Source organism: Pseudomonas vancouverensis (assembly GCF_004348895.1).
Taxonomy (GTDB): domain Bacteria; phylum Pseudomonadota; class Gammaproteobacteria; order Pseudomonadales; family Pseudomonadaceae; genus Aquipseudomonas; species Aquipseudomonas vancouverensis.
In genome coordinates, this window is sequence record NZ_RRZK01000011.1 from 57,672 (window position 1) to 106,862 (window position 49,191).

The 49,191-nt window shown below is 61.7% G+C and carries 47 protein-coding genes and 1 riboswitch (1 of these 48 cut by a window edge); of the genes, 29 read left to right on the forward strand and 18 right to left on the reverse strand.

Annotated features, from left to right (window positions below; genetic code table 11):
• The 4 genes from EIY72_RS11775 to betI all read left to right on the forward strand — a co-directional run.
• Positions 1 to 849: the 3' portion of an aldehyde dehydrogenase family protein gene (locus tag EIY72_RS11775; protein WP_093222968.1), read on the forward strand. Its footprint begins 648 nt before the window's first position; 849 of the gene's 1,497 nt are visible here — the last part of the coding sequence; its start codon lies beyond the left edge, outside the window; the stop codon is at positions 847 to 849.
• A gap of 10 nt (positions 850 to 859) precedes the next feature.
• Complete coding sequence (locus tag EIY72_RS11780; RefSeq protein ID WP_093222965.1) at positions 860 to 2,044, forward strand: iron-containing alcohol dehydrogenase; 1,185 nt, start codon at positions 860 to 862, stop codon at positions 2,042 to 2,044.
• A gap of 57 nt (positions 2,045 to 2,101) precedes the next feature.
• Positions 2,102 to 3,547, forward strand: coding sequence for a purine-cytosine permease family protein (locus EIY72_RS11785; RefSeq protein ID WP_093222962.1), 1,446 nt, complete (start codon positions 2,102 to 2,104; stop codon positions 3,545 to 3,547).
• Positions 3,548 to 3,721: 174 nt separating this feature from the next.
• Positions 3,722 to 4,369: a transcriptional regulator BetI gene (gene betI, locus EIY72_RS11790; RefSeq protein WP_093222959.1), complete on the forward strand. Its 648-nt coding sequence runs from the start codon at positions 3,722 to 3,724 to the stop codon at positions 4,367 to 4,369.
• Positions 4,370 to 4,375: 6 nt separating this feature from the next.
• Here betI and EIY72_RS11795 read toward each other — a convergent pair whose 3' ends face one another.
• Entirely contained in the window at positions 4,376 to 5,281 is a 906-nt protein-coding gene (locus EIY72_RS11795) for an MBL fold metallo-hydrolase (RefSeq protein ID WP_093222956.1), read from the reverse strand.
• A 197-nt stretch (positions 5,282 to 5,478) separates the two neighbouring features.
• Between EIY72_RS11795 and EIY72_RS11800 the strand changes: the two genes are divergently transcribed.
• Entirely contained in the window at positions 5,479 to 6,363 is an 885-nt protein-coding gene (locus EIY72_RS11800; RefSeq protein WP_093222953.1) for a LysR substrate-binding domain-containing protein, read from the forward strand.
• Positions 6,364 to 6,370: 7 nt separating this feature from the next.
• Here the strand turns inward: EIY72_RS11800 and EIY72_RS11805 are convergent, their stop codons facing one another.
• Positions 6,371 to 7,246, reverse strand: a complete 876-nt coding sequence (locus tag EIY72_RS11805) for a LysR family transcriptional regulator ArgP (RefSeq protein WP_093222950.1) — start codon at positions 7,244 to 7,246, stop codon at positions 6,371 to 6,373.
• 112 nt (positions 7,247 to 7,358) lie between these two features.
• Here EIY72_RS11805 and EIY72_RS11810 point away from each other — a divergent pair, with 112 nt between their 5' ends.
• The 4 genes from EIY72_RS11810 to EIY72_RS11825 all read left to right on the forward strand — a co-directional run bounded on the left by EIY72_RS11810 (position 7,359) and on the right by EIY72_RS11825 (position 11,112).
• The gene (locus tag EIY72_RS11810) at positions 7,359 to 8,321 is read left to right on the forward strand and encodes an arginase family protein (RefSeq protein ID WP_093222947.1); all 963 of its coding nucleotides are present in this window, start codon (positions 7,359 to 7,361) and stop codon (positions 8,319 to 8,321) included.
• A 73-nt stretch (positions 8,322 to 8,394) separates the two neighbouring features.
• Positions 8,395 to 9,177 carry an ABC transporter substrate-binding protein gene (locus EIY72_RS11815; RefSeq protein ID WP_093222944.1) on the forward strand — a complete coding sequence of 261 codons (783 nt, stop codon included), beginning with the start codon at positions 8,395 to 8,397 and terminating at the stop codon, positions 9,175 to 9,177.
• Between the two features lie 215 nt (positions 9,178 to 9,392).
• Positions 9,393 to 9,830, forward strand: coding sequence for a GFA family protein (locus tag EIY72_RS11820; RefSeq protein ID WP_093222941.1), 438 nt, complete (start codon positions 9,393 to 9,395; stop codon positions 9,828 to 9,830).
• Positions 9,831 to 9,924: 94 nt separating this feature from the next.
• Positions 9,925 to 11,112 (forward strand): DUF2252 family protein, encoded by a 1,188-nt coding sequence (locus EIY72_RS11825; RefSeq protein ID WP_093222937.1) that lies wholly within the window; start codon positions 9,925 to 9,927, stop codon positions 11,110 to 11,112.
• Between the two features lie 3 nt (positions 11,113 to 11,115).
• On the opposite strand, the gene EIY72_RS11830 is transcribed toward EIY72_RS11825, so the two are convergent.
• The 7 genes from EIY72_RS11830 to EIY72_RS11860 all read right to left on the reverse strand — a co-directional run bounded on the left by EIY72_RS11830 (position 11,116) and on the right by EIY72_RS11860 (position 16,981).
• Positions 11,116 to 11,661 (reverse strand): DinB family protein, encoded by a 546-nt coding sequence (locus tag EIY72_RS11830; RefSeq protein WP_093222934.1) that lies wholly within the window; start codon positions 11,659 to 11,661, stop codon positions 11,116 to 11,118.
• Positions 11,621 to 12,139, reverse strand: a complete 519-nt coding sequence (locus tag EIY72_RS11835; protein ID WP_093222931.1) for a GNAT family N-acetyltransferase — start codon at positions 12,137 to 12,139, stop codon at positions 11,621 to 11,623. Before EIY72_RS11835 ends, EIY72_RS11830 begins: the two co-directional genes overlap by 41 nt.
• 34 nt (positions 12,140 to 12,173) lie before the next feature.
• The gene (locus EIY72_RS11840) at positions 12,174 to 12,392 is read right to left on the reverse strand and encodes a DUF4287 domain-containing protein (RefSeq protein ID WP_093222928.1); all 219 of its coding nucleotides are present in this window, start codon (positions 12,390 to 12,392) and stop codon (positions 12,174 to 12,176) included.
• Positions 12,393 to 12,531: 139 nt separating this feature from the next.
• Positions 12,532 to 13,455, reverse strand: coding sequence for an ABC transporter substrate-binding protein (locus EIY72_RS11845; RefSeq protein ID WP_093222925.1), 924 nt, complete (start codon positions 13,453 to 13,455; stop codon positions 12,532 to 12,534).
• Complete coding sequence (locus EIY72_RS11850) at positions 13,452 to 13,814, reverse strand: (2Fe-2S) ferredoxin domain-containing protein (protein WP_093222922.1); 363 nt, start codon at positions 13,812 to 13,814, stop codon at positions 13,452 to 13,454. Before EIY72_RS11850 ends, EIY72_RS11845 begins: the two co-directional genes overlap by 4 nt.
• Positions 13,814 to 15,751 carry a TonB-dependent receptor plug domain-containing protein gene (locus tag EIY72_RS11855; RefSeq protein ID WP_093222919.1) on the reverse strand — a complete coding sequence of 646 codons (1,938 nt, stop codon included), beginning with the start codon at positions 15,749 to 15,751 and terminating at the stop codon, positions 13,814 to 13,816. The genes EIY72_RS11850 and EIY72_RS11855 overlap by 1 nt, the downstream gene beginning before the upstream one ends.
• A gap of 94 nt (positions 15,752 to 15,845) precedes the next feature.
• A riboswitch (cobalamin riboswitch) is annotated at positions 15,846 to 16,048 on the reverse strand.
• Positions 16,049 to 16,087: 39 nt separating this feature from the next.
• On the reverse strand, positions 16,088 to 16,981 hold the full coding sequence (locus EIY72_RS11860; RefSeq protein WP_093222916.1) for a LysR substrate-binding domain-containing protein: 894 nt from the start codon (positions 16,979 to 16,981) through the stop codon (positions 16,088 to 16,090).
• Positions 16,982 to 17,111: 130 nt separating this feature from the next.
• Here EIY72_RS11860 and EIY72_RS11865 point away from each other — a divergent pair, with 130 nt between their 5' ends.
• From EIY72_RS11865 to EIY72_RS11890, 6 genes are all read left to right on the forward strand, one after another.
• Positions 17,112 to 18,209, forward strand: coding sequence for an ABC transporter ATP-binding protein (locus EIY72_RS11865; RefSeq protein ID WP_093222913.1), 1,098 nt, complete (start codon positions 17,112 to 17,114; stop codon positions 18,207 to 18,209).
• A gap of 72 nt (positions 18,210 to 18,281) precedes the next feature.
• Positions 18,282 to 19,397, forward strand: a complete 1,116-nt coding sequence (locus EIY72_RS11870) for an ABC transporter substrate-binding protein (protein ID WP_093222910.1) — start codon at positions 18,282 to 18,284, stop codon at positions 19,395 to 19,397.
• Between the two features lies 1 nt (position 19,398).
• Positions 19,399 to 20,247 (forward strand): ABC transporter permease, encoded by an 849-nt coding sequence (locus tag EIY72_RS11875; protein ID WP_093222907.1) that lies wholly within the window; start codon positions 19,399 to 19,401, stop codon positions 20,245 to 20,247.
• Complete coding sequence (locus EIY72_RS11880) at positions 20,244 to 21,098, forward strand: ABC transporter permease (RefSeq protein WP_197678839.1); 855 nt, start codon at positions 20,244 to 20,246, stop codon at positions 21,096 to 21,098. Before EIY72_RS11875 ends, EIY72_RS11880 begins: the two co-directional genes overlap by 4 nt.
• Before the next feature lie 64 nt (positions 21,099 to 21,162).
• On the forward strand, positions 21,163 to 22,314 hold the full coding sequence (locus EIY72_RS11885; RefSeq protein ID WP_093222904.1) for a M24 family metallopeptidase: 1,152 nt from the start codon (positions 21,163 to 21,165) through the stop codon (positions 22,312 to 22,314).
• A gap of 10 nt (positions 22,315 to 22,324) precedes the next feature.
• Positions 22,325 to 23,428 (forward strand): arginase family protein, encoded by a 1,104-nt coding sequence (locus EIY72_RS11890; RefSeq protein WP_231985574.1) that lies wholly within the window; start codon positions 22,325 to 22,327, stop codon positions 23,426 to 23,428.
• 46 nt (positions 23,429 to 23,474) lie between these two features.
• Here EIY72_RS11890 and EIY72_RS11895 read toward each other — a convergent pair whose 3' ends face one another.
• The 3 genes from EIY72_RS11895 to EIY72_RS11905 all read right to left on the reverse strand — a co-directional run bounded on the left by EIY72_RS11895 (position 23,475) and on the right by EIY72_RS11905 (position 25,725).
• Entirely contained in the window at positions 23,475 to 23,768 is a 294-nt protein-coding gene (locus tag EIY72_RS11895; protein ID WP_371315416.1) for a hypothetical protein, read from the reverse strand.
• Between the two features lie 87 nt (positions 23,769 to 23,855).
• Positions 23,856 to 24,716, reverse strand: a complete 861-nt coding sequence (locus EIY72_RS11900) for an AraC family transcriptional regulator (protein ID WP_371315417.1) — start codon at positions 24,714 to 24,716, stop codon at positions 23,856 to 23,858.
• A 124-nt stretch (positions 24,717 to 24,840) separates the two neighbouring features.
• Entirely contained in the window at positions 24,841 to 25,725 is an 885-nt protein-coding gene (locus EIY72_RS11905; protein ID WP_093222899.1) for an NAD(P)/FAD-dependent oxidoreductase, read from the reverse strand.
• Positions 25,726 to 25,861: 136 nt separating this feature from the next.
• Between EIY72_RS11905 and EIY72_RS11910 the strand changes: the two genes are divergently transcribed.
• From EIY72_RS11910 to EIY72_RS11935, 6 genes are all read left to right on the forward strand, one after another.
• A complete protein-coding gene (locus EIY72_RS11910) occupies positions 25,862 to 26,290 on the forward strand; it encodes an Rrf2 family transcriptional regulator (protein WP_093222896.1) in 429 nt (142 codons plus the stop codon).
• An 86-nt stretch (positions 26,291 to 26,376) separates the two neighbouring features.
• Positions 26,377 to 26,718, forward strand: coding sequence for a hypothetical protein (locus EIY72_RS11915; RefSeq protein WP_093222893.1), 342 nt, complete (start codon positions 26,377 to 26,379; stop codon positions 26,716 to 26,718).
• Between the two features lie 100 nt (positions 26,719 to 26,818).
• Complete coding sequence (locus EIY72_RS11920; RefSeq protein ID WP_093222890.1) at positions 26,819 to 28,075, forward strand: TolC family protein; 1,257 nt, start codon at positions 26,819 to 26,821, stop codon at positions 28,073 to 28,075.
• The gene (locus EIY72_RS11925; RefSeq protein ID WP_093222887.1) at positions 28,072 to 29,316 is read left to right on the forward strand and encodes an efflux RND transporter periplasmic adaptor subunit; all 1,245 of its coding nucleotides are present in this window, start codon (positions 28,072 to 28,074) and stop codon (positions 29,314 to 29,316) included. The genes EIY72_RS11920 and EIY72_RS11925 overlap by 4 nt, the downstream gene beginning before the upstream one ends.
• A complete protein-coding gene (locus EIY72_RS11930) occupies positions 29,313 to 32,471 on the forward strand; it encodes an efflux RND transporter permease subunit (RefSeq protein WP_093222884.1) in 3,159 nt (1,052 codons plus the stop codon). Before EIY72_RS11925 ends, EIY72_RS11930 begins: the two co-directional genes overlap by 4 nt.
• The gene (locus tag EIY72_RS11935; protein ID WP_093222881.1) at positions 32,468 to 32,818 is read left to right on the forward strand and encodes a copper-binding protein; all 351 of its coding nucleotides are present in this window, start codon (positions 32,468 to 32,470) and stop codon (positions 32,816 to 32,818) included. Before EIY72_RS11930 ends, EIY72_RS11935 begins: the two co-directional genes overlap by 4 nt.
• A gap of 54 nt (positions 32,819 to 32,872) precedes the next feature.
• Here the strand turns inward: EIY72_RS11935 and EIY72_RS11940 are convergent, their stop codons facing one another.
• Positions 32,873 to 33,739 carry a DUF2950 domain-containing protein gene (locus tag EIY72_RS11940; protein WP_093230597.1) on the reverse strand — a complete coding sequence of 289 codons (867 nt, stop codon included), beginning with the start codon at positions 33,737 to 33,739 and terminating at the stop codon, positions 32,873 to 32,875.
• Positions 33,740 to 33,810: 71 nt separating this feature from the next.
• Complete coding sequence (locus tag EIY72_RS11945; RefSeq protein ID WP_093222878.1) at positions 33,811 to 35,382, reverse strand: DUF3300 domain-containing protein; 1,572 nt, start codon at positions 35,380 to 35,382, stop codon at positions 33,811 to 33,813.
• A gap of 235 nt (positions 35,383 to 35,617) precedes the next feature.
• On the opposite strand from EIY72_RS11945, the gene EIY72_RS11950 reads away from it, so the two are divergent.
• Entirely contained in the window at positions 35,618 to 36,073 is a 456-nt protein-coding gene (locus EIY72_RS11950) for a GNAT family N-acetyltransferase (RefSeq protein WP_231985573.1), read from the forward strand.
• On the opposite strand, the gene EIY72_RS11955 is transcribed toward EIY72_RS11950, so the two are convergent.
• Complete coding sequence (locus tag EIY72_RS11955) at positions 36,074 to 37,420, reverse strand: MFS transporter (protein WP_093222872.1); 1,347 nt, start codon at positions 37,418 to 37,420, stop codon at positions 36,074 to 36,076. It lies immediately after the preceding gene.
• A 359-nt stretch (positions 37,421 to 37,779) separates the two neighbouring features.
• Here EIY72_RS11955 and EIY72_RS11960 point away from each other — a divergent pair, with 359 nt between their 5' ends.
• A complete protein-coding gene (locus tag EIY72_RS11960) occupies positions 37,780 to 38,652 on the forward strand; it encodes a DNA/RNA non-specific endonuclease (protein WP_093222869.1) in 873 nt (290 codons plus the stop codon).
• 80 nt (positions 38,653 to 38,732) lie between these two features.
• Here EIY72_RS11960 and EIY72_RS11965 read toward each other — a convergent pair whose 3' ends face one another.
• On the reverse strand, positions 38,733 to 39,647 hold the full coding sequence (locus EIY72_RS11965) for a LysR substrate-binding domain-containing protein (RefSeq protein WP_093222866.1): 915 nt from the start codon (positions 39,645 to 39,647) through the stop codon (positions 38,733 to 38,735).
• 103 nt (positions 39,648 to 39,750) lie between these two features.
• Between EIY72_RS11965 and EIY72_RS11970 the strand changes: the two genes are divergently transcribed.
• The 6 genes from EIY72_RS11970 (at position 39,751) to EIY72_RS11995 (ending at position 47,690) form a co-directional block, all read left to right on the forward strand.
• Positions 39,751 to 40,836: a tartrate dehydrogenase gene (locus EIY72_RS11970; RefSeq protein ID WP_093222863.1), complete on the forward strand. Its 1,086-nt coding sequence runs from the start codon at positions 39,751 to 39,753 to the stop codon at positions 40,834 to 40,836.
• 232 nt (positions 40,837 to 41,068) lie between these two features.
• Positions 41,069 to 42,679, forward strand: coding sequence for a BCCT family transporter (locus EIY72_RS11975; RefSeq protein WP_093222860.1), 1,611 nt, complete (start codon positions 41,069 to 41,071; stop codon positions 42,677 to 42,679).
• A gap of 143 nt (positions 42,680 to 42,822) precedes the next feature.
• Positions 42,823 to 43,941, forward strand: coding sequence for an aromatic ring-hydroxylating oxygenase subunit alpha (locus EIY72_RS11980; RefSeq protein WP_093222857.1), 1,119 nt, complete (start codon positions 42,823 to 42,825; stop codon positions 43,939 to 43,941).
• Between the two features lie 55 nt (positions 43,942 to 43,996).
• Entirely contained in the window at positions 43,997 to 45,445 is a 1,449-nt protein-coding gene (locus tag EIY72_RS11985) for an NAD-dependent succinate-semialdehyde dehydrogenase (protein ID WP_093222854.1), read from the forward strand.
• 63 nt (positions 45,446 to 45,508) lie between these two features.
• Positions 45,509 to 46,480 (forward strand): PDR/VanB family oxidoreductase, encoded by a 972-nt coding sequence (locus tag EIY72_RS11990; protein WP_093222851.1) that lies wholly within the window; start codon positions 45,509 to 45,511, stop codon positions 46,478 to 46,480.
• A 124-nt stretch (positions 46,481 to 46,604) separates the two neighbouring features.
• On the forward strand, positions 46,605 to 47,690 hold the full coding sequence (locus EIY72_RS11995) for a helix-turn-helix domain-containing protein (protein WP_093222848.1): 1,086 nt from the start codon (positions 46,605 to 46,607) through the stop codon (positions 47,688 to 47,690).
• A gap of 26 nt (positions 47,691 to 47,716) precedes the next feature.
• Here the strand turns inward: EIY72_RS11995 and EIY72_RS12000 are convergent, their stop codons facing one another.
• Positions 47,717 to 48,784, reverse strand: a complete 1,068-nt coding sequence (locus EIY72_RS12000; protein WP_093222845.1) for a threonine aldolase family protein — start codon at positions 48,782 to 48,784, stop codon at positions 47,717 to 47,719.
• 113 nt (positions 48,785 to 48,897) lie between these two features.
• Positions 48,898 to 49,056 carry a helix-turn-helix transcriptional regulator gene (locus EIY72_RS12005; RefSeq protein WP_231985572.1) on the reverse strand — a complete coding sequence of 53 codons (159 nt, stop codon included), beginning with the start codon at positions 49,054 to 49,056 and terminating at the stop codon, positions 48,898 to 48,900.
• Positions 49,057 to 49,191: the final 135 nt, after the last annotated feature.

A 49,191-nucleotide genomic window follows, 5' to 3' on the forward strand; every position in this document is an offset into this window, starting at 1 on the left:
GTGTTCAACGTGGTCCCCGGCGACGGTTCTGCCGGGCGGGACCTGAGCCTGCATGGCGATGTCGACTGCATTGCCTTTACCGGTTCGGGCAAGGTCGGGCGCGAGATTGCCAAGAATGCCGCGGCCTCCAACCTCAAGCGAGTGTGGCTGGAGCTGGGTGGCAAGTCGGCCAATATCGTCATGGCCGATTGTCCGGACATCACCCAGGCTGCGCATTCTGCGGCCGCTGCGATCTTCGCCAACATGGGGCAGGTGTGCAGTGCCGGTTCACGGCTGCTGGTGCAGCGCTCCATTCTTGACTCACTGATTCCGGTGTTGCTTGAGGCCACCGACGCCTGGCTGCCTGGCCATCCACTGGACCCGAACAGCGTTACCGGCGCCATCATCGACGGTGTGCAGTTCGAGCGTGTCTGCGAATACATCGACATCGGCCAGCAGGAAGCGCAACTGCTCAAGGGCGGGCAGGCACTGTCGGATATCGCCTCGGGCGCTTATCTGCAACCGACGATTTTCCTCGCCCGGGACGCCTCGGCCCGTATCGCCCGCGAAGAAATTTTCGGCCCGGTGCTGGTGGTCTTTGCCTTCGACACCCTGGAGGAGGCGATCGCGATCGCCAATCAGACCGAGTACGGCCTGGCGGCGGCGATCTGGTCCTCCGATCTGAAGACGATCCACCACGCCACCCGGCAACTGAAAGCGGGCACGGTCTGGGTCAACTGTTATGACGAACTGGTGGACATGAACTTCCCCTTTGGCGGCTTCAAGGAGTCCGGTAATGGCCGGGATAACTCCGCCCATGCCCTGGGCAAATACACCGAACTGAAATCCACCATCGTGCGTTGCGCTTGAGGTAAACCCCATGGAAAACAATCTATCAGCGTTGAACCGGCAAACGTGGACCGTGCCGTTGCCGATGGAGTATGGCCCGGGAGCCCGTCACCAATTGGTGGAACTGTGCCGGGCATTCAACATCTCCCGGCCGATCATCATCACTGACCAGGGCTCGTTGAGCCTGCCGTTCGTGGGCCAGATGCAACAGGCGCTGACCGATGCCGGCCTGGTGTGCGGGGTGTACGGCGGGATCGAACCCAACCCCACGGACACCTCGGTGATCGCCGGCGCGGCGGCTTATCAGGCATGGGAGGCCGACGGCATCATCGCCCTGGGCGGCGGCAGTGGTCTGGACGGCGGCAAGGCCGTGGCCCTGATTGCCCGGCAAACCCGCTGCGATCTGTGGACATTCGATTTCGATAAGCCGGTGCCGAGTGGTTTCAGTGCCGCCGATTTCCCGCCGGTGATCACCATCCCGACCACCGCCGGGACCGGTGCCGAAACCGAAAGCACGGCGATGCTCACCGACACCGCTCGTGGCATCAAGGGCTGTGTGTGGCACCCGCGAGCGCGACCGGCAGCGGTGATCCTCGACCCGGAACTGACCCGGAGCCTGCCGGCTAACCTCACGGCATGGACCGGTTGCGATGCGATCATTCATGCACTGGAAGCCTACTTTGTGCCCAATTTCAACCCGCTCAGCGACGGTGCAGCGTTGCAGGCGCTGAACCTGCTCTGGAGTTCGATCGACACGGCCGTCCACCAGGGGCAGGACCTCGAAGCCCGGGGCAAGATGCTGATTGGCTCGTGCCTGGCGGGTGTCGGCTTTCTCAAGGGGTTGGGGCTGGTGCACGCGCTCAGTCACATGGTCGGTGCCACCTACAACACCCACCACGGTCTAACCAACGCGATCATCCTGCCGGTGGTGTTGCGCTTCAACCGGGCCGAGATCATGCCAAGGCTCAAGCCGGTCGCCCAGGCGATGGACCTGCCGGATGCGCGCTTCGAGACCTTCTACAGCGCCATTTGCACCTTGCTCGACCGCCTGAATATTCCCAAGTCGCTGTCTGAACTGGGTGTCAATCACGCGGACATCAGCGCGGTGGCACGCAAGGCCATGGGCGACCCCGCACGCTTGACCAACCCCCGCGACAGCACCCTGCAAGATCTCGAGATCCTGCTGGCCCAGGCCATCGATCAGGGTCGCGACTGACCACGCATTTCAACGTTTTGCCGTGCAATCAAACCAACAATAAAAGGTGCAACCGAGATGTCTGTCTCCAGCGAAGCCTCGTCCAAAGGACGCCTGAACCTTGAAACACGCTCCATCGATTACGTCCCGCTCGCCGAGCGCCACGGCAAGGCCTGGCACCTGTGGCCGATCTGGTTTTGCGGCGAGGCGCACCTGACCACCCTGGCCGTCGGCATCATCGGCATCGGTATGGGCGCCAACCTGTTCTGGTCGGCGGTGGCGATCTTCCTCGGCTGCGCCTTCGGCACCCTGTTCATGGCCGGTCACTCGACCCAGGGCCCGCAAATGGGCCTGCCGCAGCTGATTCAATCACGGCCGCAGTTCGGTTATCTGGGGGCGTTGCTGGTGTACGTAGTGGCCATCGCCACCTACGTCGGCTACAACGCCTTCAACCAGTTGCTGGTCGGGCAAACCCTGCATGAACTGTTCAACGCGCCGGAACAAGGCTCGGCGATCGCCTTTTCGTTGCTGGCGATCATCATGGCGATTGCCGGTTACAACACCTTTCACAAGGTGCAGCGAGTCCTCGCATTCGTGCTGATCGCGGTGATGCTGGTGTTCACCGCCGGGCTATTGTTCTTCGTCAAACTGCCGGCCGAGCAGTTGAGCGTTTCCGGGTTCAAGGCGACGCCGTTCCTCGCGCAGTTCTTTGTTGCCGCGGCCTATCAGTTGAGCTGGGCGATTTATGTCTCCGACTACTCGCGCTATCTGCCGCCGAATGTCAGCGTCAAGTCGTCGTTCTGGTGGACCTACCTGGGCGCGATGATTGGTGGCGTCTGGATGATGTTGATCGGTGCTCTGGCGGCGGCACTGAGCCCGGGACAAAATCTGGCCAAAGGCCTGGTGATGCTGGGCAACATGCTCTTCAGCGGTTTTGGTGAGTTCCTGTTGATCCTCGCTGTTCTGAGCCTGGTGACCAGCGCCGCGCAGAACTTCTACGGCGCCTCCATCACCCTGTTGAGCATTGCCGACACGATCAAGAGCCAGACCTCGACCTTGCTCAAGCGCATCGCCTCGATGCTGCTGGTGGGCGGCACCGCGATAGCCATCGCGATGACGGCCTCGGACAATTTCGTCAAGGATTTCGGTGATTTCCTCGCGATCCTCCTGTACCTGTTCACCCCATGGACGGCGATCAACCTGGTGGACTTCTACAAGGTGCGTCACGGCAAGTTTTCCATTACCGAGATCTTCAAGCCAGACGGCATTTACGGGCGCTGGAACTGGCGCGGCATCGGCGCCTATATCGCCGGGTTTGTGGCCATGCTGCCGTTTTCCAGCACCGGTTTGTACACCGGTTACGTGACCACGCTGCTCGATGGTGCCGACATCAGCATGCTGATCGGGCTGGTGGTTTCCGCACTGGTTTACTACTGGCTGTGCCGCTCGCAGAACATCCAGCAGGAACTGGCGCAGATCGATCACCTGGACAAGGATCTGGAAAGCGCGCTGCCCGCCAACTGACCTCGCTGCCCATGACTCACCGCCAGCAATGGGCGGTGAGTTTTTTATTTCTGTACTTCACCTCCAGCGTTGAAACTTCAGATCTGCGGATTTCCTGCGACCGGCCTGGCAAAAAGTTGCTAAATTGGCGCCTCGTCCAAATCGATAGACGCCCCGTAAAGCACAGGTTGATGAATGAGCAGTGAGTCTGAAGTGGTGGAACCGAAGAAACGCCGGACACGCATTGAGCCGGAGATGCGCCGCAAGGCCATCATCGAGGCGACGATGCAATGCATCACCCGTTATGGCCACAGCGGCAGCACCCTTGAACGCATCTGTGCCCAGGCGGGCGTGTCCATCGGCCTGATCGGCCATCACTTTTCCAGCAAGGAAGAGTTGATGTTGTCGACCTACCAGGAGTTGACCGATCAGTTGCGCGAAGAGACGCGCAAGTTCATGGCAACCCAGGGCGGCACCTCCGAAGACCGCCTGCTGGCGATCATCCGTTCTTCGTTTCGCGGGCAGATTTTCAACGAGTTCACGCTGACCACCTGGCTGGGTTTCTGGGGCGCGGCGGTGTCTTCGGACCAATTGCGCGAGCTGAACAAGAAGCTCTATGCCGATTACCGCAAGGAACTGGAAGCGGTGTTCAAGGCCATCGCCAAGGACAACGGCACCAAAATCGATGCCAAGGGCGCGGCACTGACCATCACCGCACTGATCGACGGCTTCTGGCTCGAATGGGCCCTCGACCATCAGGCCTTCAGTTCCAAACGAGCCGAGAAGTGCTGCATCACCACGGCCTTGATGTTTGTGAACAGTGCCGAGCCGCTGGCGGGGTGAGCGGCATCAATAACCGAATTTTCTGCCGTCGTTGAATTCAATGTCCGAGTAAATGCTGACTTCTTTGTCGACCTTGTAAAGATGCGTGCTCCTGACCAGATCCGAACCGGAGAAAGGCTCTGGCGTGGCTGTCTTGTCCTGCGCGGCTTTCATCTTGTCGCGGATGAGCTCGATCTCTTCGTAGGTCATTCTTGGCACCTGGGTCGGGTCTGAGCCAGCGTGGGCACCATAGATGGCCGTATCTTTGTTGATGATGTTCAGGGTGGCCGAAACCGAGGCAACATAATCCTTAATGTTGCCAACGAAGAGCGACGACGGATAAAGGTGGTCGCCTGACAGCAGCACATTATTCTTTTCGTCATAGAGCGCTACTTCATCTTCGGTGTGACCGGGCACACCGAGCAGTTTCAGTTTGACGCCACCCAGGTCGATCACCTCATTGGGCTTGACCAATCGCGACACTTTGAAGGGTTGCAGTACAAAGTGATCGAAGTTGCCCAGGTAAACTGACTCGGGCACATGATAGAGCCCGTCTTTCTGCTTGAACTGGCGCGTGAAGGCGGTATCCAGCAAGTAGATGCTGTCGAAGTTGTGCAGCCCACCGATGTGGTCGAAGTGCAAGTGCGATGGCAGAACGGACAGGGGTTTGCGGGTGATGCTCTTGACGACCTGGGTGATGTCTTCCTTCTGGTTGGCGCCGGCATCCAGCATCAAGGCCTTGTCGGTGCCGACAATCAGGTAAGAGTAATTTGCCTGGTAATAGTTGGGTTCGCCAATGGCATAAAGACTATCGCTTAGTTTGTGAACAACAAAGCTTGAGTTGGTTTTGTCGGTGTTTTCTGCGTTTGCGTTTAAAACAAGCGCACTCGCCAAAGTAATGGTAAGCAGGGCCTTTTTATTATTGAATTTCATCGGTGAAACTTCCAGGTGGTGGGGGCACCAGTCAAACGAATGCGCAACGGCTAATCAATCGATAAATACTAAAGGTTATGAACTTAGAAAAACTAAACTTTCGGGGCTGTCAGATTTGTCGGTGATCGTTGACGGAGTTCGAGCGATCAGTTATTACCTGCCGGGCATTCACCCTCGACTCAATCAGGCTGCCACCGATGAGCTTACCGCCGCTGCACAGTTTCAAGGTTTTCGAGTGCGTTGCCCGGCTGGGCAATATCAGTGCGGCGGCCGATGAACTGCATGTCACCGCAGGCGCTGTCAGCCAGCAACTGAAGGCGCTTCAAGCCAGCCTCGGCATGGATTTGTTGGTCAAGCAGGGCCGCCAACTGGTGCTGACCGACAGTGGCAAGGTCCTGCAGAAGCACGTGGCCAGTGCGATCAAGGAGATTGGTGCCGGTGTCTCTGCGCTACGCAATGCGACTGTTTCGCCAGACCAAGTGCAGCCACTGACCTTGTCCATCCCTGGCTCCTATGGCCTCGGCTGGCTGGCCAGACGCTTGTTCACGTTCATGGATGAGCATCGCCACATCAAGCTCAATGTCATCAACGAACGCAGTTACGGCCAGGTTGACTGGCGGCGGGCGGATGTCGCGGTGATGTATGGCACGCCACCGGGTACGGGTTATTGGTGGCGGTTGCTTCATGGGATACGCATGACCCCGGTCTGCAGTCCCCAGTTGCTTCGTGGGGACCGGGGCCTGCGTCACCTTGACGACCTGAGCCATCATCGCTTGCTGCATGAAGACGACGGCTCGCAATGGCGGCGCTGGCTCACCGAGGCGCGTTGTCATGAGCGCGACTACAACGACGTTCATTTCGAAGACTTCGGCCTGGTGCTTGAAGCCGCGCGCGAAGGTTTTGGCGTTGCCCTCAGTGACGAGGTCGTCTCGGCGAAAGACCTGGATGAAGGGCGACTGGTGCAACCGTTCACGTTGAGTGTTCCGGCGCTGCATAACTACTACTCTGTTTGCAGTGAAAGTAGTCGGAATCGACCTGAGGTCTATGAGTTTATCGAGTGGCTCGGGTCCAGTGCCCGTTAGCCGTCCATCAGGCATTGATGGGGATGGCGATGCTTTGGGTGAGTTCCTTGAGTAAGTGAGTGTTGAGTTTGAAGGCTTGCCAGTACAGCTGGATATCCAGTGTCTGCTCGGGAGCGAGCTCGACCAGAAGTCCACTTTCACACTCATCCTTGATCAATATTTCCGGCGCCATGCTCCAGCCCAGTCCCATGTTCGTCGCCTCGATCAGGTTGCGCGAACTGGGTATGTAATGAACGGGCATCTGCAAGCTTTGGCCAAATAGCTGCAGGCAGAAACGCTCCGTCATGCTGTCCTGCCGATCAAACAGGATGGTCGGAGCCTGTTCCACAGCCTGCTGTGTAAAACCTTGGGGAAAGTATTCTTTCTGAAATTCCGGAGTCGCTACCGCCTTGTAGCGCATGGTCCCGATCGCCTTGATGGCGCAGCCTCTGACCGGTTTCGGATCGGTCGTGATGGCGGCGATGGCAGTACCGTCGCGCAACAGTTGGTTGGTATGTTCGTGATCCCCCATGCGCAGGTCCAGCGACACATGGTGCGCCTTGATCACCGGCAAGATGGCGGCCAGAAACCAGGTCGACAGTGAGTCATCGTTCAAGGCAATCGTGACACGGGCGTTGACCGTGCTGTTGGCTTCGCTCAACTCCTGCCGGGCGTCCGTCTGCAGCATGCGCATCTGTTGTGCCAGTCGCAGCACGACTTCCCCGGCGGATGTGACCTGGGTCGGCAGCAGTCGTTTGACCAGCAGCGTGCCGACGCTTTCTTCCAGTTGCTTGATCCGATGAGACACGGCGCCGGGCGTCACATGCAGGACGCGTGCGGCCGCTTCGAAGCTTTCTTCCTCGATGACGGCCAGAAATGTCATCAGATCACGGGTGTCGAGCATGGCGTCCCTGGTTTAGTTTTTTTAAAGATGAACCAATTTATTTAGCTTGAGGATACCTGCGGCCTTGCGTCTACTCAATGAGCCTAGATGCCTTCCACAGGAGACCTCACCGATGAACATGCAAACCACCCAAGCCCCCGTTCGCCCCTTTCTGAACTGGCCCATCGCAACTGTCGCACGGGCTCGGCCGACGCAAGTGGCACTGCTCGGGTTGCCCCACAGTGAGCCCTATCCGGGCAACCCGCACCCCAATGACCAGGCGCGAGCACCGGATGCCATACGTTGGCAATCCGGGCAGTTCTGTGATGGCCAGGAGCATTGGGATTTTGATCTGGGCGCTGAACTGTCCAGTGTGTTGCCAGCCCACTGCGTCGATTTCGGCAACATGCCCTGGACCAACGGCAGCTATGACGAACATGCCCTGCAGGTGACCGAGTTGCTGGCCAGTCTCTGGGGCGATGGTGCACAGGTGTTTATCCTGGGCGGCGATCATGGGGTCACCATCCCGGCCCTGGATGCCTTGGCGGTCTTGCAGACTCCCGTACACATCCTCCATATCGATGCTCATCTCGACTGGCGAGCCGAGGTCAGTGGCGTTCGTCGCGGCTATAGCAGCCCGTTACGCTGGGCCAGCGAAAAACCGTGGATTTGCGGGATGACACAGATCGGCATGCGCGGGACGGGGAGCGCCAGGCGCGAAGAGTTTCTTGCGGCGCAGGAATACGGCTCGCGGATTTTCACGGCAGAACAGATTCACGCCTGCGGTATCGAACCGGTGCTTGCCACGATCCCGCAAGGCGCAGCCGTCTACATCACCGTCGACGCAGACGGGCTGGACCCTTCCGGCATGCCTGGTGTTCTGGCGCCGTCGCCGGGTGGTTTGCGTTTTGAGCAGATTGCGCCGCTGTTAAGGGCCGTGTCGCAGAAATGCAAAGTGGTAGGCATGGATGTCGTGGAAGTTGCACCCAGTTTCGATGCGAGCAATGCCATGACGTGCATTATCGCTGGCAGAATGATTCTTAACGTATTGGGTGCTTCGTGGGGAAATGCGGGCGCCTACCGAGATCGGAAGTGATGCGACGATTCAAAGGCTAAAGCGGTTTGAGATTGGCACTGCCTACATTTAAATAAAAACAGGAACTTACATCATGGCGATGGTCAAGTTGATCGGGCTGTTTGCGCTCGTCTGCATTTCAGCGTCGGCATTTTCTGAAGAGTCGAAAGTTGTGCGCATTGGCATTGAGCCCAGTTACCCTCCGTTTTCGTATAAAACATCCGATGGCGGCACGGCAGGTTTCGACTACGACATGGGCAACGCGCTCTGTGCCGAAATGAAGGTCAAATGTGTGTGGGTGGAACAAGAGTTCGATGGCCTGATTCCCTCACTTAAAGTCAGAAAGATAGATGCCATTCTTTCTTCCATGTTGATTACTTCTGAGCGCCTTAAATCCGTGGATTTCACCCAGCAGTATTATCGAAGCATGCCGGCCAGACTGGTCATGAAGCAGGGCTCCGTCATCAATGATCCGCTGGTTGATCTCAAAGGGAAAAAAGTCGGCGTACAGCAGGGCACCACAAACGACCGCTTTGCCTCTGACGTTCTCGTTCCTTCAGGCGTCGAGGTGGTGCGTTACGGATCCCAGGGGCAGCTCTTTCTGGACCTGGTGGCAGGCCGCCTGAACGCTGGACTGGCCGATATCGTCAACATTTACGAAGGCTTCCTCAATACCGATGCTGGCAAAGGTTATACGGTCGTCGGGCCTGACTTCGATGATCCGAAATACTTTGGCGACGGTAACGGGATTGCAGTACGCAAAGGCGATAAGGCGATGCAGGAGCAATTCAACTCGGCCATTGCCGCCGTCAATGCCAACGGCACTTGCAAGCGCCTGCAGGAGAAGTACTTCAAGTTTGAAGTGTGTGCCCGTTAAGTCGGGTTGATGGTTTTTTACGGTTTGGGAGGCCACTGGCGCGATTTTACTGAGCAAAAGGCTAAAAGCCCCTGAGGCTATTGCTTGGGGGCTTTTGCTTATCCAGCAGCGACCCGGCGTATTATTTTTCTGGTTCGTGAACACAGGAGCCGGTAAAAATAGCCCACGCTTTCGGGCTGAAGCGCTCGATAATCTGCACTACAAAGGAGATTCACATGGCAACAGGGCAGTGTCTGTGCGGTACCGTCCGTTTTTCCCTCGAAGTTGAGCCTCGATTCTTTTATCGCTGCCATTGCACTCTGTGCCGCAAGCAAACCGGGGTCGGCCACAATCTCGCCACGCTGGTCAAAGCGCCCGACTTTCGCTGGGAAGCAGGGCAGGAGGTAGTCAAGAGCTGGCTAAAGCCCACTGGCTACAGGAACGACTTCTGCGCGCAATGCGGCTCGACTGTGCCGAACGTCCTGCGTGATTCGCCTTACTACTGGATTCCGCTGGGGCTGCTCGATGGCAAGCTGGATGCTGAGTGTATTGGCGACTTCTGCACGGCGGACGCGATGCCGTGGGACGACCAGCGCTCGCCACGAACCCATGATGGGGCCCCGGAATCACTGGCGTTTCTGCTGGGGGAGCTGCAAGTCGAAAACCGGGGGTAGAGAAAAAGTCGGGGCACTGAACACGCTGAAATAATTTGAAACATTTACACGAGCGCAAGGGTCAACAGCCTACAGTCCCTTGCAAGAAGACTTCATGAAAACACCTCGACCGTCGGCGCGTCTGGAAACACTTTCCCACCTTAAAAATCTGAAAATGGCGAGATCCGCCCACGCCTATGTCCGGGGCAGTACGGTGCAGTTTTACGAGTGGCTGCACAGCCAACCTGGCAGGCGCCTGCCCAAAGGGCCGGCCGTGTGGATCTGCGGCGATTGCCACGCCGGGAACCTCGGGCCGACGGGTGACTTGAAAGGCCGCACCGATATCCATATCCGTGACCTCGATCAGACCGTCATCGGCAACCCTGCCCATGACCTGGTGAGGCTGGCACTGTCGTTGGCCACGGCGGCTCGCGGCTCCGATCTGCCCGGTGTTGCCACCGCGCGCATGCTCGAAGAAATGATGGTCGGGTATGAGCTGGCCTTTCAGGAGGATGTCGAGGCGGAGCCGCCCAGGCCCGCGCAGGTGAAAGCCGGCATGCGCAATGCCGTGCAACGGACGTGGAAGCACCTGGCCCGGGAACGCATTGAAAATACCCGGCCCACCATCCCTTTGGGCAAACACTTCTGGTCGCTGTCCAAACCCGAGCGTGCGGCGCTCAAGACCCTGTGTGCCACGCCGCAAATCCATACGCTGGTGACCGCGCTCAAGGGGCGGTCCAACGACGACAAGGTGCAATTGCTCGACTCGGCTTACTGGGTGAAGGGCTGCAGTTCGCTGGGGCTCAAACGCTATGCGGTGCTGCTGGGGATAGGCGAAGGAGAGGATCAGGACTACTGCCTGATTGATGTCAAGCAAGCCATCGCCGCCGCAGCGCCCCGTGTCGCCAGGGCGGCGATGCCCAGGGACAACGGCAAGCGGGTAGTGGAGGGCGCGCGGTTTCTGTCGCCGGGCCTGGGTAATCGAATGCTGGCCACGCGGGTGCTCGACGACGGATTTTTTATCCGTGAATTGCTGCCCCAGGACATGAAGCTGGAGCTGGATCAACTGAGCCAGACCGAGGCGATGCTGGCTGCCGGGTATCTGGCGCGGGTGGTGGGGCTGGCCCATGCACGGCAAATGGACATGGCCACGCGCTTGTCCTGGATCACCGAGTTGCAATCCTGCCGCTCAAAGACCCTCGATGCGCCGTCCTGGCTCTGGTCGAGTGTCGTGCAGCTGGTGGCCAGCCACGAACGAGGCTATTTGGAACACTGTCGTCGCTATGCGTTGCAACACCGCTGAACGCTAGGTCGCGCCGGGCTCGTTGGGCACGAGGAACAACAGGTCGGTATCGCCGGTATCCACCCCCGCCTGGGTGAGCAGGGTGGTGACCTGCCCGCGGTGATGTGTCTGGTGGTTGAAGAAGTGCATGAGCAGGCTGTAGAAGTGCCGATCCGCGGGAATGCCCCGGGTGTTGGCGTAATGGAGGAGGTGATCCAGGTCCGGCTCGCTCAGCGAGGCGGACCAATCGATGATCAGTTGATCGAGCCACAGCCGTTGCGCCGCCAGCTCACGGAAATTGGTGAACAGCAACTCATCGAGGCGCCTGGGCACAGGCAGTTGCTCAAGCGCCGCCAACGTCGGGTGATTGGCCGGGTGCGTGGCAAAACGCTTCAACCAGATGATGTCCGCCGCCACCAGATGATTCAGCGTGCCGAGAATGGAGCCGAAGAAGGCTTTGCGGTCCCGCGTGAGGGCTTCGTCCGGCAGGCTGCCGGCCGCGGCATAGACCTTCGCGTTCATCCACTGGTTATAGTTCGCCATCAGGCAGACATGCCGGGTGCGGCTCATCCTGTACATCCTCGTGCCGTTCCATATGAATGATAGCGATCGGCTCTCCACCCAGGCCATGGCTGAAGAAACCCCGCTCGCGGGTGACGAAACCGTGGCGTTGATAGAAGCCTTCGGCATTCAAGGTCGACTCTACCCTGATGGTTTGAATGCCCGGCCCCCGGGCCTTTTCCAGGCCGATCCCGAGCAGATGTGCGCCCAGGCCGTGGCCGGACGCTTCGCGCAGGAGAAACAGCCGCGTCACCTCGCCGGGTTCGGCATCGACAAAACCGACGATTCGGCCCGCCAGCAGGGCCACGACCATCTGCCCGCGGTGGATCAGTTGCTCGTAGAAGTCCGCAGTCCTTTCGCCCATCCAGCCGCTGAGTTGCTGCGGCGAATACAAGCCGTTGGACAACTCGGCAATCGACTGGCGGGTGACATCGAAAACGGCCTGACCGTCGCCCGGTTGTGCACTTCGAATGATGAATCCCTGCATGAACCCATCCTTGTCAGCAGGTAGATGAGTGACGTCAGGCCTTTTTGCCCGCCGCCAGGTGGTAGGCCACCAGCGCATTGGCATGGCCATGACCCATGCCGTGCTCGGTCTTGAGCCACGCCACCTGTTCCATGTGCTTTTTGTCACTGACGGTCTTGAGCAGGTCCAGCCAATGGTTGATCGGCTGTCCGTATTTCTGCTCGATGGACGGGAAGTACGAAGCGGGTCCTTTGGTCCTGGTGTCTTCAGTCACGGTGCAAACTCCCTTTGTGCTCTAGCTGTCGGGCGACATACTCCGTCGCATTTTCGGGTGCACCGCAGATTACTTTTTTTGCCTGCGCCGAGTCCACTGGTCTGCTTGTGCCGTCTGTCTGCCGGGATCCGGGCAACGGTTATTGCTTTTGCAGCGCCTCGAACTGTCTGGCCAGATCGAGGGCGACCCGACCGCTGGCGACGCTTGGCACCAGATGGGTGAACGGAATGTCGATCAGACGGTTCTCGCGCACGGCGCGCAGTTTCGACAACACCGGGTCCCGCCTCAGCAATTGGTGTTTGCGGCTGGCCGGGGACCACAGGGCATCGGCCAGCACGATGACGTCGGGGTCGGTGATCAACAGGGTTTCGCTGCTCACGGTCACACGGTACTGATTGATACCGTCGAAGGCGTTGCGCGCACCGGCGGCGGCCAGCAGCGCTGTCATGAAACCTCGCTGGCCTTCGCTGTCCAGGCCGTTGACCTCGCTGTCCAGATAAAACACCGAGAGCGGCTTGCCCGTGCCGGTCAGTGCCTTGGCGCTGGCAAGGTCGGCGTCCATGGCATCGATCAGCGCCCGGGCCTTTTGCGATTTGTGCAACAGCCGGCCCAGGGTCAACAGGTCATGACGAATGTGCCCGAAGAAGTCCAGGGAATGACCGACGCAGGCCGACTCCAGCAAGTACGAGCCGATACCGTTGCCCGCCAGACCGATACGCGAGGTGACGCCGGCGTCGAAGGCGCTGGCGAAACCACCGACCACCAGGTCCGGCTTTTGCGCATACAGCACTTCGCTCGACGGATAGCGCGGCGCAATCACCGGTACACCGAGATACTCGCCCTGGCGATGTGCGGCACCGTTGTCGTCCAGGTAGGCCACGCCCACCAGTGCCGGCCCTGCGTCGAGGGCGAGCAGCAGGTCGGCGGCGTGCTGGTTGAGGGCGACGATGCGCGACGGTGGCGAGTGGGGCAGGGACCAGCGCTGGCCGCAGTTGCTGTAACCGTCGGCCAGTGCCGATGTGGCCCAGAGCATTGCACTCAAGACGAACCCTGCGCGTTTCATCGGCGCTCCCTGATCAACATGTCCTCGACAATTTCGCCGCCCACCAGGTGCACGTCCACCAGCCGTATGGCTTCGGCTTCGTTGCTGACCCGGTACCAACAGGCTTGCGGGTACACCGTCAGCACCGGTCCCAGGTTGCACGGGAACTGACAGTGAGTGCGCGTCAGCAACACGCCCCCAGGCACTTCGATGCGCTGGTGTTCGAGCAACTGCCGGCGCAGCTTCTTCCACAGTTGCAAGGCGCCGCGCTGGGTGCAGCGCGGGCCGGTGCAGAGGAACACGTGATGGGCGTGTTCGGGGATGTGCGACCAGTCCGGGTGGCTGTCGACGACGGTCTGCGGATCGCTGGGTTCGGTCATCAGAAACGGTACGTGTAACGTACTTCGGAGGTGAATGGGCGGCCGAGGTTGTCGACGTTGCTGGCACGGCTGGTGACGTAATCGCGGTCGAACAGGTTTTCCACCAGCAGGCTCAGGCGATGCTGGTGAGCGTTGTCCAGGTAGCGATAGGCATCGGCATCGACCACCGAGTAATGCCCATACTCGACCCGTTGCGCACTGGTGACGTCGCGGATGTAGCGGATCGCACCACCGGCACCCCACAGGCGGTCAACCGACTCATAGCCGACCCGTGAACGGGCAAAGAAGCTCGGCACATTGTTGATGGTCACCCCGGCGCGGGACTCGGTGAGGTTGCGGGTCACGTCGGCCTGCAGGCTCCATTGCTCGTTGAGCGCCAGGCGTGCGTCTGCTTCGAAGCCGCGCATCCGTACCTCACCCTCACCATTGACCCACTGGATATCGTCGAGGGTGATCAGGTCGGTGATCTTGCGTTTGTACAGCGTGACGCTGGCGCTCAGTTCGCGCTGGAACAGGCTGCCCCGGTAGTCGACGCCCAGTTCGGCGTTGCGGCTTTTCTCCGGTTTCAGGTTGCGGTTACCCATCTCGAACTCCGGCTCGTTGACGAACAGTTGCTCGGCATTGGGCAGCTTGTAGGCGCTGCCGTACTGGCCGCGCAGCGCCCAGTTGTCGCTGAGGTCGTAGAGCGAGGTGAGCATGCCGACCGTGGCGCTATCGCCGCCGCTCATGGCTTCGTGACGCACGCCGATGCTCGGGTGCCAGTTCGGCAGCGCCTCGATGTTCGGTCGCAGCTGGGTGTACAGCGCATGGGCTTCGGCCTGGGTATTGTCGATGACCATCACGTCATCCTGGCCCTTGAACCACTGGTTGTCGGTGCCGAATACCAGAACATGCTCACCGGGCAAAACGGCCTTGCCTTCGACCTGCATGCCCCAGTCGGTGAAGCCCCAATAGTCGTTGTCGTTGATGACTTTGGTGCCACCGCCCTCGACGTTGTTGATGCGGGTGTAGCGGGTGTCCCAATCGTTGATATGGCCTTTGACGAAATAGCTCAGGCGCTCGCTGAGGTTGTGTTCGAAGGTCGCCGTGGCGATTTGCTGGACACGGTCGTTGGTGGTCTTGTGGTCGTTGACCGGGCGAGCGAAGTCCAGGTTGGCATCTGAATACTGATAGAACAGTTGCAGCCGGGCGTCGTCACCGAAGGACTGGATCGCCTTGGCGCCGAAGGTCGTGACTTCGTAGCCACGGTCCTTGTCGGAACTGTTCTTGATGTCGCTGTTGCGAAACGGCTGGTAGCCGTCGGAGACGTTGTGGCTGACGTAGGCCAGCAGGCCCAGGTCGCCGAAACCGTTGCTGAAAATCTGCTCTGCCCTGGCATCGCCGCTGTTGCCGCCGAAGGAGTCCAGCCCGAGGTTCAGTTCACCGGAAGCCACGCGGCTCTGCGGGCTGCGGGTGACAATGTTGATCACGCCCGCCACCGCTTCGGTGCCGAACAGCAGGCTTTGCCCGCCCTTGAGCACTTCGATGCGTTCGATGGCATTGGCCGGCAGGGTGTCCAGGTACAGGCCGCCGTAGAGGCGGTTGTTCAGGCGCACGCCGTCGAGCAGGATCAGCGTGTCGCCGTCACGCCCGCCCAGCAGGGAGTAAGTGCCGTAGTCGAACGGGCCGTTTTTCGGCGCGACATACAGGCCCGGCACGAACTGTTGCAGCACGCGGGTGACATCGGCGTCCGGGCCTGCCCGTTCGATTTGTTCGCGAGTGACGATCTCGACCTTGCTGCCGTAGCGCGCCATCTCGGCGACGGTGGTGGACTCCACCGAGGGCGCCGAAACGATCTGTTGATCGAGTTCCAGGGGCTTGTCTTCGGCCAGCAGCCAGGGGCTGAACAGGCAGCCGAGCAGCAGGGTTGGCGTATTGGAATTGAAACGCTGAATCATAGTCTTCTCGAAAAGGATCTTCGCAGAAGAGCATGCAGGAGAAGGCATCGCGCACGCGCCGACACCGGCCCATGCCCGCCCACCGCAGGATTTTGCCAAACAGACATTTCAGGCCGGTCTCCGGGCTCACGCGTCTGGAGGCTTTCACCTTCCCATGGCCGTCTGGCCACAGTGGTGTGTCGAAAGCATCACGCGTATACCGTTGCGGGGGCAGCACCGGACTTGCTCGAAAGCGTACCGGTTTCCCGTTTCACCCCATGCACGGCGGCAGGGGGCACCTGAAACAGGGCGGCATCTGAACACTCGCATGACCGTTCGTCAACCTTGCCGGTGCACTCAACCCACCCGCGCAATCATTTCCAGCTCGCCCATCAGCCATTCGGCGAACGCCTTGGACAGCTCGTTGGCGCCCCGTGGCGGCAGGATGATGAAGTACGGGTGCGGCGCCGGGAACTCGATATCGAACAGGCGGATCAGGGTGCCCTGGGCCAGCTGTTCGCCGGCCAGAATGTGGTCGCTGATGGTGATGCCGGTGCCGGCGATGGCGGCATCGATGGTCAATGCCGCGTTGGGCAGGTAGATGTTCTGCCGGCCTTGCAGGCTGGGGATGCCCGCCGCGAGAAAGTAGCGGCTCCAGTCGTAGCCATCGTCCTCGTGCAGCAGCACCTGCTTTTCCAGGTCCCGGGGTTTGCGCAGCGGTTCGGCGCCATTGAGCAGGCGCGGGCTGCCCACCGGGAAGTACATGATGTCGCCCAGCGCGGCGATGCGCAGGCCTTCGACTTCGCTGTCGCCGAAGGAAATCACGATGTCGGTGCTCTGGTTCGCCTGCTCGATGGGCAGCAGGTACAGCGACACATCGGGATAGTCGCGCAGAAAACGATCGAGGATTTTCGAGATCCGCGCCAGCAAGGCCGGGGCGCAGGCGATCCTCAAACTGCCTGAAGGCGTCGAGGTGGGCAGGGCGCTGTGAATGTCGCGCAGTTGCTCGAAGGCGCCGTTGACCAGTTGACTGAGCTTGCGCCCCGCCGACGTCAGGTGCACGCCCTTGCCCTGGCGCTCGACCAGGGCGACTTCCAGCTCCTCTTCGAGCTTCTTGATCTGATGGCTGATCGCACTGTGAGTGACGTGCAATTCCAGCGCGGCGCCACCGGTGCTGCCTTGGCGGACCAGTGCATCGAAGGCACGCAGGGCGATGAGGGAGGGCAGTCGGCGGGTCGCTTTGATGGCCATGTTCAGGCTGATTTTCGGTTAGTTAAATTCACATGAAACCTAGAAAACAAATCATTTGATGTCAATCTGATTTGTCATGAAGATGACCCCAGGCGTCAGTCAACTTGTTCGATCCTGAGAGGGAAGTCGCATGTCGGTTTCGCAAGAACACTTTGTCGATTTGATACGACTGGGCAAGACCTACGGGGAAACCCGCGCTCTGGGCGAGCTGAGTCTGTCGATCAAGCGCGGTGAATTCCTGACCCTGCTCGGGCCTTCCGGCTCGGGCAAAAGTACGACGCTGATGATGCTCGCCGGCTTCGAACAGCCGAGCGAAGGTCGCATTGAGCGCAACGGCGTCGACATCACCCATCTGCCCGCCGATCAGCGTGATTTCGGAGTGGTGTTCCAGGGCTACGCGCTGTTCCCGCACATGACCGTGGAACAGAACATTGCCTACCCGCTGAAGGTGCGCAAAGTCCCGGCCGCACAGATCACCGAAAAAGTCGGGCAGATGCTCGAGCGAGTGGGTTTGCAAGGCAAGGGCCAGCGCGGCATCAAACAGTTGTCCGGTGGCCAGCAGCAGCGGGTGGCACTCGCCAGGGCGCTGGTGTTCGAACCCTCATTGCTGTTGCTCGATGAACCGCTGTCAGCGCTGGATCGACGTCTGCGCCAGGAGATGCAGGTGGAACTGGCGCGCATGCACAAGGAATTCGGCACCACCTTCGTCTTCGTCACCCATGACCAGGAAGAAGCCCTGGCCTTGTCTGACCGGATCGCCGTGTTCAACCAGGGACGATTGGAGCAACTGGGCACGCCCCAGGAAGTCTATGAGCGTCCGGCCAGCCGTTTCGTCGCCAACTTCCTCGGCGACATGAACCTGCTGGGGGTACAGGGCATCCGCCGTCAGGACGATGCACTGGTCTGCGACTACCACGGCCGCCCCCTGACCCTCACTCAAGCAACCACGCACCTTGCTTCCCACCTTGATCCGGCATGGCTGGCGATCCGCCCGGAACATGTCGACCTGCAGCCTTTCGCCAAGGCCGGTGCCGGCAATGGTGTGGTCGCGCGCATGGAAAAACTCACTTACCTGGGCACCCACGTGCACCTCGACATGCGCCTGGACGACGCGCAATCCCTGGCGCTACGCATTCCGGTCAGCCACCCGCTGGTCAACGATTTGCAGCGTGGGCAGGCGTACTGGTGTGCCTGGTCGCAACAGCACGGTCACCTGATTTCGCAGTAAAAAACCGAACAAGAAAACACCCCATAAAAACGATCGTTCACCTGCCCACCACCTTTGCATGGGATACCGAGGATGAAAGACACACAACGCTTTATCGATGACACCCTGGACATCGCCCGCGAACGCCTGGAAACCGGTTCGATCAGTCGGCGCAGTTTCAACCAGGCCCTGATGGTCATGGCGGCAATGGCCGGCATGGGACCCATGCGCAGTGCATTTGCCGCCGGTGGTTCGCTGGTGGTGTCCAACTGGGGCGGCGATGCGGTCCCGGCGTTCGAAAAGAGTTACCTGGACTTCGCCGCAGCCAGTGGCCTGAAATTGCAGGTCGATGGTGGCGGCCCTACCGAGGGTGCGGTCAAGACCCAGGTCAACAGCGGTGCGGTGCGTTGGGACGTGTGCGACGGCGAGATGTATTCCTCCTATCGCTTGGGCAAGGAGGGCGTACTGACCCCCATCGACTACTCGGTGGTCGACCGCTCGTTGATCGGTTACGGCGACATTCACGAGTTCGGCCTGGCCAACTACACCTACAGCTATGTGATCGGCTACGACGCCAAGCGCTTCGGGGCCAATCCGCCAAAAAGCTGGGCGGATTTCTGGGACGTGAAGAAATACCCGGGCAAGCGCACGCTGTACAAATGGATGAGTGCCAACCTCGAATGCGCCTTGCTCGCGGACGGCGTGGCCCCGGACCAGCTTTACCCGCTGGACGTCGACCGCGCTTTGCGCAAGATCGAGGAGCTGATGCCCCACGTGGTCACCCACTGGGCCACCGGTGCCGAATCCCAGCAACTGCTGCGTGACGGCGAAGCGAGCATGGGGCAGATGTGGCACACCCGCGCCGAGTTGGTCAAACACGACACCGGCGGTGCGGTCGACTGGACCTTCGACAACGCCATCGTTGCGCCTTCGGTGTGGATGGTGCCGAAGAACAATCCCGCCGGCGCTGCCAACGCCATGAAGTTCATCGCCTACGCCTTGCGCCCGGAAGTCCAGGCCAGGTTGATGGAGGTCTACAACATGGGACCGGTGGACTCGAAGGTGAACGAGCTGCTCTCGCCCGAGCTGCAACGCATCAACCCCACGGCGCCGCAGAACCTGAGCAAACAGGTGTCGATGAACAACCTGTGGTACGCCGATCATTACGGCGAGACGCTCGAACGTTATCTGGCACTGATCGGGGGTTGATATGCGAATCAGCGCCCAAGGCACGTTGCGTATCTACGCGCTGCTGATCCTTCCGTTGCCGGTGATCATCCTGCTCGGTTACCTGCTGCCGACGCTCGGTGTGCTGGGCTGGAGTCTCAGCCTGCCGCAACCCGGCGTGCAGCATTACGCGACCATCGTCGACAGCGTGACCATCCACACGGTGATCTGGCGGACCCTGCGCATCTGTTTGCTGACCACCCTGATCAGCGTGGCGATCGCCTACCTGATTGCCTACCGCTGGCGCTTCGCCTCGGGGCGCGGGCGGCAGTTTATCGAGTTGTTCGTGCTGTTGCCGTTCTGGCTGTCGATGCTGATTCGGGCGTTCGCCTGGTTGGTGCTGTTGCGCAACGACGGCTTGATCAACCACAGCCTGCTGACCCTGGGCCTGGTCAATGAACCGCTGGCGCTGGTACGCAATGAAACCGGGGCGCTGATTGGCATGGTCCACTTCATGGTGCCCTACGCGGTGCTGCCGCTGCTGTCGTCCATGCGCCAGATCGACGACGGTCTGCTGCGGGCGGCGAGCAGCCTCGGGGCAGGGCGCTGGGCCACGCTCAAGGATGTGTTTTTCCCGCTGACGCTGCCCGGTGTCGCGGCGGCCTCGGCCACGGTGTTCGTGTTCAGTCTCGGTTGCTTCGTCACCCCGGCACTGCTGGGCGGTGGCAAGGCGGCGATGCTGGCGGAGAGCATCTACATCCAGATGTTCCAGTTGTCCAACTGGGGGCTGGGTGCGGCGCTGAGCATTGTCCTGATGTTGATGGTCGCGGTTTGCGCGCTGGTGTTCGGCAAACTGCTCGGCTTCGCACGTTTGACCGGGAGAACCGCATGAACACGGTGCCTGCTGTGAGTCGACCGGCCGCAAGGCCGCAAACCCTGACACGATTCAAACCGCGCATGGACCTGGCCAAAGCGCTGTCCTGCACCGGCCTGCTGATGGCCGCGCTGTTCTTGCTGCTGCCGATCCTGGTGATCGTGCCGCTGTCGTTCGGCGACCAGCGCTACCTGGCCTTTCCGGACGGCGCCTGGTCGCTGCGGCATTATCTTGAGTTACTCAGTGGCGCCTGGCTGAGTTCGATCCTGCAAAGCCTCGGCCTGGCGCTGGCGGTGGGTGTGATCAGTACTGCCCTGGCGTTCATGTTTGCCACCGGGATCTGGCTGGAGCCGCGCTATCGCATCGCACTGACGGCGGTGGTGATGCTGCCGATGATCGTGCCGCAGGTGGTCTCGGCCATGTCGATCTACTACCTGGGCGCCAAAGTGAAGCAACTCGACACCCTGCTGGGCGTCGGTTTCGGTCACCTGATGATGGCGCTGCCGTACTCGCTGATCGCCATGCTGGTGGCTTACAGCCGACTCGACACCAGCCTGTACAAGGCTTCGCGTTCCCTGGGTGCGGGGTTGTGGATGACCATCCGCCAGGTACTGATGCCAAACGTGCGGATGGGCCTGGCCGGCAGTTTCTTCATGGCCTTCATCCTGTCCTGGGAAGAGGTGGTGGTGACCCTGTTCACCAGCGGCCTCAACGTCATCACCCTGCCCAAACGCATCTGGGACGGGCTGCGCTACAACCTCGACCCGGCCATAGCCGCGGTCTCCACCCTGATGATTTTCATCACCCTGATCGTACTGCTGGTGCGTCTGTACCGGCACGACAGGAACGCTGACTCGCCGGGTCGCTAGCCGACCCGTTCACCCCTGTTATTCACCTGTACCCGTGCACCTTTTCCCTAAGGAGGGATACCCCATGATGACTGCATTTCCCCTGCGCACTTACCGTCAACGCATCGAGGCGGTCAAACGCCGCATGAGCGAACGTGGCCTCGACGCCATGGTGATCAACTACCCGGACAACATCAACTACCTGACCGGCTTCGACAGCCTCGGTTTCCTCTGGTATCAGGCGCTGATCATCTCGCCGAAACTGGCCAACCCGATCTTCCTCACCCGCACCAGCGAAGAGCCCTGCACCTATGAGCTGTCGAGCCTGGAGGAAGGGATTTTCTACGACATTGCCAAGCAGGACCCGCTGCGCATCGTTGCCGATTCGCTGGAAGGCCTGGGGCTGAGCCAGGGGCGTATCGGCCTGGAGATGCAGGCCTCGACCTTCAGCGCCTTGCAGTACACGACGCTGCTTCGGCACATGCCAAACGCGCATTTCGAAGACGCTTCGGTGGTGGTTGCCGAAGAACGCCTGATCAAGACCGCGGAAGAAATCGAGTACCAGCGCAGCGCCGCACGCATGGCCGACTATGGCATGCGTGCCGCCTTCGAGGCGCTACGCCCGGGCATGTCCGAGGTGCAGATTTCCGGGATCGTTGCCCAGGCACTGGGCGAGGCAGGCAGCGAGTACTCGGCGATCAGCCCGATGTGCGCGACCGGACGGCGCAGCACCATGACCCACGCGATGCCGCACCGCATCACCATCAGCCCGGGCGATGTGGTGATTCTGGAGCACGCCGGGGTGTGCAACCGCTACCACGCGATCCTCATGCGCACGGCCGTGATCGGCAAGCCCACGGCACGGGTGCGTGAGGTCTCGACCCTGCTGACTGAAGCCTTCAACGCCGCCATCGAGGTGGCGACACCGGGCACACCGGTGGGCGAGGCCAACCGGGTGTGCAACAAGATCCTCGATCGCATCGACCTGTCGCGCACCCGCGTGCACCGCATCGGCTACAGCCTGGGCCTGGCTTATCCGCCGACCTGGCTGGAAGCGATGATGGTCGATGAGGCCGACGACCATGTGTTCCAGCCGAACATGTCGTTCTCGATCGAGCCGAACCTGTCCCTGTACAGCGAGGGTTTTGGTCTCAAGCTGGGTGACACGGTGTTGTGTGGCAAGGACGGCTCGCGCAGTCTGTCGGAGCTGCCACCCGAGCTGACCATCATCGATTGAGGATCGCTACATGTCGGAATTGATCGACGTTTTCTGGCACGACGATGTGCTGCGCCACGACACCGGCTACGGGGTGTTCGAGGCGCCGCCCAGCGACTTGCTCGAGCAACAGACGCAACACCCGGAAAGCAGCCCGCGCCTGGTCAACATGCGTGCGATCCTGCACAACGGTCCGGTGGCCGGGCACCTGCGCTGGCACAGCGGCCGGCATGCCCGGCGCGAAGAATTGCTGCGCTTTCATACCGCGTCATACCTGCAAGCCATCGAAGCGGCGGATCAGGACGGCAAGCGCTTCAGCAGTACCACGTTGCTCAATCCCGGTGGCCTGGCCGGGTTGCTCGCCGCGGCTGGTACCAGCATTGCCGCGCTGGAGCAGACCCTGCGCGAGCGCCGTCCGGCCATGGCGTTGGTGCGCCCGCCGGGGCACCATGCGGCCCCGGACACGGTCGACGGTTATTGTTTTTTCAATAACGTCGGCGTGGCGGCGCGGGTCGCCCAGGCCGCTGGCATCGAGCGGGTCGCCATCGTCGATTGGGACGTGCATCACGGCAACGGCACGCAGGAGGGCTTCTACGATGACCCGTCGGTGCTGACCGTGTCGCTGCACATGGACCATGGTGCCTGGGGTCCAAGCCATCGGCAGACCGGGCATGTCGACGAACGGGGTAGAGGCGCAGGGCTGGGCAGCAACCTCAACATCCCGTTGCCGATGGGCTCCGGGGACCGGGCGTACGCGCTGGCGTTCGAGCGCTTTGTGCTGCCGGCGCTGACAAAGTTTGCGCCGCAGCTGTTGATCATCGCCAATGGCCTGGACGCCTCTCAGTTCGACCCCAATGGCCGGCAACTGCTGACCATGGCCGGCTTCAACCACCTGGCACAACAGGCTCGGCGCTTCGCCGACGCCCAGTGTGGCGGGCGTCTGCTGATCGTTCAGGAGGGTGGCTACAACCCGGCCTACAGCGCGTTTTGCCTGCACGCGGCGACCGAGGGTTTTCTCGGTCAGGCATCAACCCTGGCCGATCCGCTGGCGTACATGCCGTTGTTCGAAGCGCGCAGCGAGCAGGATGTGGCGGCACTGGGCGTGGCGTTGAATGAGGTCGGCTGGGGGTTTTGACGGCAGGCCAGCCAGCGGTTGCGCTGACTGGCCTGAACCTTTGTTTTCAAGGCGTCGACTTGTGTTTGGTTTTGCTGTGTTTTTTGCTGCCGTTCGTGGTGGTGCTCTTGGAGTCGGCATCTTTCACGTTGGCGCCGGATTCGGCGCCGGAATTCGAGCCGGACGCTTCCTCACCCTTTTTGCTGGCCTTGTCCTTGTTCGATTCCGCTTGATTGATGCCGGGGAGGGCGGCCGGTGGTACCGCCGAATCCGCCATCAATCGTTCACCTGCACGCACGAAGGGTGAGCCTGCTGTCAGAAGTCCGGCCAGCAACAGCGCCGTTGTTTGCCTGATCATCATGGGAGTCTTCCACACCGGGGATGTACTGCGTTAGAAGGCCCGACAAGCACAAAGGTGCGACAGGCCGGACGAGCGGCAGTGTCGCGGCTACTGCAAAGGCACGTAGACGTCCGTTTGCCATTGCTCCTGGGGCGTTTCGGGATACACGCTCAGGTATTCGAAGAACAGCGGATGGTCGCGCAACTCTTCACCGCTGGCTGGCAGCCAGTCGCGGTAGATGGGGTAGATGGTTTCGCCGATGTGATCCGGCGAGCCCACATGCCGCACCACGACACAACGCCCGGCCGGGATGACGATTTCCCGCACGCCGAATGCATTCGGCAACACCGCTTCGTGGATCTCGCCGCACACATCGAAGCGAAATTCGGCGGGCGCTGTCGTGTCGGGGTTGCCGTAGGGAATGCCGAAGGTGCGGCTGGTGGCCACCGGCGACTGCCCGCTGAGTTGGCGCCACTGGATGAACCGGCTCACGCTCTGGTTGACCAGGGCGGGTGCGCCATGGTGTTCAAGCGCTGCGAGCCGAACCTGGGGGAATTCGACGATACGTACCTGCATGATGATGCTCCTGGAAAAATGAGGAATGCTGAACACCGTATTCCAGACCTGCCAGTCCGGCTGCCGGGCGAAGGCGCTCGGGGTCATGCCGAAATTTCGCCGGAACGCCCTGGAGAAAGCCTCGGGACTTTCGAAGCCCGCATCCAGTGCCGCGTCCAGCACTGGATAATCCGCCTTGGACGCCAGCCGATGCGCCGCCCGCCGCAAGCGCATCAGTTGCACGTAACGCGACACCGGCACGCCGACGAAGCCGCTGAACTGGCGATGGAAATGAAACGCCGAGAAGTTCGCCACTGCACTCAGGGTCTTTACCGACAGGTCACCTTCGAGGTGGGCATCGATGTAGGCCAGTACCGCGTTGAAGCGTTCGGTGTAGGCGGCGTTGGCCGGCAAGTCAGTCACGGGGCACAGGCTCCTGGAAATACGGTAGGCACAGCATCGGTGATCGCAGGATAATCGCGCCTAGCCGCATTTGCTCAAGGTGCGTCTTGAGGACGGTCACGTTCGCGACGGGGGATCAGCGAAAGATCAGCGAATGATGAGCCGCGCCTCCGGTGCGTGCACCGTCTCCCACCGCGATAGCCACATTACCGGCCGCCACGGCCGCGTCGCCACAGGCAAAGACGCCGCGCACGCTGGTTTCCCGCAGGGCATCGACCTTGATGAAATCCCCCATCGGCCCGGGCTCGAATTCACAGCCCAACTGTGCAGGCAGAGGGCTGGCCATGCGTGTGCGTGGCTGGGTGAACAGGCCCGCCAGTGCAATCACCCGTCCGCTGGCCAGGGTCACATCGGCCTGACCGTCAATCGCCACCACGGGCTCGCGCTCCAGCGTCACACCCCGACGTTGCAGGTTCGCCAGCTGTTCAGCGTCCGGCTCGAATACACCATTGAGAAAGAAAGTGGTGGGCCCCCAGTCGGGCAGCATCAACGCGTGGTGGATGGCAATCGGCGCTGCCGCGAGGACGCCAATGGGTCCACCGTTCAGTTCATAACCGTGGCAATACGGGCAATGGAATACGCGCTCGCCCCAGCGTTGGTGAAGGCCGGGAATGTCGGGGAGTTCATCCACTACGCCTGTGGCCAGAATCAGGCGCAGCCCGGTGAATCGCTGGCCATCGGCGGTCGCCAGCGAGAACCCTTCACCCTGTTGGGCGGCTTCAACGGCGCTCTGGTCAAGCCAATGCACGGTCGGGTAGGCCAGCAGTTGCGCCTTCGCCTCCTCGGCGATCTGCCCCGGATTTTGCCCGTCCTGCCCCAGAAAACCATGGGAATGACGGGCGAAACGATTGCGCCGCTGCCCGGCGTCGATGACCAGCACCTTGCGGCGCGCACGCGCCAATTGCAGGCCGGCGGAGATGCCGGCGTAGCTGCCGCCAACAATGATCACGTCATACAGCATGGCTCACCTCACGAGTGTCGAGAAAATGAAAGTCTCGATACACCGTAAGTTACGTGATTGAATGCTGTCAACACTCTCGTAACTTATGCTGTTTCGAGCGATACTCAGCACACCTTCGCCCACGAAAGCCTCGTCCATGAGAAACGACACCCGCCTGTCACGCATGCTGCATGTGCTGATCCACATGGCTCGCCACGAACAACCGGCGACCTCCGACACCATCGCGCAGATGCTCGGCACCAACCCGGTGGTGGTGCGGCGCACCATGGCGCTGCTCAAGGAACAGGGTTACGTACGTTCGGAGAAGGGCCATCGCGGTGGCTGGACCCTGGCCAAGCCGCTGGCGCAGATGACCTTGCTGGACATCCATCAGGCGCTGGGTTCGTCTTCGATCTTCGCCATTGGCTTGTCCACCGACCACCCTGAATGCCTGGTCGAGCAAGCGGTGAACGCGGCACTGACCGAAGCCTTCGATGCCGCCCAGGCCTTGTTGATCGAACGGCTGGGCAGCGTGACGCTTGAGCAGTTGGCTGAGGATTTCGAACAGCGGTTTCAGCGTGTTTGAAGCAATAATGCTGGCTTAATGCAAATCCGTTGATATCACCCGCCAACGATTGTTGGCTTTATCGACCACGGCTACACTCCAACCCCATGAAACGTTACCTGCGGTTTTGTCTCATCCTGCTGATCAGCCTGGCGCTTCCCCTGAGCGGGATGGCGGGCGTGCAGGCGCCGACAGAGCCTTGCCCGATGAAGACCATGGGCATGGCGATGATGGATGATATGGGGATGGACTGCTGCAACGACATGAAAGCCCCTGTCGAACACGGCAAACCCTGCAAGCCTGGGCAGGAGTGCAAGACCGGTGGGCTGCTGCAAGTGTCGATTGCCAAGCCGCCGGTGACCCTGTTCAGCCCCGTCGAACAGTCCTTTTTCAGCGATTCCCTGCCTGTGCAAACCCCGTCCGGGGTCTGGCGACCGCCGCGCGTTTGATTCCTGTCTCCCCCTGAGCCTCATTCCGTTTTTAACGGGATGGCCTTGCTGTGCGCAGGTGTTTTGACGCGCGCAGTGGATCACCACAGGAATCATGAACATGAACACCAAGTGCTTTTGCACAGGCTGGCCACTCGTGGTCGGCCTGGCGGCAAGCGTACTGGCGTCGCCGAGCTTCGCTGTCGCGTTGACACTCGATGAAGCGCTGCGCCTGGCCGAACACAATGCGCCGTCGCTGGCCGCCCAGGACGCCAGCATTCAGGCCGCCAGCAGTGCGGCCATCCCCGCCGGAGAACTGCCCGACCCCAAGCTGGTGCTGGGGGTGCAGAACTACCCCATCGGCGGGCCGGACCGCTGGAGTCTCAATCAGGATTTCATGACCATGCAAATGGTCGGGGTCCGCCAGGACATGCCCAACAGTGCCAAGCGCAAGGCGCGGGTCGAAGTCGCCGATGCCGCGGTTGAACGCGCCGCCGCCGAGCGCCGGGTCGAGCGTTTGAACGTACGTCAGGCCACGGCTTTGGCCTGGATCAGCCGCTACTCGGTCGAACGCAAGGATGCGTTGTTCCAGGACCTCTACAAAGAAAATCGCCTGCTTGCCGACACGGTCAAGGCGCAGATTGCCGGTGGCCGGGGGCAACCTGCCGATGCCGTGACACCGAAGCAGGAGGCCGCTCAACTGGCAGAGCAACAGGATGAGCTGACACGCCAGCGCGCCCAGGCGCAAGCGGCGCTCAAGCGCTGGATCGGCCCGGCGGCTTATGAGAAGCCCGAAGGTCGCCTGCCGGAATGGCCCATCGATACATCACACCTGTCCCACTCCCTCCAACAGCATCCCGAGCTGGCTGCCTATGCGCCCATGACCCGCGAGGCGCAGGCCAGGGTTCGCGAAGCCGAGGCGGACAAACAATCGGACTGGAGCTGGGAGCTCGATTACCAGCATCGCGATCGTCAGTTCGGCGACATGGTCAGCGTGCAGCTGTCATGGGACCTGCCGCTGTTTCCCGGCAGCCGGCAGAACCCGAAAATTGCCGCCCGCCAGGCCCAGCTCAGCCAGCTCGAAGCCGAGCGTGAAGCTTTGTCCCGCGAGCACACCGAGCAGCTGGAAAGTGAGCTGGCCGACTATGCGCGCCTTGATCGCGCCGTGCAGCGCAATCAGGAAAACCTGGTGCCGCTGGCCCGGGAAAAGGTCGAGCTGAGCATGGCCAGTTACCGTGCCGGCAAGGGTGATTTGAACGCGGTGGTGGCTGCCCGACGCGAGCTGATCGAGGCCCGACTGAAACAGATCGACGTGGAGGAGCAGCGAGCGCTGACCCGTGCGCGACTCTACTTTGCCTACGGGGAGGCCGGCCAATGAAGCGCACATGGAACGCAGGATGGTTGGCCGCTTGCTCGATCGCCCTCGGGGTTGCCGGTGGTTACGGGCTGGCCCGCTTGCCGGCGAACGCTGCGCCTGATGCCGCCCCGGCACAGGGCGCCGCGCCGTCGAACGAACGCAAGGCGTTGTACTGGTACGACCCCATGTACCCGCAGCAACATTTCGATCAGCCGGGGCGGTCGCCGTTCATGGACATGCAACTGGTCCCGCGCTACGCCAGCGAAACGGAAAGCGGTGCGACGGTCAGCATCGATGCGCAATCGACGCAGAATCTCGGCTTGCGGGTGGCCAAGGTCAGCCGCGGACGGCTTGAAACCAGCCTGGATGTCAGCGGCATCCTGGCTTTCAACGAACGGGATGTCGCGGTGATCCAGGCGCGCACCGCCGGTTTCGTCGAGCGGGTCTATGCCCGTACCCCCGGCGATGTACTCAAGGCTGACGCGGCGCTGGCGGATATCCTGGTGCCTGAATGGGCCGCTGCCCAGACCGAGTTTCTCGCCCTGCGGCGCAACGGCGATGCCGGGTTGCTGACGGCCGCCCGTGAACGATTGAAGCTTGCCGGCATGCCGGCGGCGCTGATTGCCCAGGTGGAACGCAGCGGCAAGGTCCAGCCTTACCTGACGCTGACCAGCCCCATCGGCGGTGTGCTGCAGGAGCTGAGCGTTCGCGCGGGCATGACCGTGGCCGCCGGCGAGACGCTGGCCCGGGTCAATGGTCTGGACAGCGTCTGGCTGTCGGTGGCGGTGCCCCAGGCGCAAGCGGCAGCAATCAGCCTCGGACAAGCGGTCGACGCGCAATTAGCGGCTTATCCGGGGGAGCTGTTCAGCGGCAAGGTCAGCGCTATCCTGCCGGACACCAACCCTGACAGTCGCACTTTGCGCGTGCGGGTGGAGTTGCCTGATCCGCAGGGCCGGCTGCGCCCCGGTCTGACGGCGCAAGTGCGCTTGAACCATGCAACCGCGCAGCCGGTGCTGTGGGTGCCGAGCGAGGCGGTCATTCGTACCGGCCGGCGTTCGCTGGTGATGCTGGCTGAGGACGCCGGTCGCTATCGCCCGGTGGACGTACGGCCCGGACAGGAAAGTGACGGCCAGACCGAGATCGTCAACGGCCTGGAGGAAGGCCAGACGGTGGTGACCTCCGGCCAGTTCCTGCTCGACTCGGAGGCCAGCCTCAAGGGCATCGCGAGCGAGCCTCTGGACAAGACCGGGGTGCAGCCATGATCGCCGCTCTGATTCGCTGGTCCGTGGCCAATCGCTTGCTGGTGTTGCTGGCCGCGCTGGGCATCTCGGCCTGGGGCGTCTGGTCGGTGCAGAGCACGGCCATTGATGCCTTGCCCGACCTGTCCGACGTGCAAGTCATCATCCGCACGCCGTTTGCCGGGCAAGCGCCGCAGATTGTCGAGAACCAGGTGACCTATCCGCTGGCCACCACCATGCTCTCGGTGCCGGGGGCCAAGACCGTGCGCGGTTATTCGTTCTTTGGCGACAGCTTTGTCTACGTGCTGTTCGAGGACGGCACCGACCTGTACTGGGCGCGCTCGCGGGTGCTGGAATACCTCAGTCAGGTGCAAAGCCGCTTGCCGGCCAATGCCAAACCGGCGCTGGGTCCGGACGCGACCGGGGTGGGCTGGATCTATCAGTACGCACTGGTGGACCGCAGTGGCGGCCACGACCTGGCGCAGTTGCGCGCCCTGCAGGACTGGTTCCTCAAGTTTGAGCTCAAGACCCTGCCGAACGTAGCCGAAGTGGCCACGGTGGGCGGCATGGTCAAGCAGTATCAGGTGCAGCTCGATCCGCTGAAACTGGCCAGCTTCGGGGTCACCCAGGGCGAAGTCGCCGCCGCCATCGGCAAGGCCAATCAGGAAACCGGCGGTGCTGTGCTGGAGATGGCGGAAGCCGAGTTCATGGTGCGTGCCTCCGGCTACCTGAAGACCCTCGATGACTTTCGCGCCATCCCGCTCAAGCTCGGTATTGGCGGTGCGCCGGTGACGTTGGGCGATGTCGCGACGATCCAGCTGGGGCCGGAGATGCGCCGTGGCATCAGTGAACTGGACGGCGAGGGCGAGGCCGTCGGCGGTGTGGTGATCCTGCGCAGCGGCAAGAACGCCCGGGAGACGATTGCAGCGGTCAAGGCCCGACTCGACGAGCTGAAAAAGAGCCTGCCGGCAGGGGTGGAGATCGTCACCACCTACGATCGCAGCAAGCTGATCGACCGTGCCGTGGCCAACCTCAGCCACAAGCTGCTGGAAGAGTTCTTCGTCGTCGCCCTGGTGTGCGGGATTTTTCTCTGGCATCTGCGTTCATCCCTGGTGGCGATCATTTCCCTGCCGGTGGGGGTGTTGATGGCGTTCATCGTGATGCGCTATCAGGGCATCAACGCCAACATCATGTCCCTGGGCGGTATCGCCATCGCCATCGGCGCCATGGTCGATGCCGCCGTGGTCATGATCGAAAATGCGCACAAGAAGATCGAGGCCTGGCACGGGGCCCATCCGGGGCAGGTACTCAAAGGACCACAGCACTGGCAGGTGATGACCGATGCCGCGACCGAGGTAGGCCCGGCACTGTTTTTCTGCCTGTTGATCATCACTTTGTCGTTCATTCCGGTGTTCACCCTGGAGGCTCAGGAAGGGCGCCTGTTCGGTCCGCTGGCGTTCACCAAGACTTACGCCATGGCTGCGGCGGCGGGGTTGTCGGTGACCCTGGTGCCGGTGCTGATGGGCTACTGGATTCGCGGACGCATCCCCGACGAGCAGCGCAACCCATTGAACCGTGGCTTGATCCGGGTCTATCAACCGGCGCTGGACGCGGTGCTGCGCTGGCCCCGGGTCACCTTGCTGGTGGCGTTGCTGGTGTTTGTCAGCGCGCTGTGGCCGATGTCGCGGCTAGGCGGTGAGTTTCTGCCACCGCTGGACGAGGGCGATCTGCTCTACATGCCCTCGGCGTTGCCGGGGTTGTCGGCACAGAAAGCCGCGCAATTGCTGCAACAGACTGATCGCCTGATCAAGACCGTGCCTGAAGTCGAGCACGTCTTCGGCAAGGCCGGTCGGGCCGAAACCGCGACCGACCCGGCACCGCTGGAGATGTTCGAAACCACGATCCAGTTCAAACCCCATGAGCAATGGCGTCCGGGCATGACCCCGGAAAAGCTGGTGGCGGAGCTTGACCGTGTGGTGCGCGTGCCGGGCCTGACCAACATCTGGATTCCGCCGATTCGCAACCGCATCGACATGCTCGCAACCGGCATCAAGAGCCCCATCGGGGTGAAGGTGGCAGGTTCCGACCTTGCGCAAATCGATGCCGTGACCCAGGCCATCGAGCGGGCGGCGAAGGCGGTGCCAGGTGTCAGTTCGGCGCTGGCCGAGCGACTCACCGGCGGCCGCTATATCGACGTCGACATCGACCGCACAGCCGCCGCGCGTTATGGCCTGAACATCGCCGATGTGCAGGCCATCGTCAGTGGCGCCATCGGTGGCGAGAATGTCGGCGAGACGGTGGAAGGGCTGGCGCGTTTTCCGATCAACCTGCGTTATCCACGGGAGTGGCGTGACTCACCGGAGGCGCTGAAACAACTGCCGATCTACACCGCGACGGGCAGCCAGATCACCCTCGGCACCGTGGCGAACATCCGCGTCAGCGACGGCCCGCCGATGCTCAAGAGTGAGAACGCACGGCCCTCGGGCTGGGTGTACATCGATGTGCGTGGCCGCGACATTGCCTCGGTGGTCGCCGACTTGCGTCGGGTGGTGGGCGAACAGGTCAAGCAGCAACCGGGTATGAGCCTGAGCTACTCCGGTCAGTTCGAGTTTCTCGAAAGGGCCAATGCCCGCTTGAAACTGGTGGTGCCAGCGACGTTGCTGATCATCTTCGTGCTGCTCTACCTGACGTTCAGTCGCTTCGATGAAGCCTTGCTGATCATGGCCACCTTGCCCTTTGCCCTCACGGGCGGCGCCTGGTTCATCTACCTGCTGGGCTACAACCTGTCGGTGGCCACCGCCGTCGGCTTCATCGCGCTGGCCGGGGTGTCGGCCGAGTTTGGCGTGATCATGCTGCTGTACCTGAAAAACGCCTGGGCTGAACGCGAAGGCCTTGGCGATCACTCAGAAGATGGACTGCTCGCCGCCATTCGCGAAGGCGCGGTGCAGCGGGTACGCCCCAAGGCCATGACCGTGGCCGTGATCATCGCCGGCCTGCTGCCCATCCTGCTCGGCAGTGGCACCGGCAGCGAAGTGATGAGCCGCATTGCCGCGCCCATGGTCGGCGGCATGCTCACCGCGCCCTTGCTGTCCCTGTTTGTCATTCCGGCGGCCTATCGCTTGATGCGCCGCCGCAACCTCCGTGCTGTAACCCTCACCGAAGAAGGAAAAACCTCATGAAACTGAAGCTTATTGCCGTTACTGGCATGGCCGTTGTGTTCTCCCTCGCTGCGTACGCCGAGGACATGCCCGGCATGAAAATGGACGTCATGGAAGGCATGGACATGCCCCAGGCAGCGAAGCAGACACCGGTCGCCAGCGCCGAAGGCACGATCAAGTCCATCGACCCCGCCGGGCACAAGGTGACACTCGCCCACGGCGCGGTGCCCGCGCTGCAATGGCCGCCGATGACCATGGCGTTTGCCGTGACCGATGAGCAGTTGACTGGGCTGACGGTGGGCGATCACGTGGCGTTCAGCTTCCGCATGGACGGCGGCAAGGCGACGATTGTGTCGATCGGAAAATAGCGCAAGGGGATAGCGAGTCACCGGCGCGCATGGGTGCGCCGGTACTCGTTTCACTTAGGGCTGGGCGTCGGAGGGTGCGGGCTTTTCCTGTGTCTCTTCAGGGGGCAACTCTTTCCAGCTGTCATCCGGATCAAAGCGTTTCATCGCTTCGGCCAGCTTCCCGCCGTTGGGCCCCAGGTCTTTTTCGAACACCTGGCCTTCATGACTGATCATGAAACTCATCACCCCGGTGTCGTCATATTTCGCCGGCCAGGCAATCAGGGCAAAACCGCGGCTCATCTTGTCGCCGATCAGGTAGCTGTAGGCACCACCCGGTGCCGACGGGCCCTGGCCGTCGAGGATACGGAAGTGGTAACCGTGCCAGTCTTCCTCACCGATAGCTTTACCGAACTCCGGTCCCAGCGGGCTGATATCGTCGCTGTCGTCTTCCGCCCAATAGAGCCCATCGTGCTTGCCTGGGGTGCTGAAGATTTTCTGCGCGTACTCGAGTGCGCCGTCACCGTCGCGGTCTTCCGAGGCGTAGTCCATCTGCGCATCGTGATAGGCCAGCACCGATTGCACCGCGGCCAGTTCATTGCGGCCGATGCGGCGAATGCGGATTTCGTTGGCGCCCGCCTTCATATCGAAACGCCAGCCAGCGGTGTCCTTGACCAGGGGGATCGGCAGCGTCCAATGGTCACTGCCGACCGCCAGAATGGCCTTGCGCTCGCCGGATTTATCGATCTGGTGTTGCTCGTGGTACTGCTTGATAAAGGCGTCGACATCCTCGCGCTGTACGCCTTCACGGGGGATGTAGCTGTGCCAGTCATCGCCGAGCAATTCGCTCAGGCGCTTCTGATCGGCATGTTCGGTCCCCAAGGCTGCGACGAAGGCTTCAGCGGCTTTCTCCGGGGTCGGAAAGGCCTCTTGCGCCATCGTCATGCAGGACCACACCACGCCGGCCGCCAGTGCAAAGACCTGAACCAGCGAGCGTTTCACTCCAGGATGGTTGTTCAACGGCGACCCCCCCTCTGACGTGCGGGTGGATTGGAAGGCCGACTGATCTGATGACCGGCGGACCGAGCAGCGGCGGGGCGGTGTGCGGAGGCCTGGCTGGCCCGGCCGCGATTGAGCTGGGCGTTGGCCTGGGACGGTGAACGCGCGCCGGCGAAAGCGTTGTTGCGAGCGCTGCCGGCGGTGCTAGGGCGTTTGACGTTGGCTTGGCGGTTCTGCGCGTGGTTCTCCCGGCGTTGGTTGGCCTGGGCGGTCTGGTTACGCGGTTGGGCGTTCTCCCGACGTTGATTGAGTTGGCCATTCTGGTTGCGCGATTGCAGGTTCTCCCGATTGGGGTGAGCGGTTCCCTGACCCCTGTCCGCCACTTTCGGCCGGTCGTTCCCACCCTGCATGCGGTTGCCGAGGGCATTGCCGCCGTTGCCGGACTGGATCTTGCGCGCCTGATCGCGGGCCTGGAGGTTGCTGGTGGCCGGCCGTTCGAAGCCGTGTTTGTCCATCGAGTTACGGGCTTTTTCACGGGCCTGGGCACGTTGCGCATTGTCCCCGCGATAGGCTTCGCGCTGGCTGGCACCGTTGAGTTGGCGACCGAAATTCTGCCGGCTGACATTGTCGCGGTATGGCACACCATTACGGTGCACCGGGTTGTGCTGCCATTTGTTCTGGTTGTTGGTGATGCGGTTGTTGCCGTTGATGTTGTTGTAGCGGTTGACGTTGATGTCGACATCGTTGTTGTTCCAGTCGCACTCACCCCACAGCGAACCGACGATGGCCACACCGGCACCGAACGCCAGCCCGGCCATCAAGGCCTGACCGGGGTAGTAGGCCGGTGGCGGCGGGTAGTACACAGGCGGCGAAGCCGGGTAGGCCCAGGTGCCATAGGTGGTGGTCGGGTTGTAGGTGGGCACGTACACCACCTGCGGGTCGGCTGGCTGAATGATGATGGTGGAACTGCTGCTGGCCGGCGCCGGGGCGGCGGCAGGCGCCGCTTCGTTGGTCGCGGGAGCCGCCGGTGCGGCCGGTGCCGCGACGCTGTTCTGCACCGTGACGTTCTGGTACTGGTTGCTTTGCAGGTTGCCGGCGGCCTGGGCCTGGCGCCGCAAGCGCTGCGCGCTTTCCATCACATCGTCGGGTTGTGCGAGGAAGGCGTCACCCAGGCGTTGCACCCAGACCGGGTCCTGGCCCAGGGTGGCCAGTACCTGAGGGAAGGCGACCAGCGCCTGTACGCTCGGGTCCCAGGGCTGGCTCGCCACCTGCTTGACCGCGTCATCGCCCTTGGCATTCGGGTTTTTCTTCGACCAGTTGGCGGCCTCGCCGACTTCCCCCGGGTACGTGGCAGCCATCAGCACTTGCGCCAACAGCGGGTCCGGGTAGAGGGCGATGGGGGCCAGCATCTGGTCCAGTTGTTCCTGGTTGAACACCGGGTCCTTGGTCACCGCAGCGGCCGGTGCTGCCTCGCCGGCATTGGCCGCAGCAGGGGCAGGGGCAGGGGCAGGCTCGTCCGCAGCCTGTGCCAGGTACGATCCACTTAAAAACAATAAGGCCGACAGCGCGAAAACAAATGGAATGCGCATTGCACCCCCTATGTGGTCAGGCAGGCTTGGAATGAGTGACGCTGGGCGAGGGAATTCAGCTGACTTTGCAAGCCACAGAGCACAGCTACGATGTCGCCTGATAATGGTAGCAAACATATTTTTTTTGCCACCGGCAAACGTCAAACAAAGCTCGGCGTCGCTCACGCACCTTGGCAACTTGCGAAGCACGTCGCATGCTGGGCGGGCCAATTACCGTTTGTCAGGGAGCGCAGTTTTGCCAACCATTCGCCGGGCCCACCTTGAAGATGCCCAGTGCATCGCTGCACTGGTCACTGAGGCCTACACCCCCTACATCGCCAGAATCGGCAGGAAACCGGCGCCGATGCTCGATGATTATCGACAGGTCGTGGCCGATACCGACAGCTTTGTCCTGACCGACGACAGCGAGATCGTCGGCGTACTGGTGATGAGCCGCGAGGAGAGCGAGTTACTGCTGGTCAACATCGCTGTGTCGCCGCGTCACACCGGACGGGGTTTGGGGAAGATGCTCATGACGTTCTGCGAACAGCACGCGCAATCGCTGGGTTGCCAGGCCGTGCGGCTGTACACCCACGAGCGCATGGTCGAGAACATCGAGATCTACAAGAAGCTCGGCTACCAGGAAACCCATCGTGCTACCGAAGAGGGCTTTGCGCGGGTGTTCATGCGCAAGCCCCTTCAGGTTCGCTGATCAGGCCGGCGCCCGTACGGCTGCGCCTTTTTCCGGCGTCGTGATGTCATGCAGGGAAATCCGCGAGGTTTCCGGCAACGCCAGGCCGCCGAGCAACGCCAGTACCGCCACCGCGATCAGGTAGAACGCCGGCGACAGGTTGCTGCCGGTAGTGCTGATCAGCCAGGTGGCAACCAGCGGCGCGGTGCCGCCGAAGAGCGTGTAGGCCATGTTGTAGGTGATGGCCGAAGCGGTGTAGCGCGTGCGGGTGGGGAAGGTTTCCGAGAGCAGGGCGGCGGTGACCACGCCACACAGCACCGCGCCAACCGCCAGCAGCATCACGCCGATAATGGACGCGACGAACGAGCCGGAACTGGCCATCAGGAAGGACGGATACACCGCCACCATCAAGAGAAGGCAAGCGCTCGCCACGGTCATCCGCCGCCCGACCCGATCCGAGTACAGTCCGGCCAGCGGGCAGATCGCCGCCGCGAAAATCAGCGCGATCAACGACACCAGCAGCGCGGCGGCGCGACTCAGGCCGCCGGCGACTTGCAGGTAGGTCGCGAAGTAGGTGGTGAACATGTAGAACGACAGCGCCGTCAGCGAGACAAAAGCGCCCAGGCAGCAGATCGCCGCCCCGTGGTTGCGCAAGGTGTCCTTGAGCGGCGAATGGGCAACGGCATGTTCCTCGGCCACGGCCTGGAAGGCCGGCGTCTCGTCCAGTCGCCAACGCAGGTACAGGCCCACCAGACCCAGCGGCGCGGCAATCAGGAACGGCAGGCGCCAGCCCCAACTGCCCATGGCCTCGGCGGACAGTGAGGCTTCGAGAGCGTAGGCGACCACCGCGGCTGCGGCGAACGCGGAAAAGGTCGAGACTGGAATGAAGCTGCCATACCAGGCGCGCTTGTCACTCGGCGCGTGTTCCATCAGGTAGGCGCAGGCACCGGCGTATTCGCCGCCGGCAGAAAAACCCTGGGCACAACGGATCAGCGACAGCAGCAGCGGCGCCATGACGCCGATGGCGGCGTAGGTGGGCAGCAGGCCGATCAAGGTCGTCGCACCGGCCATCAGCAGGATGGTGATCGCCAACGTACGCTTGCGACCGATGCGGTCACCGAGCATGCCGAAGAAAATCCCGCCTAGAGGACGAAACGCGAAGGCCACCGCGAACACCGCGAAGGTCTTGAGCAAGGCGACGCTGGCATCGCCACTGGGGAAGAACTGTTGGGCGATGGTGGTGGCGAGGAAACCGTAAACGGCAAAGTCGAACCACTCGACGAAGTTGCCGATGCTCGCGGCGACAATGACTCGCCTGAGTGTTTGCGGGCTGACGTGTCCTGTTGCTGCATTACCTGTGTTCGTCATGCTGAACCTCCACGTCTCGTCCGTAAGAGGTCGATTATCCGGACAGGTATCGGCACGGTTCGCTTCAAACAAGTCATCGGCATAGTCAAAAGCGACTTTGCACGGTGGATTCAGGCATGATGCGCGGCGCGCGGCCAGGGCATTGATTGCAGAGCCCTCGGCGGTTAATGGGGGCGGGAATTTAAATGCATTGTGCAGGTCAATACACGCCGCATGAGCCACAACGCTCAATCGGCTTATTTTGATCAAGGACAGTGACAGCATGCTCGCCGCAACATAATCAACATCCTTCTGTACCAGGCACCGTGATCGGCGCTTATCCCACCTTTGTCACTCATTCCAATTCGAAGATTTAATCCATGCACCTACGCAAAATTGCCGTTGGGCTCTCGGCCCTTGTTTTGCTGTCGACCGGGGCTGAAGCCCGCAGTCTGCTGGACCTGCTCAAACCGCCCGCGCAGCATCAGGAACAAAGCTCGCGCTCGGGCTCGATCAGTCAGGGTGCGGCCCTCGATCTCTACTCGAACAAACAGAAGCAACCCTCGTTTGACGGCTGCGCCGATCTGTTCCCGTCCGCCAGGCCGATCAACACCGCCACCGTGCCGGCCAGCATGAAACCCATGGCGCTGTGTTCCGACCATTTTGCCGTACTGTATTCGCAAACCAGCAAGACGCCGCTGGTGGTGGTTGAGCGACTCAACGCCGCACAGTTGCGCGATGCCAAGGGTGAGGAGCGGACCAATCAGTTCTATGCCGACCCGCGTATCCCCAAGGGTGGGCGAGCCGAGCTGAGCGACTATAAGGGGCAGAAGCCGGCCGTGGATCGCGGTCATCAATCGCCGGCGGCCGATGCGCCGAACGCCAATGCGATGGCGCAGTCCTTTGCGTTGTCGAACATGGTGCCCCAGGACCCGACCAACAACCGCAAGATCTGGAGCAAGGTCGAGGCCGACGTGCGCAAGTTCGCCCTGCGTGCCAATGGCAACGTGTACGTCTTTACCGGCCCGCTGTTCGACCCGGGCTACACCACCATCGGCGGCAACAAGGTCTGGGTGCCGACGCGCCTGTTCAAACTGGTGTACGACGCGTCCTCCGGACGTGCCTGGGCCTACGTGCTGCCGAACGCGGAAACCCGGATCGAGAAACCGATGGATTACGCCACCTTCGTGAAAGATACCGGCCTCAGATTGCTGGGCGATCTGCCGGTCACGGGGTCTGTCGGTCGCGGTTGATTACCTGTTCATTGGCCGCGCCGGGTGCATCCCATGCAAGTGCGCGGCCATGAGGCCAAGGCGCGGCCGGGCGGGTTTGCTCAGTCCTCCGGCAAGCTATACCGCTCGGCAAAATACTGCCGCAGGTAATCCACCGCTACCCGCACCTTGGCCGAGTTGGCCAGGGGCGCGGTATACACCGCCCAGATGTCGGCGACCTGGCTGTAGTCGGGCAGGACCTGCACCAGGCGCCCGTCGGCCAGGCTGTCGTACACGTCCCACCACGACCGCAGCAGAATGCCGCGACCATCGATGCACCACTGGTGCACCACTTCACCGTGATTGGAGGACAGCGGCCCGGTGACTTTCACCTGTTCCTCGCCCTCAGGTCCCTGCAGGTGCCAGACGCCGAAGGGGTGATCGCGTTCCTTGATCACCAGGCAATCGTGGCTGGCCAATTCCGCCAGGGTGCGGGGTGTGCCGCGTCGCTCGAGATATACCGGGGCCGCACACAACACCCGGCGATTGCGCGCGAGCGGCTTGGCAATCAGGTGCGGATCGATTTCGTTGCCGACCCGCACGTCGAGGTCGAAGCCTTCGTCGATCAGGTCGATCAGGCGGTCCTGTACATCGAGGCGGATATCCAGCTTTGGGTGACGCTCGGCCAGTTCCGACAGGGCAGGGGCGACGAAGCGCCGGCCGAGGCCGAGGCTGCTGGCGATGCGCAGTTGCCCGCTGGGTTCGCGGTGCAGGGCGCTGACGTCGTCGCCCATACGCTGCACCGAGTCGAGGATGCGCAAGGCCCACTGATAGATGCGTTCGCCGTCGTCACTCACCGACACCCGGCGCGTGGTGCGGTGCAGCAGGCGCACGCCGAGGTTCTGTTCGAGCAGGCGCACGCGCTTGCTGACGAAAGCCGTCGACATGCCCAGCTCTGCGGCGGCGCTGCTGAAGCTGGAACGGCGGGCGACATGGACGAAGACATTGAGGTCTTCAAGGTTCGGTAGATTGTTCACAGTTCGGATAATAAGTATCAACAGTTGGGCTGATTGTACTTGCAGCGGCAACTTATAGCATGGGCGGCATCACATCCAACCTCTGATCAACAAAGGTGCCCCCATGAACAAGACATTCAGAATCGCCGCGATTGCCGGTGACGGTATCGGCCTGGAAGTACTGCCGGAAGGGCTGCGCGTGGTTCAGGCGGCGGCGCGCAAGTTCGGCCTGGCGCTGGAGTTCGAACACTTCGAATGGGCCAGCTGCGACTACTACCTCGAACACGGCAAGATGATGCCCGACGACTGGTTCGAGCAGCTCAAGGGCTTCGACGCCTTGTACTTCGGTGCGGTTGGCTGGCCGGACAAGGTGCCTGACCACATCTCCCTGTGGGGTTCGCTGCTGAAGTTCCGCCGCGACTTTGACCAGTACGTGAACATTCGTCCGGTGCGTCTGTTCCCTGGCGTGCCGTGCCCGCTGGCCGGCAAGAAGCCAGGTGACATCGACTTCGTGGTGATCCGCGAGAACACCGAAGGCGAGTATTCCTCCCTCGGCGGGCGCATGTTCGAAGGCACCGACAACGAGTTCGTGCTGCAGGAATCGGTGTTCACTCGCCGTGGCGTTGATCGCATCCTCAAGTACGCCTTCGACCTGGCGCAGACCCGCGAGCGCAAGCAACTGACCTCGGCCACCAAATCCAACGGCATGGCCGTGAGCATGCCGTACTGGGACGAGCGCACTGCGGCCATGGCGGCCAATTATCCGGACATCCGCTGGGACAAGCAGCACATCGATATCCTCTGCGCGCGTTTCGTGCTGCAACCGGAGCGCTTCGATGTGGTGGTGGCGTCCAACCTGTTCGGCGACATCCTCTCCGACCTCGGCCCGGCGTGCGCCGGCACCATCGGCATCGCGCCGTCGGCCAACCTCAACCCGGAACGCAAGTTCCCGTCGCTGTTCGAGCCGGTACACGGTTCGGCGCCGGACATCTTCGGCCAGAACATCGCCAACCCGATCGCCATGATCTGGTCCGGTGCACTGATGCTCGACTTCCTCGGCCAGGGTGACGATCGCTTCCGTGCTGCCCACGACGAAATCCTCAAGGCCATCGAGCAAGTGATCGCCAGCGGTTCGGTGACCCGCGACATGGGCGGCTCGCTGTCGACCCAGGCGGTCGGCCAGGCCATCGCTGAAATCGTCGGCGGATAAGCGGCAAGCCTCTGAATGGCGTGCGTCAGAGCCGACGCACGCCATCGATCCGACACGCTGCGCTTGCGCTGAACACTGAATATCTGCAAACTGTTAACCACTGGGTAGCTGTTAACCAATAGGTAACGAATAAGGAAGACGTCAACCTGCCGTAACGCTGCACTGTTTTCCGAAGCGCCTGCCTGCGTCCGGATGCAACGCTCAATAACAAAAACGTCCCAGGAGACGCCTGATGTCCCCCAAGAATAAAAAGGTCGATGTGTTCCTGATCTCCATGAGCCTGATAGCGGTTCTGCTCACGGTCATCGGGCTCGCGGCATTCCCCGCCGAGGCGGAGAAAGCTGCGAACCAGTTGTTCGAATTTTCCACCCGTACCTTCGGTACTGCCGTGCAGATGCTGATCTTCGGCAGCTCGCTGGCCGTGCTCTACATCGCCTTCAGCAAGTACGGCAACATTCGTCTTGGCGCCGGCAAGCCGGAATACTCCACAGCCACCTGGGTGTTCATGTTCATCTGCGCCGGCATGGGGTCCTCGACCCTCTACTGGGGTGTGATGGAGTGGGCCTACTACTACCAGACACCGGGCCTGAACATCGCCGCGCAATCGCGTCAGGCGCTGGAGTACAGCGTCAGCTATTCGTTCTTCCACTGGGGCATCAGTGCCTGGTCGATCTACGCCCTGGCTTCCCTGGCCATGGCCTATCACTTCCATGTGCGCAAGAAGAGCGGCCTCAACCTGGCCTCGATCATTGAGGCAGTGACCGGCTTCAAGGCCACCGGCCCGGTGGGTCGCATCGTCGACCTGATCTTCCTGCTGACCATGATGGGCGCACTGACCGTGTCCCTGGCGCTCACCGCGTCGACCCTCACCCGTGGCCTGTCCGGCCTGGTCGGCATTCCCGATACCTTCACCCTGCAAGTGACGGTGATCGGCCTGATTGCCGTGCTGTTCTCCCTGAGTTCCTACATCGGCATCGACGGCGGCTTGCAGAAGCTGAGCAAGATCGTCTGCTACGGCGCGCTACTGTTCGCCGCCGTGGTACTGCTGGTCGGCCCGACCCAGTTCGCGATCAACAACACCGCCAATGGCATTGGCCTGATGATCCAGAACTACGTGCACATGAGCCTGTTCACCGACCCGGCCGGCGACGGTGAATTCACCCGCAACTGGACGGTGTTCTACTGGCTCTGGTGGGTGTCCTACGCACCGGGCGTGGCCATGTTCGTGACTCGGGTTTCCCGCGGTCGGCAGATCAAGGAAGTGGTGTTCGCCCTGTTGCTCGGTGGCAGTGTCGGTTGCTGGTTCTTCTTCGGCGCGCTGGAAAGCTTCAGCATGCACCAGTTCATCACCGGCGCCATCGACGTGCCGAAGATCCTCACGGAGCAGGGCGGCGAAAGCGCAGTGCAGGCGCTGATCCTGTCGCTGCCGGTGGGCAAGGTGTTCCTCGCTGTCTACCTGTTCATCATGGCGGTGTTCTGCGCCTCGCACATGGATGCGGCTGCTTATGCGGTAGCGGCGACCAGCACACGCAATTTGCAGGAAGGTGATGATCCGTCGCCGACCCATCGCCTGTTCTGGTGCGTGACCCTGACCCTGGTGCCGTTGGCCATGCTGTTTGCCAAGGCATCGCTGTCGACCATGAAGACGGCTGTGGTGCTGACGGCCATCCCGTTCACCGTGATTCTGCTGCTCAAGGTCTATGGCTTCTTCAAGTGGATGCTGCAGGACTACGGCCACGTGCCGGCCCACCGCATCGAAGAAGAAGCGGCGGCGATGACCGAGCAGCAGCCGGTTGCCGCGCAGCCGGTGAAACATGGCGCCGAACCGGTGGCCGTGGCCTGACGATCCTGAGATGGCGCCGCCTGCCCGAGGGCGGTGCCATCGACGGGCTTTTTTTTGCCTGTCTTGTTAACCATCGGGTTGCAGTTAACTGATAACTAAAAATCTGCGCGGAGCGCGGGTTAATTGATTGCCTGGAGACACTCATGACTGATTTCGAACGTCTGCCCGCTGATTTCTGCAGCGACCCTGCACGTGCTTTCACCATTCCTGCCAACTTCTACACCAGCGCTTCGGTGTTTGAACACGAAAAGGAAAAGATCTTCGCCAAGAGCTGGATCTGCCTGGGCCACCGCAGTGAAGTGGCGGAAAACAACGCCTACATCACCCGCGAAGTGATCGGCGAAAGCATCATCGTCATCCGTGGTCGCGACAGCGTGCTGCGCGCCTTCTACAACGTCTGCCCGCACCGCGGTCACCAGTTGCTCGAAGGCAGCGGCAAGGCCAAGAACGTCATCGCCTGCCCGTACCACGCCTGGACCTTCAAGCTCGACGGCGAGCTGACCCACGTGCGCAACTGCGATCAGGTAGAAGCCTTCGACAAGGGCGATTTCAGCCTGGTGCAACTGCGCGTCGAAGAATACGCCGGCTTCATTTTCGTCAACATGGACCCGGACGCCGGCAGCGTCGAAGACCAGTTGCCAGGCCTGGAAGCGCGCATGCGCGGTGCCTGCAGCGTCATCGACGACCTGCACCTGGCGGCACGCTTCGTCAGCGACACCCCGGCCAACTGGAAGTCGATCGTCGACAACTACATGGAGTGCTACCACTGCGGTCCGGCGCACCCAAGCTTCGCCGACTCGGTGGACGTCGGTCAGTACGTGCACACCCTGCATGGCAACTGGTCGTTGCAGTACGGCATCGCCAAGTCGTCCGAGCAGTCGTTCCAGGTTGACGAGTCGGTCAGCGATCCGTCCTTCGCCGGTTTCTGGGCCTGGCCGTGCACCATGTTCAACGTGCCGCCGGGAGCCAACTTCATGACCGTGATCTACGAGTTCCCGGTCGATGCCGAAACCACCCTGCAGCACTACGACATCTACTTCCTCAACAAGGACATCACCGAGGAACAGCAGAAGCTGATCGACTGGTACCGCGAAGTGTTCCGCCCCGAAGACCTGCGTCTGGTGGAGAGCGTGCAGAAGGGCCTGAAGTCCCGCGGCTATCGCGGCCAGGGCCGGATCATGGTCGACAAGGAGCGCAGCGGCATCAGCGAGCACGGCATCGCGCACTTCCACAACCTGATCGCGGTGTCCCACCTCGACTGATCAAGCACGCGCCGCCGACAGTTCAAGGTCGGCGGCGGTTCGCGGAGTACCTTGCGTGAAACTCAATGATTGCAACCTGTTCCGCCAGCAAGCCTATATAAACGGGCGCTGGTGCGACGCCGACAACGGCCGCAGCGTGGACGTTCACGACCCGGCCAACGGCGAACTTCTGGGCCAGGTGCCGCTGATGGGCGGCGCCGAAGCCGTGCGCGCCATCGAAGCCGCCGACGCCGCGCTGGCCGGCTGGCGGGCAAAAACCGCCAAGGAGCGTGCGCAGATTTTGCGTCGCTGGTTCGAGTTGCTGCTCGAACACGAAAACGACCTGGCGCAACTGATGACCTTCGAGCAGGGCAAGCCGCTGCACGAAGCCCTCGGTGAAATCCGTTACGCGGCGTCCTTCATCGAGTGGTTCGCCGAGGAAGGCAAGCGTATCTATGGCGACGTGATCCCGAGCCCGGCAGCAGACAAACGCCTGCTGGTGATCAAGCAGGGCATCGGCGTGTGCGCGGCCATTACCCCGTGGAATTTCCCGGCGGCGATGATCACCCGCAAAGCCGCACCGGCCCTGGCTGCCGGTTGCACGATGGTGATCAAGCCAGCCAACGAAACGCCATTCTCGGCGCTCGCGCTGGTTGAGTTGGCGGAACGTGCCGGCGTCCCGGCCGGTGTGATCAACGTGGTCACAGGCGACGCCCCGGCCATTGGTGCGCAACTCACCGGTCACCCGCTGGTGCGCAAGCTCAGCTTCACCGGCTCGACCCCGGTGGGCCGTCTGTTGATGGGCCAGTGTGCGGAAACCATCAAGAAGGTCTCGCTGGAACTGGGCGGCAACGCGCCGTTCATCGTGTTCGAAGACGCCGATATCGAAGCCGCGGTGGAAGGCGCGCTGGTCGCCAAGTACCGCAATGCCGGACAGACCTGCGTCTGCGTCAACCGCTTCTACGTGCATGACGCTGTGTACGAGCGCTTCACCGCGCGTTTCGTCGAGCGCGTGGGCGAACTCGACGTAGGCCATGGCACGGCGCAAGGCACGCAGATCGGCCCGTTGATCACCGACAAGGCCGTGGCCAAGGTGCAGAGCCTGATCGACGACGCCACTGGCAAGGGTGCTGACCTGCTGTTGGGCGGCAAGCCCCATGCACTGGGCGGCAACTTCTTCGAGCCGACCGTACTGGGTGGCATTCGCCCGGGCATGGACCTGCTGCAGGACGAAATCTTCGGCCCGGTCGCCGCACTGGTGCGCTTCTCGACCGACGACGAAGTTATAGCGCTGGCCAACGACACCCTCTACGGGCTGGCGGCGTACTTCTACAGCCGTGACATCGCCCGCGTATTCAAGGTCGCCGAGCGTCTGGAGTACGGCATGGTCGGCGTCAACACCGGGCTGATCTCCAACGAGGTCGCGCCCTTTGGCGGCATCAAACAGTCCGGCCTGGGGCGCGAAGGCTCCAAATACGGCATCGAGGACTATCTGGAAATCAAGTACCTCTGCCTGGCGGTATAAGCCCGGCGAGGTTTGCCGGGACGACGCGGCCGCTGTCGTCCCGGGTTGCAGTTGAGGTGAATCATGGCCAACACATACGAAATGTTCAGCGTGCGGGTAACTGCCGTGGAACAGGCAACACCGCAGATCAAGCGTTTTACCCTCGCTCGCGAGGATGGCCAGCCGATGCCGGCATTCACCGGCGGCAGTCATGTGATCGTGCAGATGAAGGGCGCCGACGCCAAGGTCTTCAGCAACGCCTATTCGCTGATGAGCGACCCGCGCAACCTGAGTCACTACCAGATCGGCGTGCGTCTGGAAGAGCAGTCCAAGGGTGGCTCCGCGTACATGCACCAACAGGTGGAAGTCGGCAGCCTGCTGACCATCTCCACCCCGAACAACCTGTTTGCGCTGGATGCCAAGGCCGGTCGCCACGTATTGATCGCCGGCGGCATCGGCATCACGCCGTTCCTGTCCCAGCTGCATGAGTTGGAGGGCAGCGACGTGCCCTATGAACTGCACTACGCCTTTCGCAGCCCGGAACACGGTGCGTTTCAAGGCGAACTGGCCGACGGCGCCCATGGCCAGAACGTGCGTTTCTACATTGACAGCCTTGAGCGTCGACTGGACCTCGCCGGACTGTTTGCCGGTCTGGATGAAGACGCCCACGTCTACGTCTGTGGCCCGAAACCGCTGATCGATGCCGTCAGCGACGGCGCGAAGAAGGCCGGTATCGCCGACGCACGGGTGCACTTCGAACAGTTCGCCGCCGCGCCTGCCAGTGGCGGTGCCTTTACCCTGGTGCTGGGCCGTTCCGGCCGTGAGCTGCGGGTGGAAGAGGGCATGACCATCATCCAGGCCATCGAGAACGTCAAGGCCGCCCAGGTGGACTGCCTGTGCCGCGAAGGGGTCTGCGGTACCTGCGAAACGGCAATCCTCGAAGGTGAGGTGGAGCATTTCGACCAGTACCTGTCGGACGATGAAAAGGCTTCCCAGCAGACCATGATGCTTTGCGTTTCCCGGGCGCGTGGGGAGCGACTGGTGATCGACCTCTGACCGGTCTGTCATTTCTTTTGTAGGAGCGAGCTTGCTCCTACAGGGGGAGGAGGGCGGTGGCCTGCCGTCACGGATTGACTCCTGTGTATACTGCTGGTCCCCGGCACCCCACACAGGACCGCACATGACGGAAAACAGTTTCGCCTTCCGCCTGAAGGAATTGCTCGAACTCAACAAGCTGACCCTGCAAGTGGTGGGCACGGCGTTGGGCATCTCGCGCACGTCGGTGCACAAGTGGACCCGCGGGGGCGAGATCGACTACGACAACCTGCGCAAACTGGCGGACTTTCTCAAGGTCAACTGGATCTGGTTGCGGTATGGCGAAGAAGCCCTGCGCGACCTGCAAGGTGCCGAATCCGTCGAGTTGCCAATGACCGACCTGCGCCGTCGCTACACCACCGAGATCATGGAAAGCGAAGAGCGCATGAAGCTGGCCCAGGAAGGCGCGCGCATCGTCACCTGGGAGTGGAACCTGGTCAGCGACGAGGTGACCTACTCACCCAACGTCGAAGAAGTGTATGGCTGGTCGGTGCACACCAACGAAGAATTCTGGAGCCATCTGGCGCAGGACGACGTACTGGCGATGCAGGCCATGTACGACCGCGCCATCAACGAAGGCAGCGGCTGCGAATTCGACTTCCGCATCTTCCAGCCCGACGGCAGCCTGCGCAGGATTTCCTCCCGGGCCACGGCGGTCAAGGACGCGGTCGGCCGTACCGTGAAGATGGTCGGCATCAGCATGGACAACACCGTGCGCATGCAGATCGAGGACGAGTTGCGCGACAGCGAGGAACGTTTCCGGGCGATCTTCGAACTGGCCTGGGGCGCTCTGGCCTATATCGGTCTGGATGGCGGCTGGCAGCGGGTCAACGGCAGCGTCTGCGAGTTGCTCGGCTACAGCGCCGACGAACTGTACGCAATGACCTTTCAGTCACTCACCCACCCCGACGACCTGCCAAAGAACCTTGAGCTGCTCGGCCAGTTGATGTCCGGGCAAATCGACCGCTACGTGCTGGAAAAGCGCCTGCGCCGCAACGACGGCAGCTACCTGTGGGTGCGTGTGCGCACCTCGCTGCAACGCCGCCCCCAGGACGGCGTGCCCGATCACCTGATCAGCGTCTTCGAAGACATCAGCGCCGAATGCGTCGAGCGCGAGCGGTTGCAGGCGCGGATAGCAGAACTTGAAGCACGCCTGACCGAGCGCGCCTGACTCGCCCCCGGTGTCCCTCAACAAGGTTATGCGTGCAGCGTGGAGACCACCTGCCTGACGTGTTTCAGCAGGTGATCGACATCCTCGGAGGTGGTGGCGAACGAGGTGACAAAACGCACGATGTTTGCGCCCCAGCGATCATGGTAGAAACCGAATCCGGCCTTGAGCAGCGCCTGAATGATGGCTGAATCCAGTTTGCAGAACAGGATATTGGCCTCGGTTTCACCCTGAACCTCCACACCTTTGAGTCCCGCCAATCCGCTGGCCAGGCGCCGGGCTGCATCATTGGCCTGGCGTGCGTTGCGCAGCCATAGGTCGTCGCTCAGATACGCATCCATCTGTGCCGAGAGAAAACGCATCTTCGACAGCAGATGCCCCGAGCGCTTGCGGCGAATGTTCAGCTCGCTGGCCAGCGCAGGGTTGAACAGTACGATGGCTTCGGCAGCCAATGCGCCGTTCTTGGTGGCACCGAACGACAAGGCATCCACGCCAGCCTTCCAGGTCATCTGCGCCGGGGTGCAGCCCAGGGAGACCAAGGCGTTGGCAAACCGTGAACCGTCCATGTGGTAGCCAAGTGCATTGGCCTTGCACACCTCACCGATGGCACCAATCTCGTCGAGGTTGTACAGACTGCCGACTTCAGTGGCCTGGGTGATGCTGACGCAGGCCGGTTGGGTGGTGTGCACATCGCCGACCTTCTCACGGCTGCGGTCACGCAGGCGCTCGACATCCAGCCTGGCCGACGGGCCGTCAATGGTGATCAGTTTCGCGCCGGAAAAGAATTCAGGGGCGCCGCATTCATCGTTATTGATATGGCTGGAAGGGTGGCAATAGATGTTGCCCCAGGGTGGCGTCATTGCACTCAGGCACAGGCTGTTGGCGGCGGTGCCGGTGGGCACGAGCAAGACCTCCACGTCGCGCTCGAAGATCTCGCTGAGCTTGAGTTTGACCTGCAAGGACAATTCATCCGAGCCGTACGCGCCCGCTTGGCCGGTGCTGTGATTCACCAGCGCTTGCGCGACCTCGGGTGATGCGCCGGCGATGTTGTCACTGGCAAAACCCAATGCGGGCGGTCTGTTGGTTTCAGCGTTCATGTTCCTGTCCTCGGCTGCACGGGCAGAGTTGATCTCACCCGTTTTTGTGCATCCTAGGGAGAAGGAGGGCGGTCAGGCTTGTAAAAAATTGACGGTCGCCAAGGGCCGGTTTTTCACGTCCGGTAGCGCGAGGGTGCGACGCCGAATGCGTGCCGGAAAGCCCGGTTGAAATGACTTTGATCGTAAAACCCGACCGCTTGGGCGACGTCGATGATGGGTTGTCCGCTCCGTGACAGCAGGGCGCAGGCGTGTTCCAGACGCAGGCGCAGCAACCACGCGTTTCGTTCAGAACCAGTGCTCGTACATCTTCAAGAGAAACTCCGGATTTACAGGCGCGTTTGATGCCGAGCCGATGACAGAATCAATGCCGCACTTTGGACACAAAGCTGTGTTACCGCCGTCGACCC

Bases quoted from the DNA above. Each gene is read 5' to 3' on its own strand.
- EIY72_RS11780 (WP_093222965.1), top strand. From the start codon at position 860: ATGGAAAACAATCTATCAGCGTTGAACCGGCAAACGTGGACCGTGCCG.
- EIY72_RS11785 (WP_093222962.1), top strand. From the start codon at position 2,102: ATGTCTGTCTCCAGCGAAGCCTCGTCCAAAGGACGCCTGAACCTTGAA.
- betI (WP_093222959.1), top strand. From the start codon at position 3,722: ATGAGCAGTGAGTCTGAAGTGGTGGAACCGAAGAAACGCCGGACACGC.
- EIY72_RS11795 (WP_093222956.1), bottom strand. From the start codon at position 5,281: ATGAAATTCAATAATAAAAAGGCCCTGCTTACCATTACTTTGGCGAGT.
- EIY72_RS11800 (WP_093222953.1), top strand. From the start codon at position 5,479: ATGAGCTTACCGCCGCTGCACAGTTTCAAGGTTTTCGAGTGCGTTGCC.
- EIY72_RS11805 (WP_093222950.1), bottom strand. From the start codon at position 7,246: ATGCTCGACACCCGTGATCTGATGACATTTCTGGCCGTCATCGAGGAA.
- EIY72_RS11810 (WP_093222947.1), top strand. From the start codon at position 7,359: ATGAACATGCAAACCACCCAAGCCCCCGTTCGCCCCTTTCTGAACTGG.
- EIY72_RS11815 (WP_093222944.1), top strand. From the start codon at position 8,395: ATGGCGATGGTCAAGTTGATCGGGCTGTTTGCGCTCGTCTGCATTTCA.
- EIY72_RS11820 (WP_093222941.1), top strand. From the start codon at position 9,393: ATGGCAACAGGGCAGTGTCTGTGCGGTACCGTCCGTTTTTCCCTCGAA.
- EIY72_RS11825 (WP_093222937.1), top strand. From the start codon at position 9,925: ATGAAAACACCTCGACCGTCGGCGCGTCTGGAAACACTTTCCCACCTT.
- EIY72_RS11830 (WP_093222934.1), bottom strand. From the start codon at position 11,661: ATGAGCCGCACCCGGCATGTCTGCCTGATGGCGAACTATAACCAGTGG.
- EIY72_RS11835 (WP_093222931.1), bottom strand. From the start codon at position 12,139: ATGCAGGGATTCATCATTCGAAGTGCACAACCGGGCGACGGTCAGGCC.
- EIY72_RS11845 (WP_093222925.1), bottom strand. From the start codon at position 13,455: ATGAAACGCGCAGGGTTCGTCTTGAGTGCAATGCTCTGGGCCACATCG.
- EIY72_RS11850 (WP_093222922.1), bottom strand. From the start codon at position 13,814: ATGACCGAACCCAGCGATCCGCAGACCGTCGTCGACAGCCACCCGGAC.
- EIY72_RS11855 (WP_093222919.1), bottom strand. From the start codon at position 15,751: ATGATTCAGCGTTTCAATTCCAATACGCCAACCCTGCTGCTCGGCTGC.
- EIY72_RS11860 (WP_093222916.1), bottom strand. From the start codon at position 16,981: ATGGCCATCAAAGCGACCCGCCGACTGCCCTCCCTCATCGCCCTGCGT.
- EIY72_RS11865 (WP_093222913.1), top strand. From the start codon at position 17,112: ATGTCGGTTTCGCAAGAACACTTTGTCGATTTGATACGACTGGGCAAG.
- EIY72_RS11870 (WP_093222910.1), top strand. From the start codon at position 18,282: ATGAAAGACACACAACGCTTTATCGATGACACCCTGGACATCGCCCGC.
- EIY72_RS11875 (WP_093222907.1), top strand. From the start codon at position 19,399: ATGCGAATCAGCGCCCAAGGCACGTTGCGTATCTACGCGCTGCTGATC.
- EIY72_RS11880 (WP_197678839.1), top strand. From the start codon at position 20,244: ATGAACACGGTGCCTGCTGTGAGTCGACCGGCCGCAAGGCCGCAAACC.
- EIY72_RS11885 (WP_093222904.1), top strand. From the start codon at position 21,163: ATGATGACTGCATTTCCCCTGCGCACTTACCGTCAACGCATCGAGGCG.
- EIY72_RS11890 (WP_231985574.1), top strand. From the start codon at position 22,325: ATGTCGGAATTGATCGACGTTTTCTGGCACGACGATGTGCTGCGCCAC.
- EIY72_RS11895 (WP_371315416.1), bottom strand. From the start codon at position 23,768: ATGATGATCAGGCAAACAACGGCGCTGTTGCTGGCCGGACTTCTGACA.
- EIY72_RS11905 (WP_093222899.1), bottom strand. From the start codon at position 25,725: ATGCTGTATGACGTGATCATTGTTGGCGGCAGCTACGCCGGCATCTCC.
- EIY72_RS11910 (WP_093222896.1), top strand. From the start codon at position 25,862: ATGAGAAACGACACCCGCCTGTCACGCATGCTGCATGTGCTGATCCAC.
- EIY72_RS11915 (WP_093222893.1), top strand. From the start codon at position 26,377: ATGAAACGTTACCTGCGGTTTTGTCTCATCCTGCTGATCAGCCTGGCG.
- EIY72_RS11920 (WP_093222890.1), top strand. From the start codon at position 26,819: ATGAACACCAAGTGCTTTTGCACAGGCTGGCCACTCGTGGTCGGCCTG.
- EIY72_RS11925 (WP_093222887.1), top strand. From the start codon at position 28,072: ATGAAGCGCACATGGAACGCAGGATGGTTGGCCGCTTGCTCGATCGCC.
- EIY72_RS11930 (WP_093222884.1), top strand. From the start codon at position 29,313: ATGATCGCCGCTCTGATTCGCTGGTCCGTGGCCAATCGCTTGCTGGTG.
- EIY72_RS11935 (WP_093222881.1), top strand. From the start codon at position 32,468: ATGAAACTGAAGCTTATTGCCGTTACTGGCATGGCCGTTGTGTTCTCC.
- EIY72_RS11940 (WP_093230597.1), bottom strand. From the start codon at position 33,739: ATGACGATGGCGCAAGAGGCCTTTCCGACCCCGGAGAAAGCCGCTGAA.
- EIY72_RS11945 (WP_093222878.1), bottom strand. From the start codon at position 35,382: ATGCGCATTCCATTTGTTTTCGCGCTGTCGGCCTTATTGTTTTTAAGT.
- EIY72_RS11955 (WP_093222872.1), bottom strand. From the start codon at position 37,420: ATGACGAACACAGGTAATGCAGCAACAGGACACGTCAGCCCGCAAACA.
- EIY72_RS11960 (WP_093222869.1), top strand. From the start codon at position 37,780: ATGCACCTACGCAAAATTGCCGTTGGGCTCTCGGCCCTTGTTTTGCTG.
- EIY72_RS11970 (WP_093222863.1), top strand. From the start codon at position 39,751: ATGAACAAGACATTCAGAATCGCCGCGATTGCCGGTGACGGTATCGGC.
- EIY72_RS11975 (WP_093222860.1), top strand. From the start codon at position 41,069: ATGTCCCCCAAGAATAAAAAGGTCGATGTGTTCCTGATCTCCATGAGC.
- EIY72_RS11980 (WP_093222857.1), top strand. From the start codon at position 42,823: ATGACTGATTTCGAACGTCTGCCCGCTGATTTCTGCAGCGACCCTGCA.
- EIY72_RS11990 (WP_093222851.1), top strand. From the start codon at position 45,509: ATGGCCAACACATACGAAATGTTCAGCGTGCGGGTAACTGCCGTGGAA.
- EIY72_RS11995 (WP_093222848.1), top strand. From the start codon at position 46,605: ATGACGGAAAACAGTTTCGCCTTCCGCCTGAAGGAATTGCTCGAACTC.
- EIY72_RS12000 (WP_093222845.1), bottom strand. From the start codon at position 48,784: ATGAACGCTGAAACCAACAGACCGCCCGCATTGGGTTTTGCCAGTGAC.